The sequence below is a fragment of the Pedobacter ginsengiterrae genome (assembly GCF_039537385.1).
GTDB lineage: Bacteria > Bacteroidota > Bacteroidia > Sphingobacteriales > Sphingobacteriaceae > Pedobacter > Pedobacter ginsengiterrae.
Genome location: NZ_BAABAK010000001.1, coordinates 288358 through 346028 on the forward strand (window position 1 = coordinate 288358; position 57671 = coordinate 346028).

Here is a 57671-nt window from a genome sequence, read left to right on the forward strand (position 1 = left end):
TTGAAAGCAATATCAGCTTCTAATTCACCTGCATCAGCTGTTTTTAAATCCGCAAATACCAGTTTATCTGGGTGTGCATTTTTCATTGCAGTTATAACTGATGAACCCATATTTTTAATTAATGGAGTTCCTAACTCAATGATATCAACATAAGGCGCAACTTTTGCGGCTAAAGCCAATGCTTCTTCTGTTGTTAATAAATCTATTGCTACTTGTAATTTTGCCATGATTGTATCTATTTATTATTTTAAAAGTTAAATTCTGTTATTCTAAATTTGCGTGTCGTTTCCATAATTCTTCAGCTGGGGTTTCATCTAATTTCCAAAGCGACTGAAAAACAGCGTCCATCAGCAATAGTAAAAATTGTTCAAATAAGCTTCCTGCGTATTGCTTTGATTTCGCGCCACCATGATCTTCTTTTTCTGCTGCTGGAATTAAAACCACATGATTAGCTAGTTTAGCTAAGGACGAAGATAGATTTGTTGTGAGTGCAACAACTTCTGCTCCAGCTAAAATTGCCTTTTCTGCAACTCTAACAATTGTGGCTGTAGTACCAGAGCCCGAAGCAGAAATTAAAAGATCGCCTTTTTGAATAGCTGGTGTAGTCGTTTCGCCAACGAAATAAACTACAAGCCCCAAATGCATTAAGCGCATAGCAGTAGAACGCATTGCAAATCCCGATCGGCCAGTGGCTATTATAAAAATGCGTTCTGATTTTTGTATAAAATTTATAAATGGGATTAGCGATTCTAAATCTATTTTTTTTGCCAGTTGAGTGTTTTCGTTTAATACCAAATCTAAATTGAGTTGTAAATCCCAAATCAGTTGCTGATTATCCAATATATCTTTCTCTACATTGTGCGTTTCCATACCTAATATTTTATGAAGCGAAGTTAGAAAGGACTTAATGCCGAAAGGTTATACAATTGGCTTATAATGTGGGATTATCTGGACAGCTTGGCTATAAAAAGTCATAATCAAATCATAAAAAAAGGTCTATTTCCGAATAGTCCTCCTTAATGTCCCAATTATCCAATCTGCTAATTATGTAGGTTATATATTTGCTTTCCATGAATCAGAACCCAACTTCCAATCTTGAAAAATCATTGCTGTACATCAGAAATCTTAATAATTGTCCACCCAGTTATTTAAACGATCCAGGGCGAAAAGACTTTTTTGAAGTTGTTTGGTTAAAGAATGAAGATCCACTTCACGGCATAAGCGATCCTGCTCTTGGCATAAAAGGAGATTGGATTTATTTAATTCCACCATATCGGGTGCACCAATTAAATAAAGCAGGAAAAAACGGCGAGCTTATATCTTTTAAAAGATCGATGCTTGAGGAAGAGGATAAAGATTTTTTACTTGATCTTTTTAGAATATTTAATGTACAAGGCGAATTTTCATGTTTAAGGCTTGATGATGCATCATCAAAAGAGCTGGGCGAAATTTATCACATTATTGAAACAGAATATAATCGCGAAAGCAACAGCTTTGTAATGCTTAAAGCTTTGCTAAAAGTTTTTTTATTAAAATTAATTACGGTAAAAGAACATGAATTTACCAATCATGATATTCACCAGAAAAGATTATATGAATTTTTAATGCTACTTGAAGGTAATTTCCAAACGGTTACGAATATCGATTTCTATGCAGGTAAATTGGGAATTAGCTCTAAACGGCTTAATCAAATTTTAAAGGAAAAATTGAATAAAACAGGCACTCAAATTATACACGACAGAATTATTTTAGAAGCAAAGCGAAAAATTATTCATAGTGATGTTACGATAAAAGAGATTGCTTACGACTTAGGTTTTACAGATAGACCATATTTTAGTCGATTTTTTAAAAAACAAACTGGAGAAACACCAGAAGAATTTCAAAAGAAAGCAAAAGCACACATCGAATCGAAGTTTAACACCTTAGTATAATATTAAAATTATCAAAAAGAATATTCGACTTAAAAAAAGACAGAAACTCACGTTATTAAAACAGATTACAAACCAAAAAATCAAAATAATTTCTTTAAAGCTGCAAAAAATGGGCACATTTCATTCTATTCATAAAATGAACAGGAAAAATTCAATCATTTTTTGAAGTATTGATTATTTTTCACTATATTGTTGACATACAAGCATTAACAATACAGAATATTATGAAAAATATCCTACTATTTCTGCTTGCGTGTCTAGTTTCCGTAAGCGCAGTACTTTCTTCTTCGAGATTATCAGACCCAGAACTTGGTTTTGCAACAGCCGCCTTAGTTTGGGCTTTTTATGCATGGCTACTGTTACCAAAGAAAGATCCCCAGCGAGATTTTCGCTAAAAATAATCGATTAAATCTATTCAGTAATCAATTTACTTCCTGTTATTGCAACTGGTGGATTACTCAACGTATTTCCCGCATTTAGTTTTAAAGTTCCAGAGATTAGAACAGGTTTAAATGTAAACTTAATCGCTTCGTTCATTTCTACAAGTAACATAATTGGAACACCTTTTTGACCGCAATAGAAACATTGATTTATTGGTAAAGGGGAAAACATAAAGCGGGTTTGTCTCATGCCATCTTTTATGGGCACGATGTAGCCTTCTATGGTGAATGGCTTATTTTGATATTTTTTAATATCAGGTTTAAAAACAGCATAAATTTCGGTGGGTTTTACAGTTTTCATTGTAATTCCACCAATAAGATCCCATTCAAGAGAATCCATTTGATCGGATGGATCGTGCTGGGCATAAGCAGAAAAACCTGCAAACAGAAAAAATATTAAAAAAAGGTTTTTAATCATTTAATAGATGTTATTAGTTACTGACAGCTTTCTTTGCGGACGTTTCGAGTGTTTTATTGCAATCTTCGCATATTCCAGTGGCTACTAGTTTCAATGCGTCAACCTTAAAACCTGCAGGAATTTTAATTTCAGGAATTCGTACTTTCTCCAGGCAGAAAATACGGTGGCAATTATCACAATTGAAATGCACATGTTCGTCATGATGGGCGTGCTCGCTACATCCGCCAGAACATATCGCATAATTTGCAGTACCCTGACTATCCAGTACTTTATGAATTATTCCTTTTTCTTCAAATACTCGTAATATTCGATAAAGCGTAACCCGATCAACATCCTTACCAACAACATGCTCCAGAAATGGCTGAGAAGTTGCCGAATCTCGCCCGCGAAGAATATCCAGAACCTGAAGTCTTGCTCCTGTACGTTTAAGTCCGTTTTGAGCTAGCAACTTTTCAAAATATGCTGTATTATTATCCATTACTACAAAAATAATTAATTAAATTACTACTACGGCATTTTTAATCGATATTGGCGGCGCATAACTTGCATCTTTGTGTTCGAGTTTTAAAATCCCTTTTACATGTATGGGCTTGTCAGTAAAGCTTACTGCATTATTCATTTCAATCATAATCATTACTGGAACGCCATTTTGCCCACAAAAGTAACATTGATTGATGGGCAAAGTTGCCAATAAAAATTTTTGTTGTTTTTGCCCGCTTTTTATTGGAATTAAATAACCTTTTAAATCAAACTCCTTATTCTCAAAACGCTTTATCGATTCAGAGAAAATGGGAAATAACTGATTCTTTTCCGTTAATTCAAATTGAACCGAACCAATAATATCCCAGTTTAAACTGCGAAGCTGATCGTTTGGGTTATGTTTTTGATTTTGGGCTGAGCAGTAAAAACCTCGAACAACGAAGAACAACAGAATTAGATATTTCATAATTGTATGGCATCGATTAAAAAGAATTCAGAGCGTGTATCGCCCGAATCATTGATGATAAGTTTACCACGAATTTTAATCGCCTTATCAGTCCAGGTTATTGGGCTTATCATTTTCACTTCCACCATCGAAGGAACATCTCCGCTCCCACAAAAAGGACAAGATTCTATTGGCACAATGGAAAGCATAAATGCCGAGAATTTATTTCCAACTTTCGTTGGAATAATATAACCTGGAAGTTCGATAACTTTATTATTAATTGCTTTTAGTTCTTTCGGAAAAATACTTCGCCATTGAAGTGGCTTGTATTGTTCTTCATAGCGTAAACCAATTAAATTCCAGTTTGTAGTGCGCATATCTTTATGTACAATGGCCTGTGCTTTTAAACAGAAGTAAAGGCACATCAGGATTAAAAAAACAGATAATTGCTTTAACATAACTTTATAATACTTTTGCATCAAGTAAGAAAAACTCACTCCTGTCATCTCCCGAATCATTAATAACAAAAGTGCCTTTTAAACGTATGGCTTTGGTGGTTATGGCTACAGCCCTGCTCATTTTAACCTCAATCATTGCTGGTATATCAGCCGTACCGCAGTACGGACAAGATTCAATCGGTACGATAGAAAACATAAACTCGGTAAATTTACTTCCTACTTTGGTAGGAATGATATAACCAGGCAATTCGATTATTTTTCTGTTTAAAGATTTTAATGCCGCTGGATAAACACTACCCCACTTACCAGGCGAAAGTTCTTGATCATACCTAAGTCCGATAATGTTCCAGGTTGCGCTGCGCATATCCTTATGCACCTTCACCTGGGCCAAACAAATTGCAGATACAGCCATAAAAAGCACAAATAAAATCCCTGATATTTTCATTACAAATTAGTTAGTAATCAATTATCTATCTTTCGTTAGTGTATCGGCAATATCTACACGATAAGTTTGCAAAGCTGGAATTAACCCCGCTACAACACCAATTAATAATCCTGCAACTACCAGATAAAGTTCATCCATTACAAAAAACAAACCTGTTAATCGTGCCTGAGATGATTCTTGTCCGCTTCCAATTACTTCAAGCGCAAAGTGACCGACTAAAAGGCCTAAAATAGTACCGATTACAGTTATTAAAAGTCCTTCGAGCATTACTAAAAAGAAAAGTTTTGACTTTGAAGCGCCAAGGCATCGCATTATGGCCAGGTCATATTTTTTCTCTTTCATAGAATTATACAAACTGATGAAAACACTTAATGCAGAAATGGCCATAATCAAAATAGCGAACCACTGTAAGGTATCTACACCTACTCCAATTAGTGAAAAAAGCCTTGCACTTTCCATTGCTGGCGATGCAGCTTGCATATTTGTACTTTGATTAACCATTCTTGGGAAAAGAACCACCGACATTGGAGAGCGGTACTGAATAAGTATTGAGGTTAGTTCTTGATCATTAATTTCCTTTGATTCATCATTTTTACCATGATCTTTATGTTCATCCTCCACTTCATGCATTTTGTAAACACTTCCGATATTGGTTAAAATAAGATTATCAGTTACATTTCCCTGTGGCTTTAATATGCCGCTAACAACATAGGCATGTTGTTTATGCAAATCGCTATTTCCACTAAGGCCATGTGCACCGAAAAAACGATCTCCAACTTTAAGCTTAGCTTCTATTGCTACCGTATTACCAATAGTAGCTTCTAAATCTTTACTCCAAAATTTACCTTTATCAATTTGCAAGCCGTACATACCTAAAAAAGTGGTATCGGTACCCACAATGCGATAACCATCATAATTATCACCAAGCGCTAAAGGTACTGCCCGCTTTACCAACGGGTTACGCATAAGTTCGTAAGCATCTTTTGCGGGGATATTTCCTGTCGGAAAATCGATGTGGTAAATGCTACTTAAAATTAATTGCAAAGGACTGCCTTTTGCCCCAACCACAAGATCGATATCTTTAGCATTACGTTCTAGCTTATTACCGATCTGCGTAGAGGCCAAAAACAAAATAGAAAGAATTCCAATTCCGAAGGCAACCAAAATTATATTGAGTATAGATGTTAGGCGGTTTCGGGAAAGGTTTTTATAACTGATTTTAAGTATGTTCATTACAGCGTGTATGTTTTTGAAATGTGCGACCTAACTCTGTTATCATGCGTAGCAATAATCAGCGCAGCACCATGATTACTGGCTTGCGAACTCAACATTTTTAAAACACGTTCAGCATTATCATCATCAAGACTCGAAGTTGGTTCATCGGCAATTAACAAATCTGGTTTATTTACTAAAGCACGAGCTACAGAAACCCTTTGAAGTTGCCCCTGACTAAGCTGATCGGGATAAATATTCGCTTTAGTTTCTAACCCAAGCTCTGCAAGCAACGCTAAATTTCGTTCTTTATCTACAGCGACTCCAGCCATAGAAGCCGCAATTTCTAAATTCTCTAATACACTTAACGAACGAATAAGATGCGGCCGCTGGAAAACAATGCCAATATGTTGCCCTCTAAATCGGTCCATTTTCTTATTTCCAAGACTATAAATGTCAGTCTGCTCGATAAAAACTTTTCCTTTTGATGGTTTAAGCAATCCGGAAATATGGTTTAACAACGTACTTTTGCCACTACCAGAAGCGCCAAGAAGTAGCCATTGTTCCATATCTCCTATTTCCCAATCTGGAAATTTCAGGCTTAATCCTTTCGGATAATTATGTTGTACTTTTTCTATTTTAATCATTGTTTAAATTTCGCTGAACCACTTTTTTAATGATTAGATTTTTAATGGCATACCGTCTGTAAAGCTCAATACCATCATTTGTTCCATGTTTGCAGGCTGGGTTTAGTGTGCAAATCATTAATAAAGCTGATAAAAAAAATAACCTAATTTTCTTAGTCATAAATCAAATATATAAATGAACAATAAATGCAACAATGTTGTATTAATAACATTACGTTAAACCTTTCTAATTATGCTTATGCGCTGATGGGCAAGTTTTAACTAGCCTTAGATTTATAAAATGTGCGGCGGCTATCGTAAAACCACCAAGTGGGATTAATATTGGTTCTAATTGTTCTAGACCTAAAAAATGGCCTGCAGCAATTAAAAAGAAGCCCGCTATTAAAACAATTGATGGTATAAGTTTTCGATGCAATTTGCGATAAGAACTACTCATCGACCATATGCCCAGGCAAAGAGAAAGCACAATCATACAAATTTCTACCCTTTCATCAGCCAAAAAACCTAATCCCCATAAAGGTAAAAATGTTAACAAAAGTGGAACAGCCGCACAATGGATAGCACATAACGTTGAGGCCGTTATCCCAAGTCGATCAAGGTTAAGTTTAAAGGTTTTCATAATCAATAATTGAACACAAATATAAAAGCAATTATGTTGCGTTTATAAGATGCGATAATTATTTGCAACTAAATTGCATTAAAATGATAATGAGGTATTTCCTTAAGGGAAAAAGATATATGAGCTTGACTTGTTTGGATATAGGGATTTGCTTTAAATGAAATAAGCACGAACATCCATCCGTGCTTATTCTATCAACTAACCTAAACTTTTTAAATACTAACCAAATATTTAATGATACAAAGGTAATTGGATGCTATTAAGCCAATATTAAGAATTGGTTAAATGCTTATTTATTAATATTAAAGTTTAATTTTAACAAAGTATAAACGATTTCTATCTACCGAATTGGTAAGTGGAAGTATCTTTTGAGCAAATCCGCTGGCGCCATTATCTACAACACCAAAATCATCATCATTCGAGATTACAAGAATGTTTCCAGGTAATAAAGCAAGTCCTTCTGCTTTATCGTGCGGATAAACCGATGGTAAATCTTTTAATAAATCTAAAACAAGCGTTTTAGTAACTGGTGAAATTCCAGCTGCTGTAAGACCAGCAAGATCGTTCAATTCTTCTACGGTTTTACCATTGTAAAGTTTTCCTGTTGCGCCGTTATTTGAATCAGAAATATCGGTTGCAGCGCTTAAATCGATTTTGAATACTTTTTTAAATGCAGCAGGATTAGTAGCTGCACCGCCATAAAGTCCATCGCGTTCAAGCGTTAAAAAAGTTGTCGCATTAACAGCTACGATATCGCTAACTCCAGTAAGCGTGGTATTATCCATCAAATAAGCATACTGTTTAGTTGCTCCTGTTGCAATATCGAAGGTTAATATTCTTAATACTACAGAATTTGCTACGGCATTTTTAGATGGATTATACATTGGAGATTGCATCATACCCACCAGTGTCTTTCCATCTGGCGTTATGGCTAATCCTTCCATTCCACGGTTTGCTCTTCTGTTTGCAAAAACTGCAGGGATTTTTCTACCGCCAGTTCCCGTTCCAAAAGGATTTATGCGCTCGATTGTTTTTCCTGTGGCGTCAAAATGTGCAATATGTGGTCCATATTCATCACTAATCCAAAAAGAACCGTCAGCTGCTCTAACCAATCCTTCCGAATCTATGCCATCCGCACTTGGTACAATTACTTGTCCGTTTAAATCATAGGCTGTTTCTCCTGAAGCGCCCATACCAATCGGATTTGGTAAACCATTTAGTTTAACACCTGCTACGTTTTTGAGTTCAATGGTTTGCTCCAAAATAAGTTTTCCGTCCTTCAATCTAAATTTACCGATTTGTGGAGCGAAATCTGGTTTTCCTATAATGATAGAGTTTGCTATCTGACCAGCTACATTTGAACCTCTGTCTGTAAGCATATAAAAAACATCAGGAGAATTTGGATCTACTGCAACTCCAGAACCAAAACCGCCATTGTAAACTTTTACACCCGACGCTGTTGTAAATAAAACTGTCGATTCTGAAACTTCCGCGACATTAGGATATGTTGCACTTGTTGTTTCATCTGCATTCTTTTTACACGACACTATGCCAATTGATAGTGCTGTAGCTAACATTAAAGCCTGTTTATTCATTTACCTTTAGATTAATTTAGTTTTCACAAAAAACCTGTTTAGCTATGAACATATTGTTAAGATTAAAACAACATTAGAGCGTTTGGGATTAAAACAAAAAAGGCCTGTCTAACGACAGGCCTAATAATTGGGTTTTAATAAGCTTTATATTAATGTTGATTACCTGTTCCATCAGTTTGGAAAGCACCAATGTCATTTCCAGGCGCAGTTATCGTAGCACCAAAGTTGCCTGTTGTTCTAACTAGAGCTAAAGGTGCAAAGTCAGTTTTAGATTTATTATGTGCAGGAGAAATTGCTTGCAAACCAAAATTAGAATTACCAATTGTAGTGATATAGGCTGGCATTAAAGAAGCTGTTATTGGGCCTGCATTTGCTGCGTAATCATATTGATCTAAATTATAACTGAAAAACAATGGATTTTTATCTTTAGCTGTTGCACTTTTAAGATCAGCCGTTTGCACTTTAGCCACACCATCGCTTGCTAGAAACTGAGCCAGAATTCCAGCAGTACTGCCATAATAATATTGATTGTTATAAGCAATATTTGTTAAATCTGCATCGGTTGTCATACGAAGACCAAAACGGCAGTTTGCAATTAAATTGTTATAGATAAGACCTCTTGCACCCTGTTCGTAATTTATTGAACCACCACGACCCGTTTTAGTTTGACGGAAACCACAGTTAACCATTGTATTGTTATACATATTTACATTACATTGAACGGTTGTACCGCCTGAGTTGGAAGCCTTTAAAGCATTTGTTGCAGAACCGATTAACATATTATAGGCTAAATCACCAACCGTTCCACTTTTCATGTTAAAACATTCGCCGCCAGCTTTACCGCAAAGTTCGAAAGTATTACGCATAATCGATATTTTTCCACCCACAGTTCTGATACCATCATCGGTTGTACCAAATATCCAGCTATCTTCCAGAATAAAATCTTTTTCAATATTTGCAAAATAAATGCCATAACGAGGATCTCCGTCTTTGTAAATTGCGGCGTCATTTCCGTAAGATGCAGCACCTGGAAACTCTATGTGCGTCCACTTAATAATAACATCGCCTCCTTTTGGATTTGGTTTCGCTGCTGTAATTGGTGCAGGCGTTGCAACAATACCGCCCCAACTCCCTTTAAAAACGTTATCGTATTTTGCTGCGCTTGCTTCTGCATGATAAGTTGCTGCATTTTGAACAGTAATGAAGTTTGGTTTTTCTTTTGTACCTAAACTTATAAAGGTTCCGTGAACGCTGATTTGTGGCGCTTTATCTTTTGTACCATCGCCAACTGCAATTAGCGTAACACCGCTTTGCATTAACAAGGTATCGCCATCGTTTACCGTAATATCCTTATCAAAATAATAAGTTTTACCAGTCTGCATGGTACCTTTAATGCTTCCGCCAGCAAGGTTTTCTGATGTGATTAAAGATCCAGACTGTATTACTGGAACTGATAAAGTTAACACTTCTTCTTTATGGCAAGCGGCTAACGAAATAACCAATGCAATTAATGATAATGATTTTAAGATACTTTTCATATTCTTATAGTTTATAGCGTAAGCCAAGTAAATAGAATTGTTTGTATTCATCTTTTCGAACGAAAACGTTTTCTCCAACGGTTTGATTAGCCACATCTTGATTAATTGTTGATGCAGTAATTTGATAAGGTCTTTTAATTTCCAGCTCAGATGGTGTGTTTAAAAGGTTGTTTACCTTTATATAAACTGAAAAGTTTTTTGATATTTTCTTTTCTGCAGATAGATCTAAAGTAATGGTTCCTTTTTGCCAGATATCGTTATCCAGATAAGGCGAAACGGTGAAAATTCTTGGTCCGGTGTAAACCGCAGCAAGCTGCGCATCAATACCAGATTTAGCATCTTTAAACAATAAGGATAAGTTTCCGATATGTTTAGATTGACCTTGGAGCGGGCGAGTTTGCTCTTCGGTACGTTGCGTTAAACCTGTCGTAGCCGCATCTCTATATAAAACTGTTTTGGTTGTTGTAATTTTAGAGTTGGTAAAAGTATAGTTGGCACGGAAACCAAATTTGCTGATGTACTTGGTAAAATCGGCTTCGAAACCATAATTGGTTGCATTACCAAAGTTAGCCGCCGTGTAAAAAACACTTGTAGCCTGGTTAACTAAAGCAAACTCGATCGGATTTTTAATGTTTTTATAGAATACACCAACTAATAATTGATCAAGCTGTTTAGGAAAAAGCTCATATCTTAAATCGAAGTTATCTGATGTAATTCTTTTTAAATTCGGATTTCCAAGTTCCTGGTAATCTGCATCAGGATCGCCACCTGTATGTGGAATTAGCTCGTAAAAACCTGGTCTGCTTATGGCAGAATAATAAGATAAGCGAAGATTTTCTTTATCACCAAGCGCATACTTAAAGTTTAAACTTGGTAAAAAGTCATCATATTTTTTCGAGCCTATCGCACCAATAATTTGATTAATATTTGCTGAAGTAACCCAATCTTGCTGCGTATTTTCGTAACGAACACCACCTAAAGTTTGTAGTTTTCCAACATTAAATTTAAACTGCGCATAAGCCGCAGCAATTTTTTCTTTAAAGTTATAATTTAAAGGATCGCTTGGCGAGCCACCAACTGTTTGCACCATAAAAGTGTTGTTGTTGATATTTCCATCATAAGTTTGAGTAGTGCTACCTGATAATCTTAAAGAATAATCATCATAACTACTGGTTCTTGTTTTATCACGATACATTCCACCAAAACTAAATTCAACATTAGTATCTGCAATTTTTGGTTTGTAAATAAAGTTTAAATAAGCTGTTTTATCCTCGTCAGAATTTTTTGCCCAAACATGAGATTGTGCTGCTCCTGTAGAATTAAAAAGTATAGGATTTTGCGATGAACCCGTTTTGTTTCCAGATGCATCAAAAATTGCAGTTCTACCAGTTACAATGCTTAAACTTGCACGGTCGGGTTCGTTTGCATCTGCTTTTGCATAAACCAACGACCAGTTCATATCGAAATTATCAGCAATTTCATGCTCGCCATGTAAGTTTGTGCTAAAAATTTGCTGAACAACTCTGCTACTTCTATAGTTATTGCTAACACGGCCAGTTCCCATCCCAACTCGGCCTAAATTCAATGTCGTATCGCTTTGAAAGCGGAACTGATTTTGGGCAAGATTCATATAGGAAGCATAAAGATCTAACTTGTTGGCCTTATTGAATTTGTAGTCTAATTTTGCATGTAAACCTGTACGCTCTTGCTGTATGCTGTATGCTCTGCTTTGAACACTTTTTAAAGCAGGTTCGTTTGTGGCTCTGTCAACATCTGTATCGTAAAAAACTGTTTTCGTTCCTCGATAGGTATTTTGATAACTGATTGCAGCAAGTGCACCGAATTTTTTATCAGCAGATCTGCCTCCAGCACTTAAACCAAAAATGGTAGAAACTGGTGCTTTTTTAGTGCTGTAGTTAAATGGATTGTTAGGAAAATCGGCAAGTGTGGCGGAATAGCCATTTCCATTAGCAATTCTGGGTGAGCTTTTAGAACTTGCAGAATGATCAAACTTGGTATAATCCTGATCGAACAAAGAACCTGCCATACCAACAGCAGCATTGGCACGAACTGTAAAACGATTTGGAGCATCTTTCAATACCAAGTTAATTCCCCCACCAATTGCATCACCTTCTAAATTTGGAGTTAGCGATTTATAAACCTCCATACGATCTACAATATCTGCTGGAAAAATATCTAAAGGCACATAGCGGTTTTTATTATCAGGACTTGGAATTTTTACCCCATTTACAAGCGTGTAATTATAGCGTTTATCCATACCACGAATAATTGCATACTGCCCTTCGCCGTTATTACTTCTTTCTATAGAAACACCTGAAACCCTTTGCGTAACATTGGCAATCGTTAGATCAGGCGAAACTTCTATCGTTCTTGCAGAAACCGCATTCAATACCTGATCTGATTTACGTTCTATTGAACGAGATTTATAATCGCTACCCTCATCAGATTTCCCAGAAATTTTTACTTCATCCAGGTTATTTGATTTGCTTTCGATATTAAGATTGATAATTTTAACTTCTCCAACTTTTAGTTCAAAGTCTTTATCTTCATCCTTATAGGTAACATATTTCGCTTCTACTTCATATTTTCCTTTAGGAACATTTCTAAAAGTATAGCTACCATCAAGCCCGGTGCTAACTGAAACCTTATAGGTTTTATTATCATTTTTTAGTGTTACGGTTGCACCAACTAAAGTTTCTTTCGAGTCTTTATCTGCTACAATTCCTTTAACTGTTCCCGTATTTTGGGCAATTGCCATAAGGCAAAGAATCACATTAAATAGTGTGAGTAAAAGTTTCTTCATTTACGATTTTATTTATCGCAAAGGAACTTCCTCCAGTTTAACATAAACACGCAATCGTATTAAACTTATGTTAATTTTTTATTTTTATTTTATTAATGAATGATAGGTTATGAAAGGCATTATTTAACATTTAGTAAATACTTATGAGCATCATCCTGAAGGCCAAAATTTAACATTTTAAGCCTCTTTAAGTAAAAAGCACGTACCGAACTCCACGTATAAAAAGGGAATGAATTGGTTGGCAGACAATTAATTACAGCTTCTTTTTCGTTAAGTAAAAACTTAACTAAATATTTCCCGTTAGATTTATTCTGATAAAAAATCCATTGAATATTTGCGCTAAAAGGAATTACATTTTCTGCTTTCCAATTCTGGTTAAATCTCATAACATCGTTCGCAGATTCTGATGCGCCCTTTATATTCATTATCGCGGCAAATGGTGCAATTGTTTCGGCATGAGAAAAACGTAAATCCGCACCAACTGGTTTAGATTTTAAGAAAGCATCAGTTGTATTAATAAAATCGGCTAGTAAGGGTGCTGCAATACGTACCTGTATTCCGTTATTATTAATACCTGGTCCTTTTGTTAAAAAATCCTCAGCATCGCCAAGTGTACCTAAAACGCTTAAATCTTCCATCGAAAAAAGCGATTTAAAGTCCAATTCCTTTGCTGTAAGCCCTGCCTGTTTAATCTCTGCGCCAACAGCATTAAGAATGGTATAAAAACCGTAAATATCTTCAGTAAAGGCAATTTTATCTTCCTGGGTTAGTTTATATAGGTAACCAGATTTGAAAAACTTTGAGGTAAACTTATTCGAAATGGTCTTTAGTTGTTTTGATTCGGCTAATTTTTGATAAGCTCCAATCCAATTACCTTTTTCTTTAAACTCATCGTAAGTTTTAGAGAAATCGTAAAAACGCAAATGGTCATCATCAGCAAAATTAAAAGTTACTTTTTCGGTTGAAACTGGGTTTCTCGATTTTAGCCCTTCTAAAAATGCTTCTGCACTTTCTTTAGTCCTCCCTTTTTTTGTTGTTGAAACTAAAATGGGCTTAGCAGGAACAAAAATCGATTTGTGGTGATCAAACATTCTTTCTGCAATACCTTTCAGTTCATCTTCTCCGCTCTTCGAAATTGATGCAACATGCCCTTCTTCCTCTTTGCCTAAATTAAGTATGAGTTGTTTTAAATATTTACCGTCAGCAGTTAACTCATTCAAACTATCGGCTGTAGAAACTCTTATATAAGCACTAGAAATTTTAATATCTTTTGTCAAATGCCTGGCTCCGTGTCTGCCCACATAATTAATATAAACAGGTTCAAAACCTACAGGGGTTTTAGCGTACTTATTTTGCTTTGGTTGATAAAGCGTTTTTGTACCCAAAGATTCAGCTATTTTATCTTGCGAAAAGCAAAATAATGTAGTGGTAGAAAGCAGCAGAAAAAGAATGTTTTTTTTCATAATCATTATAGCGCCAAAAGTATGCGTTGCAATATTAAGTTAATATTAAATAGCCAGGCATCTTTAGAAAATATTAGCACAAAGTTATTTTTACAACTGTTTTCTCTGCAAAGCGAAAACTTAATATTGAAACTATTTCTTTCGATTATAGTTCTTACTATCTTTAATTTAATGTATTGGTATGAAGAAGAGGTTAAACAGCTTGAAAGATCACATCTTAAAGATAGAACAGACTGCGGAATTATTTTTTATGGAAGTTCTACAATAAGATTGTGGAACAATTTAAATAATGATTTTTCAGATTTAAAAGTAACAAACCTTGGTTTTGGTGGTTCTACACTTGCAGCTTGCGTTTGGTTTTTCGAGCGAATTATGAGCGATTTCAAACCTCAGGCGCTTGTTGTTTACGCTGGCGATAACGATTTGGGCGATGGAAGAAATCCTGAAGAAATTTTTATTTTCTTTCAGCAGTTAATGTTTAAAGCTAATTTAAAATTTGGCGATTTGCCCTGCTTCTTTGTTTCGCTCAAACCCAGTATTTCGAGATGGCAAATGGCCGATCAGTTTAGATACACAAATAATCTTATTGAAAGCGAAATTATCAAACTCAATAACAACTGGAAATTTATCGATATTTTCAAAAGGATGCTCGATAAATCGGGCAGGCCAAACCCGATATATTACGACCATGACGGACTTCATCTGAGCGAAGAAGGTTATCGTTTATGGAAGGAAATTATTCACGATCGATTGATTAAATCATTACCATTAATTAATACTTAAGTAATATCGTCTGATTATTTTTCCACTACAGATAACGTAAGATGAAAAGAGAATATCACAAGTGGTTTAGCAATAATCTCCAACGAGATATGGAGCTTTTAATTTTTGGACATGGCGGAAGAGCAGTTCTTTTTTTCCCAACAAGAATGGCCAGATTTTACGATTATGAAAACTGGGGAATTATTGATTCGCTAGGCGAAGGAATTGAAAATGGAACCTTTCAAATATTTTGTGTAGATAGTGTTGATGGCGAAAGTTTTTATAATGATGATGTATTTCCGACGGTTCGTATCGAACGACATTTACAATACGAACAATATCTTTTAGAGGAAGTAATTCCACTTATCAAGCAAAAAAACAGTGAAAACTATATTGAGACTGCTGGTTGCAGCATGGGCGCTTATCATGCTATTAATCTGGCGATGAAGTACCCGAAAATATTTAAAAAGGCAGTTGGTATTAGCGGAAGATACGACCTTACCGATACACCAGGGAATTTTAAAGATCTACTAAATGGCTTTCATGATGAAAAGGTTTACTACAATATGCCTGTGCAATACATTGCAAATTTAAATGAAAGCGAACATCTCGAAGCTGTTAGACAAATGCATATTATACTGGCTGTTGGAGAAACTGATCCTTTTCTAAGTAATAATCAATATTTAAGCAGTTTACTTTGGCAAAAAGGCATTGGTAACGAATTTCACACTTGGGAAAGCGACGCACATAAACCTTATTTTTGGAGAAAAATGGTGCCGCTTTACATCTAAAAATTTCTTACAGATAATTTACATATTTCTCTTCAAAACTTCCATCGGCAAAAAGATCAATTAGTCCATAACCAGGCGCAGTTTCTCTCCTGTTCCCATTCCACCAGGCACCAGAAACCGCACCATTACACAAATAAGTAACACCATTATACACAACCTTATCTTTCATGTGAAGGTGACCACTTAAACATAACTTAACATTTGGGTGTTTGTAAAAAAGGCTAATTATTTTCGAGGTGTCCGTATGCATGTCGCCACCAAGCATCGTCCATTTATTTACAATATCATCTTCAATCATTAATAATGCCGTTAATATTGGTATATGAGACATAACCAAAACAGGCATTTCAGGATTAGTAGTTTTAAGCTCCGACTCCAGCCAGTTAAATTGCTCATCACCTAATTTGCCAATGTACCAGGTATGATCAATATCCAGATGAACACTATCTAGAACAATAAATTTCCAGCCATTTTGAACAAAACTATAATAAGGTTTAGCTAAGTTTAACTTGTCCATCGAATATTTTTTCCCATAGAAAGTATCGGCCTTGCTATTCTCATTCCACCAGATATCGTGATTACCCAAACAATAACGAACTGGCAAACTACATTCGTTTTTCATTGTATTGTTTAATAACTGCCATTGCTTATTTATTGTCGAAATATTTTCTTTATTCATATCGAAAACTACATCCCCGCCATTTAAAACCAAATCTACTTTCGGATTTTGTTCTTGCAGATGATGGAGACATTTTGCAAATTTTGCTGGTGCACCCAACTCATCCTTCAAATGAACATCGGTAAGGTGAGCAATTCTTAAAACGGGTTTTTGGGTTTCTTCTGTAAAGCCTAAACTAACTGAAGGAAGCAAAAAAAGGCCTCCAATATTTCTTAATGCGGTTCTTCTTTCCATAGGTGAATTTATCAAACAGATTTGCTGATGCTGACCAAAATTAGTTTTACAATATTAACAGGAAGTTAAATATTGCAGCGATAATAAGAAGAGTGCTCAAATTCATCAATAAGAAATCGTTTCGTTACCGTTATCTAATTGTTAAAATAAAGATTATCAATAGGAAAAGAGTATTTTTGGTTATAGACAAAAAAGATATGAAACAAGGCTTATTAATAGATATGGATGGCGTAATTTACAGCGGTGAAGAATTAATCTTCGGTGCTGATAAATTTATCAAGAAACTTATAGACGAAGACATACCCTTTGCATTCATGACGAATAACAGTCAGCGAACACCCTTAGAAGTGGTTAGAAAACTTAAAGGATTAGGCATTAAAGTAGAAGAAAGCCATGTTTATACCAGTGCAATGGCTACAGGCAAATTCCTTGCAGACCAAAGTCCTAACGGAACAGCTTATGTATTAGGCGAAGGTGGTTTGTTAAGTAGTCTTCATGCGCATGGAATAACGCTTGTGAATACCGACCCAGAATTTGTTGTGCTTGGTGAAGGCAGGAATTTCACTTTAGAAATGGTTCAAAGGGCTGTCGATATGATTTTGGCTGGCGCTAAATTTATAACAACAAACAGAGATCCATCGCCGAAAAAACCTGGATGGAATAACCTGGGGATTGCCGCAACAACAGCCATGATTGAGGAAGCAACAGGCAGAAAGGCTTTTGTAACTGGAAAACCAAGTCCGGTTATGATGCGTTCGGCGAGAAAATTTTTAGGTTTAGAAACCAGTGAAACTACAGTAATTGGCGATACGATGGAAACTGATATTCAAGGTGGCGTGCAAATGGGCTATAAAACCATATTGGTATTATCAGGAATTTCTACAAAAGATACCTTAGGACATTATGCTTTTAAACCCGATTTAATTTCGAGTTCTGTTGATGAAATTGCATTTCCACTTGCATGGTGGGATTCAAAATCTTAAATTAAAAAAGGGCGGTCAGAATCACCAGCACCGCCCCGTCCTTTTGCTCTGGCCAGATCGAACAAATAAAAGACGTAGTATATAAACAATAGTTGCATCAGTACACTACAAAAAAAGAAACCCAGGCATAGCCTGGGAATCTCGTATTTACCAACTAACGAAAACTATTGAGGATTCTGATTCAGATTGTCTAAAATCACTTCCCTTTGAGGAATAGGTAAAAGAATTTTATTTTGAGTTAATACATAAGCCCCTGAAGGATATTGAGCTGGAGCTTTTGCAATTTCTCTTTGTCCATGTGCGTTCATAACTTCTACAGCTTTTCCAGTGCGTACCAAATCAAACCAACGATGATTTTCGAATGCAAGCTCTACTTTACGTTCCTGATAAATTGCATCGCGGAAAGCAGCCTGAGAATTTACATTTAAGGTAGCAACAGGATTTCCAGAAGTTTTTGATGGAAGGCCAGCACGTGTTCTAATCGCATTTAACAAATTGAAAGCTTCGCCTCCAGCGGTAAACCCTTGTTCATTTAAACATTCTGCAATCATTAGCATTACATCAGCATAACGAATAATAGGAAAATTTACGTTTGTTTGCCCTGGCTGAACAAAACCTTGATTGTATTTTTTGATGTATGGTACAGCTACAAAACCTGCAGTTCCAGTAAATCCTTCAGCAAGCGAAACATCCTTACGTAAATCTCCAGCCTCGTAAGATGAAATTAAATCGGTAGTAGGTGTATTCCAGCCACTTGTAAAACTTAAGTTCGTTCCAGGATCTTGGGTAACAACAGTACCAGAATTAAATGGCGCAAACTGATACATAAAATTGCTAGATAAGTTTGTACCTGCAGTTGCATAATATTGAATCTCGAAAACCGATTCAGAATTATTTTTATTTGTTGTTAAAAAGATGCTGGAATAAGTCGGCATTAACGTGTAGCCTGTTACTTTTCTCAGCGCAATAAGTGCTTCAGAAAATCTTTTCAAGGTCATGTAAACCTCACCTAACAAGGCATTTGTAGATCCTTTTGAAACACGACCCTTATCTGCAGCAGGATAAGCACTTGCATCGGGTAAGCTGTTTCCAGCTTCGGTTAAATCGGCTATAATTTGAGTATAAACATTCTCAACCGTAGCCCTGCCTTTTGATGGTGCATCTGCTGGTGCTTTGGTTACTTCCAAACGTAAAGGAACTCCTCCAAACTGCCTAACTAAGTTAAAGTAGTGGTAAGCTCTTAAAAACTTAACCTCTCCTATCGATTGTGCTTTCGAAGCAGCAGACATTGGAATATTATTCACTTTATCCAGTACATCATTACATCTGAAAATAGAAGTATAAGTATCTCTCCAGAAATCCTGCAACAATGTATTTGCAGAGTTTGCTAAAAACTGATCTACTTGTTCTCTGTTCTCTTGACCTCTTTGAGGTGCATTGTATTGAAAAGTTGTATTATCAGAACGCATTTCGCCAAAAAGCCAGAAACTGAATGTTCCTAAACCACGAAGTGAACTATAAGCGCCATTTACGCCTTGTTTTAAATCAGACTCTGTTTTCCAGAAATTAGCATCTGTTAAGCTTGATTCAGGTGCCTGATTTAAAAAATCTTTCTTACATCCTGAAATCGAAGAAGCCAGGATTAACAAAGCAATTGATATGTATTTTGATTGATTTTTCATGTTTTCTTATTCTTGATTAAAAGGTCATGTTAATACCAGCGGTAACAATTCTAGGCAGCGGATAGGCAGTAAAGTCACGTCCAGGAGTTAATGCCGAGAAACCATCGTTTGTGCCTGCTTCAGGATTTGCACCACTATAATTGGTGAAAGTATACAGGTTTTGCACACTAGCATACAGCCTTAATCCTTTAATAAATCTAGATGAACTAATAAATTTCTGGTTGAAATTATAGCCTAACGATATGTTCTGGATACGAACAAAACCCGCATCTTCAATCCATAGTGAACTTACCTCGCGATATAATGTTCTACCACCAACTGTTGTAGGTGCAAAACCATTACCTGGATTTGATGGAGAACGATATCGATCTAATACTTTACGATCTACGTTGAACACCCCATCTGTGTTCGTTAGAAATTCATTACCAGTTTTCATAATCTGGCCGCCAACTGTACCAACTACAAGCACATTTAAATCGAAATTTTTATACCCGAAAGTATTGGTTAAACCGAAGGTGAAATCGGGCTGCGAATTTCCAATAACGGTAAAATCTTTTACTGCCTCGATAATGCCATTACCATCAATATCTTTATATCTTACCGAACCAACTACAGACGAACCATCTTTAGGCTGACTGGCTAATTCAGCAGCATTTTGATAAAGGCCATCGAACTGGAAACCGAAGAATTGACCAATTGGCTTTCCAACTTCTGTTTTATGAGTAGAATAACCGCCACCACTTCTGCCACTGTAGATTGGTGCATTGTTATTGCCTGGATTTAGTTCTAAAACGATGTTGCGGTTAACACTAATATTTGCATTGGTGTTCCATGTAAACTCACCAGTTAAGTTTTTAGAACTCACACCAATTTCAAAACCTCTGTTTCTAACCTTACCAAGATTGATGGTTGAAGAAGAAAATCCAGATGCCGAAGGTAATTCAGCATTAAGCAATAAATCACTTGTAATTCTATTATAGAAATCGAAAGTTAAGCTTAATCTGCTTTTAAATACAGATAAGTCAAAACCTAAATCAAGTTCATCAGCTTTTTCCCAGGTTAAATTCTCGTTTGCTATTGAACCTGAAACTCTTCCGCTTGCTAAAGCACCACCAAAAGAATAGTTTGAAGAACCTATACTTGATGCATATTGATAATTTGGAATATTAAAATTACCAGTTCGGCCATAACTTGCCCTGATTTTTAAATCGCTTAACCAGCGAGCATTCCTTAAAAATTCTTCTTGAGATGCTCTCCATGCAAATGCTGCCGAAGGGAAAGTTCCATAACGATAATTCGATCCAAAACGCGATGAACCATCAGACCTAACGGTTGCAGTTAACAAATATTTATCTTTAAAAGTATAATTTACCCTTGCCAGATAAGAAATTAACGACCATTTCTCTATACCTGCAGCAGCACCATTAAGTAAGGTTGATGCATTTATGGTTTGAATTAAGTTATCTGGATAGTTTGTTGCACCGAATGAATAACCTTCATACCTTTCTTGCTGAGCCGTGTAACCTGCAACAGCACTAATTTTATGATCTTTACCAAAACTTTTATCATAAGATAAAGTTAACTCCGATAGCCAGTTGGATGTGGTATTCTGTGCTGTACTTGAGGATGGAATTGATGGATTTGGATTCTGATTACCAGTTTCTCCGATAACAAATGTTGGATTAAATGAGAACGAGCTGTTGTTAGTATAGTCATAATTGAAAGCATACTTTGCTTTCAAGCCATCAATAATTCTATATTCGGCAAATGCAGTTCCAAGTCCTCTAAAATATTTAGCTTTTGTGCCACCATACTCCAAAGTATTTAATGGGTTACCTGCACCAATTGCTCCTGGAGATGTAATAAAGAATGTTCTGTTGCCAGATGCATCGTTGATAGGCACAATTGGACTAAGCCACAATGTACGCGTTAAAATATCTCTTTGGCCAGATTCAAAGCCGTTTCTATTTTGAACACCACCACTTGGAGCGATACTTAAACCAACTTTAATTTTTTTACTGATGTCAGATTCGATGTTGAAATTAACAGAGTATCGTTTGTAATCGGTGTATCTAATTGTTCCTTGCTGCTCTAAACGACCAAGTGAAGCTGAATATCGGGTACTTTCAGATCCGCCACGAATGCTTGCATCAACATTGTTTTGCATGGCTGTTCTTAATACAGCATCATACCAATCCGTGCCTTCGCCATATTGCGCTGGGTTTCTGAACTGAACTGGAATATCAGCATCTGTAGCCGTCAATCCTCTCGATGCGAAATCATCGATAATCATCTCTTTTCTGAATTGTGCATATTCTGTACCGTTAAGTACATCAGGGCGGCCTTTTTGTGGAACTTGCTGTGCACCGATATAGGAGTTTACACTAACTACCGGAGGACCAGTTTTTCCACGTTTAGTGGTAATCACCACTACCCCATTAGATCCTCTAGAACCATAAATAGCTGTTGATGATGCATCTTTTAAAATCGTAACCGATTCAATATCATCGGGACTAATCACATTTAAAGGATTATAAACCTGTCCGCCTGAATTCGATATCGCAAATCCATCTACTACAAATAGTGGATTATTACCCGCTGTAATAGAGCCCGTACCACGAATTTTAATATTTACGCCACCGCCTGGTGCACCAGTTGGAGCGCTAATTTGCACACCTGCAACCTGGCCTACCAATTTTTGATCGATAGAACTCACAGGCAAATCTTTAATCTGAGCTGCAGATACTGTAGAAACTGACCCCGTTAAATCTTTCTTCTGGGTCGTTCCGTAACCTACAACAACTACATCATTCAAATTATTTTCTGATTCATCTAGTTGAATAGCAGCTAAATTCCCTGAGGCTGAAATTTCCTTTTGTGTGTAACCTTGATAAGAAATTATAATAATATCTGTTGAGGCTACATCTTTTAAAATGAATCTACCCTCGTTATCAGTCATTGTTGCCGCTTTACCGCTTTTTAATCTTACAGTAGCGCCTGGAATTGGTTGTCCTTGTTTATCGACTACCTTTCCAGTAACATCAGCTCTTTTAAGTTTTTTTGAAACCTTATCACTAATAAGATAATTCGGCATTTCACTTGCAAAAATTTCGGTTGCGGAAGTAGTTAATGCACACGTTAAGAGGAAGGCCGAAATCTTCCAGATAGATGCTTTTGCTTTACCGCAAGGCATTTTTTTTCTGTTTGAAGTATATTTTTCCATGTTTTAATTAGTTGCGTTTATTTGGTTTAGTAGTTTTTAATAATTTGGCCTTTCGCTGAATTTGGAAAAACCTAAAAATTATTCTGTTTTTCAATAAGTATTCTCAATTTTTAATGCTTAGTATATTTTATTTCATTGGCTTATGGTTTTGTTTTGAAACTGATGGATTAAAAATTCTAGCTGACAACTGCCAGCTAGAAAACATTACTAATCAAGCTATCCAATACCGCTATTGATAGTTTGTTTTTAATCAAGTTGATACTTGTTATTCTTTAAAAATTTGGAGTATTGATGATAAAAATCAGGCATAACAATCCCATATAACCTTTTTAGGTAATTCAATTATGATTAATTGGACACTTAATTAATCAGCTTTAATACTTTGTTCTTTTGCTTATTCGATTAGCAGATTATACTTTAGCTGAGTATTTTTTTCATCAGTGAAATTCTTTCCTCCATCTGTGCTTAAGGCCGAAACACCACTATTATTATCTTTGGAAATACCAGAAGCAAAACCGTAACAACCCTGACTCGTTTTCGAGCTAAGAATTACAACATACTGCTTTCCTTTTGTAAGGTTAATCATAGGTTTTACGGTTTGATTTCTTGCCGACCATCCTATCGAATCTTGCGGAACGGTTATCGAAACCAAAGCTTTATTACCTGTAACTTTACCCATTTTTGATTCATAAAAATCTAGTATAAAATCTTGATTTGGATAACCGCTTTTAAGTGTTGTAATGGTAAAGGATTTTAAAACACCTGATTTGTCGGCAGTAAAGAACTGAGATCTTTGTTTTTCTTTTCCAATATCGCAACCAGCAGTAAATTCATCCGATGGTTGTATTTTGGTTTTTTTCATGCTAAAAGAACTTAGACATTCCATTGGTTTAATAGAGCCATCTTCGGCAAAAGTTAACGGAGCCCAGTAAAAGTTAGCTTGCGCTTCATTTTTTGCTGCATTATTCCATAAATCGCTTCCATATAAATAAATGGTTTCAGCGTTCACTTTCATTGTCGAAACAAAAGATGGCTGTCCGCCGCAAGAATTATCGCTAATCTTTTTTCCTTCCGACCAGGGACCTAAAGGAGATTTAGCAGTTTTGTAAGAGGTGCCTGTTCCAGCGCAATAGCCACAATTCGGATCGGAATAAGTAATGTAGTATATGCCTTTGCGTTTAAAAAGTGCTGGCGCTTCAGTTTTACCAGAAGTAATTGAGTTTGCAACCTTTCCTGTTCCTGATAAATAATCATCAGTTAGCTGCTCTACAACGATAGTACCTTTTGTTCTCCAATCTGTAAAAGCAAGATAACCAGTACCATCATCATCAATAAAAAGATCGTGGTCGCCATTATTTAAACCTGCTGCAGGCATGTTGCTGTTAACCGCAATTTTTGGCTCTGCAACTTCGGTAAATGGGCCTATCGGAGATTTTCCAGTGAAAACACGATACCCACTCACGTTATCGTAAACATTTATCCACAACACATAATTTTTGCTCTTCTTATTATATACAACGTGCGGGCGAAAACATCCGTAAGTTTTACCGTCACACCTCGATTGCCATAACGGAGTTTTGGCATCAAACATAAATCCTTCGTCTTTCCAATTAACCATATCTTTCGAAGAATACGTTTTGAACCCACAGAATGGCGCTGTTTTATTATTCCATTCGAAACCACAATCGTAGCTTGTTCCATACAGGTAATAGGTGCCTTCAAAATATGCAATTTCACCATCGTGTGCATCTACTGCATTTCCCAAATTATCAAAACGCGTAATTTGCTTTCCATCAGCTGTGAAATTTTTAACCTGTGCTCTGCCCACAAAATTAAGGCATATCAAAAGCACTAATGTTGAATAAAATTTAATCATAAATTGGTTAGATATAGTTAAATAATTACGGTAATGAATTACTAAAACGTTTAACCAAAATTAAGCGATATTGCAAAGGAGCAGTTATACAATTTGATAATACTTTTGTACTTTATGACTTAATGCCTAACAAATTCTTCCCGTGGCACTTAATCTAAAATCGCTTGGTGCCAAACCCGTTTTTTCTTTAAATAATTTCGAGAAATAGAAATAAGATTCAAACTTAAGTTCGTAGGCAATTTCTTTGATTGGAATAGTATGATCGCTTAAAAGCTCTTTAGCTTTATCGATTTTTAATTTTATATAAAACTGTCCTGGCGACATGCCCGTTTGGGCTTTAAATAATTTTCTGAAGTAAGAGTAACCAATCATAAGTTCGCAGGCTGCCTGTTCGGGTGTAAACGATTTCGATACATTAGAGCGGAATAACAATTTGGCTTTATTCACAATAGTTTCTTTTTCCTTATCAGGTGTTGCATTTTCTTTCTTAACAGCATGAATACAGCCTAATAAGTGTAAAATCTCTCCCGATATTTGTGGATGGAAAACATTATCCCCTTTTTTAGTTTTATCGATTATTGAATTTAAAAGGTTAAATGCGTAATCACTAAATCCAAGATTAATACAAGGTTTTTCTGGTGTGAAAATTTTTCTACGCACCAAATCATCCATAATTTTACCTTCAAAACCTATCCAATATTCATCCCATCCCGTTTCTTCTGCAGGTTTATACCGATGTCTTTCTCCTGGAAAAAGTAAAATAATAGTGCCTGGAAAAATAGTGGTTTGTTCGAAACTATCAGACTCAAAAACGCCTGTACCACCTGTAACATAAATTAACTGATACTCGCTTAAAACACGACCAGTTTTCCAATTAAAAAAATACGAGTTTGGGTGACTATTTACAGGATAAACACTTGCTGCTTCTACGTGTGTATATCCAGCATTTAATACACTAAGACCCCAATTTTCCTCTTCATTAATTGCTGGCAGATAATTGATGTAGTTATTCATGATTATTTTATTTTAATTCTTCTCCAAAACAACCTGGTACACCATTTCAGATTCGTGATTGAATGACTTAATTAAACACAAAATATGCTCAACTTTGAGCAATTAAAACTATTTAATAAATCGATTTACAATAGTTTCAGAAGTGTTTTATATTTGGTTACCTAATCAATTATAGATTTATTAAAGTGCATTTGCAAATTTAAAAAAAGTGCCTTTACGGTATTGCCATACAGGACACTACAGGACAGTTGGCCGAAAATCGATGGTTTTTTATAGTTTTAGGTGGTTATCATCTCTAAAGTAAAATCGTATAAATATTTGTAATATTTTTAATACATAGACTAATTATTTTTCACCTTCGAGGCATTTCGAATTTTGGCTATAATTTGTAGCAATCTAATCTTAAATAAATTCTGTGTAAAAGGCAATCCCGAAGGCATTATTTTATTTGTATCAAAAAGGATAATAAAAAAGCCAAATCGTATTAACTCCACGATTAAACAAATTATAAATTTGAGGCTTTAACCATGTATAATCCAAAGCATTTTTATGCTTAAAGGACGGGAAAATTTGAAAATTAGGGTGTTTAACATCTAAGTTAAAGGCGGATTTAGTTGTACGTTGCGGTTTTATGGCCATGTAGATTGGACATTAAAATATTGCTAGTACGACATTACATAGTAGGTAGTATATATATGGGATGTTAGCTGTTGAAATTATAGTTTTTACAGATACTTAAGAGGGTTTCGCGAGAAAGATAGAAAATTAAATAACATCGATTAAAGGAAATTTCGAAGTTAATTAGTTGAGGGTTCTCAAATTGACAAAAGGGAGCACCTGGATTATTACTTACTTAATGGCTGGCTGATGATTTTTTTGGCTAGGGTTAACAGGGTGATAACAGGGTGTAAACTCGGTCAGGACTCGGTTATGACAGGGTGCGTAACCCTGTATAAAGCCTGTGTTTACCCTGGCTAAATCCTGATGACAAATGGGAAATATCCAGCGAATGTTTTTAATAGCTACAAAAGGGTAACACGGGGATTGGAGCCAACAGATTTTTTGGCTACTTGTTAGACAATAAGCGCTCAGAATGGCTTTTTGGATATAATAAGAATACCAGTATCTGCAGCCGTGCAGCCTAGCCTTTGAAAGACGAGCCAGACTTATTTAAACCAGACCTAATGGAAAACCCGCAATAGCTGTTAAATAATCTTATAAATCTGCAAACTCTAATAATAACGCAAAAGCTATGTTTCAATCACGTAAAAAATTAAACTATAAAAAAACTTCTTTCATAATAGCTGTTATACTTAGTTTATTTCCAATTTTAAGTTTTTCATTGAATATCGAAAATGGAATTAAACATGATTTAAACACTAAAAGTATTTCCATTACATCGCCCGACAAAAATCTATCGCTTTTAATTGATTACAAAAAAGGTTGTGTTATCAAAATGCTAAACATTAAAGGGACAAACAAGCTTTCTAAAAATGGTGTAAATACAGGTTTTAATTTTAAAAACAAGGAGTTTAACTCTTCCAGTTCTTCCAAAGATATCAGCGTATCTAAAACTGCAAATAGCATAATAATTAATGGAATAAAATTCGGCGAAGCGCAAATTAGTGTAACGGAATCCTGGACTTTTAAAATAGAGGGACAAAGTATAATCTGGGATATAAACAGAACATTTGACAATGATGCTGTTTTAGAAGACACTTCGTTTCCACAATGGAATTTTGCCGATTTGAATGTTTGGAAAGGTGGTATTTTAGATAATGGAGGTATGGTTTGGAGCAAATACCTTAAAGACATTAATGATACTTACGGCGTTCATACTGGCGGGGTAACATTTTGGAATGCAGAATCTGGAGATGCACTTCGAATCAGTACAGAAACTCAATCCAATAAATTTATTGCTTCTAAATTTTCTCAAAGTAAAAATCAGGAATTTACTTACACACAAATGGTTACAGATTTACCTCTTGAACAGCGCTATGATTTAAGTAGATTCAAGGCCCGCCATTTTGATGTTTTTTCAGCCTTTAGAGTAAAAAAAGGCAAAACTAATTTAAGGTTAAAGCTTCAATATGTAGATTATTTTAAAGAATATTCGAGGGGCATTTTACCTGGAATTGATGGCGTTGCGGTTAGAGAGCTTTTAAATACGACTGGACGTTATGGGGTTGTAGATAATAATATTGTTGGGGCAAATGGATGGCTCACCAATTGGAAATGTTTACACGAACCGTTTTTCGCTCAAATTGGCATGGCGCTTAACGATCCAAACTATACCAAAAATATGTCTTCTACACTAGATCAAGAGCGGGATTTAGCCATGCTCGAAAATGGAAGAGTATTATCTAGGTGGCATGACATTCCTGGTGATGAAATTAAAGACACATACAATTCAAAAACTGGTTATTACGAGGCAAAATGGGGCTATACCGTCGACTCACAAACTGGATATATAATTAATACGTCAGAGCAGTTTGATTTAAATGGAGACATTGGCTGGTTAAAATCGCATCAGAAAAGTGGCGAAAGCGCATTAAACTGGCTTATAAAAAGAGATTCTGATGGAAACGGAATATTCGAAATGATGAATAATAATATCGCAGAAAAAAAAGCCAGCGATTGGCTGGATATAGTTTGGGCAGGGTACGAAAATGCTTTTGTAAATGCTCAGATGTACGAAGCCTTAACACTTTGGGCAAACTGTGAACGCGTACTTGGTGCAACAGAGCAATCGGATTATTATTTAAAAGTTGCCGAAAAACTTAAAAATGCCTTTAATAAATCGACTAAAGAAGGGGGTTTTTGGTCTGAAGAAAAAAAACAGTACATATATTGGAGAGATAAAGATGGAAGTACGCATGGCGATAACCTGGTTACACCAGTTAATTTTGCTGCAATAGCTTTTGGTTTGTGTGACGATAAAGCAAGAATTACACAAATATTAGATGGAATTGAGCAACGAACATCGTCAGAAAAACTTTTCCATTGGCCGCTGTGCTTCGATTCTTTCAAACGAGAAGAAGTAAGTCCTGGTAACTGGCCATTTCCCAAATACGAGAATGGCGATATTTTTCCAACCTGGGGTTATTTAGGAATACGGGCTTATGCAGCATACGATAAAAACATTGCTTTAAAATACATTAACAACTTGTTAGAGCAATATCATAAAGATGGCCTTTCTTCGCAAAGGTACAGCCGAACTACTCAATTAGGCCTCGGAGATGATATTCTTGCTGGAATATCGACAAGTATTACCGCTTTATATCGAGACATTTACGGCATAAGACCCAAGTGGAATAGAATGGGTTTAGAACCAAATATGAACAATAAACTTAACGGAACTATTTTTAATTATTCATTAAGGGGAAAAGATTACAAATTAAAATTAAGTGTGGGCGATTATCAGATGCAAACCAAAACATTTGTAATAAAAAGCAATGAAAGTTTTGGTGCGAATAGAAACGAAAATCAATTTGTTTATTTTCATGGCAATAAAGAAGAGCATAAAATTAAAATAATTTCGAAAGCAAAAATCAATCTCGAAATAAAGAAATGGGATAAAAAAGAGCTCTCTTTCAAGGCGAACAATTCTGGACCTTGTAGCTACCAAATTGATGGCTTAATATCAAACGCGAATTATAATCTTTCCATAAATGGAAAAATTAAATATTTAAATACCGATAATCTAGGAAATATTTCTTTCAGAACCAGTTCAAAAACAACCGAAAATATTAGCTTGATAAAAATATAGAAAGTTTACTTTGACGAATTAAATAGCAGGATAAGTATTTGCCAACAAAAATTTAAGGGAATGAGATGATTTCGATTTCAACAACGAGAAATTTTCTAAATGATAATGCTTAAATTGCATCATTCATCTTATTCCCGTTATGAAAGAAATTGCCGACATACTTAAAGCCTACCAAAAGGCAAAAAAAGAAAACAAAAAAACGGCTCTTGCTACAGTAGTTAAGGTTGAGGGTTCATCTTACAGAAGACCTGGTGCAAGAATGCTCATTACCGAAGATGGGCAATTAACAGGTGCCATAAGTGGTGGATGTTTAGAAGGCGACGCTCTACGAAGAGCGCTTTCGGCTATACACCAGCAAGAAAACAAGTTAATTACATACGATACCAACGATGAAGATGACGCAAAGTTTGGTGTTCAGCTGGGTTGCAATGGCATAATACATATTCTTTTCGAACCGATAAAAGAAGATGGGAACTTAAATCCAATTGAATTATTACAAGCAGCAAATCAACAAAGAAAGAATTGTGTAATTGCAACACTTTTTTCGTTAAACGATAAAAGTCAACCTGGTTCGATCATGTTATTTCGCGAAAATGAATGCCTGGAAAATTTACCAGCAGACATTTCTGGAGAGGTTAAAAATGATGCATTTGATGCCTTAATGTCCAAAATATCCAAATTTGAAACCTATTCGATCAATAGCATAGAAGTGGAAGCTTTTCTTGAATTTATTCCACCCCCTATTCAGTTAATTATTGCTGGTGCGGGAAATGATGCACAACCTCTTGCCGAAATGGCAAATATTTTGGGTTGGGAAATTGTTGTAGTTGACGGGCGACAAACCCATTCTACGCAACAGCGGTTTCCGAGCGCTAATCAAATTTTAGTTTCAAAACCAGAAGGGGTTTTATCTCAAATTAAAATAGATGAAAAAACTGCTTTTGTTTTGATGACACATAATTACAATTACGATACAGCGCTTTTAAACTTTTTACTGAGCACAAATGCGCCGTACATAGGCACCCTGGGTCCGAAAAAGAAGCTTATAAAAATGCTTGATGAACTTGGTTGTAATAATGTTGCTAACGAAGAAAGAGTACACGGCCCAATTGGTTTAGACATTGGTGCTGAAACTGCAGAAGAAATAGCCATTTCGATTATTGCAGAGATAAAATCAGTTTTTACAGGCGGATCTGCAATAAAACTACGGGATAAGAAAAATCCAATTCATTTTTACGAAACTAAAAACGGCTGATGAAAACTGGCATCATTATATTGGCAGCAGGCAACTCGAGTAGGTTTGGCAGTCCTAAACAACTCCTTAATTATGAAGGAAAAACACTTCTGGAAAGGGTTAGTTTAGAAGCCTTGAAGACCAAACATAGACCGATCATCGTTGTGTTAGGGGCTTATTTTAAAGAAATTGAGTTAAAACACAATCATTCGGACATTACGTATATTGTAAATGAAAGGTGGGAAAACGGAATGTCATCAAGCATTGTTAAAGGTTTATCAGCTATGCTTAATTTACAAAAAGATATAGAAAACGTAACTATTGCTGTTTCTGATCAGGTTTCTATTACTGCTGAAATTTTCGAAAGCCTTATGCAAAAACAAATCAGTTCGAAAAAATGTATTATTTCGAGTGCTTATGCAAAAACAATAGGCACACCATCGCTATTTAATAAAAAGTATTTCGAACAACTTCTATCTTTGAGTGGTGCGAACGGTGCAAAAAAAATATTAGCAGAAAATATGGGCGATATGGCAACTATTTCTTTTGACAAGGGTTATGTTGATATCGATACCATTGATGATTATAACAATTTAATAAACAATAAATGATAGCTGATTCTTTTGGAAGGGTGCATGATTATTTGCGAATATCTTTAACCGATAATTGCAATTTTCGATGCTTTTATTGTATGCCAGAGGAAGATTACGATTTTACGCCTGCATCGAGATTAATGCAGCCTGAAGAAATTTTAGAGCTTGCAAAAATCTTTGTTGAGCAAGGTGTAAAAAAAATAAGATTAACGGGTGGTGAACCACTTGTTAGAAAAGATGCCGCTCAAATTATTGCTGCATTAGGCAAACTGCCAGTAGAATTGGTTATTACAACTAACGGAACGCGAATTGCAGAAATGCTTCCTGTTTTAATTGAGGCGGGCATAAAAACCATAAATATAAGTTTAGATACACTTCAACCCGAAAAGTTTTTGCTCATAACCCGAAGAGATCTTTTTCATCAAATCCGTAGCAATATCGAACTGCTGTTACAGCATAAAATTCAGGTAAAAATTAATATGGTGGTAATGAAAGGTCTTAACGATTCTGAAATAAAGGATTTTATAGACTGGACCAAACATAACCCAATACAAATCAGATTTATCGAATTTATGCCCTTCAGCGGTAATAAATGGACCAGTAATAAAATGTTTTCTCTTGATGAAATCCTCGCTGTGGTTGAAAAGGATTTTACAGTATTGCCGTTAAAAGGACAACCACATGATACGGCAAAAAGCTTTATGATTCCAGGACATGAAGGTTCTTTTGCAATTATTAGTACCATGACAGCTCCATTTTGCAGTACTTGTAATAGAATGCGACTTACAGCCGATGGAAAGCTAAAAAACTGCTTATTCTCAGACGGTGAAACGGATTTGCTTACCCCTTTACGTAATCAAGAGGACATTCTTCCACTAATTAAGGCTTCTATTTGGAGCAAGAAAAAGGAACTTGGAGGGCAGTTACTTACTCATTTTGAAAAGCTGGATGCAGATTCTATTAACAACAGAAGTATGATAACCATTGGAGGATAAGCTGTAATGATAACTGTTGAAGAAGCAAAAAAACTAATTAAAGAAAATACTCTTTCGTTAACACCTGTAATATTAAGCTTAAATAAAGCTTCAGAACACATTTTAGCTGCTGATATTTATTCAAATTTCGATATTCCTACATTTCGTCAGTCATCAATGGATGGTTATGCCATTAAGTTTGAGGACAAAGAAGCCGAATTGATTTTGATTGGAGAAATGGCTGCTGGAACGCAACAATCTATCACTTTAAAAAAAGGACAGGCAAGCCGCATATTTACTGGCGCACCGCTTCCCGAAGGTGCAGATACAGTGGTTATGCAAGAAAAAATTAACAGAACTCGCAATAATATTAAAGTTCAGGATGAAAGACTTTCTTTTGGCATAAATGTGCGTGCAAAAGGTTCGGAAATTAAATCTGGTGAACTAGCGATGAATAAAGGTACATTGCTTAGTCCTGCGGCAATTGGTTTCCTGGCTGGTATTGGAATTACCGAAGTTGAGGTTTACCCAATGCCAAAAATTTCGATTATTTTAACAGGAAACGAACTCCAAAAACCAGGTTTACCATTAAATTTCGGGCAGGTTTACGAATCAAATTCCTATTCTCTTTCGGCTGCACTTCAAAAGGAAGGTATAGCTGATATAGAAATTTTAACCGCTGAAGATAACTTACAAACTTTAACTAAAGTAATTGAATCGGCATTAAAAAATAGTGATGTAGTTTTGCTGAATGGCGGTGTAAGCGTTGGCGATTACGATTTCGTAATAAAAGCTGCAAATGCCTGCGGAATTGAGCAAATATTTCATAAAGTAAAACAGAAACCTGGTAAACCTCTTTTCTTTGGCAAAAAAGGAAATCAATTAATTTTTGGGTTGCCAGGAAATCCATCTTCAGTTTTAAGTTGCTTTTACAATTATGTTCTTCCAGCGATAAAAATGTTATCAAATAAAGAACATAACCTAATTGAAATAAACGCAGAATTAACACATAGTTATAAAAAGCCGGCAGGCTTAACACATTTTTTAAAAGGACAGTATTCAAACGGAAAAGCAACACCGCTTAATGCACAAGAATCTTATCGATTAAGTTCGTTTGCGGTTGCAAATTGTTTAATCTGTTTAAATCAAGAGCAAGAAGATTTTGAAATTGGAGAAAATGTAAATATTTTATTAATACCAAACTAAATTATGCAAGAAAGCTTTATTCTTTTTTACTGTCTTCTTTTTATTGTCGCTTTTTTATATGCTTCCGTTGGGCATGGTGGTGCAAGTGGTTATCTGGCGTTGATGGCAATTTTCGCTATTTCTCCAGCCATAATGAAACCAACTGCATTACTTTTAAACTTGTTTGTATCCTCCACATCATTCATTCAATTTTACCGTTGCGGGCATTTTAAATGGAAAACTTTTTGGCCTTTCGCACTGGCTTCCATCCCACTCTCTTTTGTTGGCGGTACAATGGCAATCGAAAGCTCCATTTACAAAAAGATTTTAGGTGTATTGCTTCTTATACCTGTTGTAAGGTTTTTCTTTTTCAGTAATACCGATCCAAAGGATTTTAAGCCAACCAACATTCCGCTTTCTTTATTTGTTGGCGGTGTAATTGGCTTACTTTCAGGGATGATCGGTATTGGCGGTGGTATTATACTTTCGCCAGTATTACTGATGCTAAAATGGACAGATCAAAAGCAAACTGCAGCAATCAGTGCAGCCTTTATATTTGTAAATTCAGTTGCGGGTTTAGGCGGCCAATTGGTAAAAGGATTTGAATTTAATAGCCATATGCTGGCTTATGTTGGTGTTGCTTTTATTGGTGGAATTTGCGGTGCTTACTTTGGCGCTTTAAAATTTCCGCAAACTGTGTTAAAAAACGTACTCGCTTGCGTACTTGCATTAGCCGCCTACAAGTTATTATTTACTCATGCATAATTTTAACAAAATGGAAATTCAAATTATAAGTTTTGGAAAAATATCAGAATTTATTAATAATCAAAATATTGATATTGACAGTATTAATGATACAGATGGACTAAAACTATATCTTGAGCAACTGTTTCCAAATCTTGTTGGAATGAAATATAAACTTGCCTTGAATAAAAATCTGGTTCAACATAATTCAGAAATTCACGATAGAGATACAATTGCAATCATGCCACCGTTTTCAGGAGGATAAAGATGGATAAAGAGCGATATCAAAGGCAAACAATTTTACCAGGATTTGGTGAAGAAGCGCAATTGCGTTTATCTAAGGCAAAGGTATTGGTTATCGGAGCGGGTGGACTTGGCTGTCCTGCGTTGCAATATCTGGTTGCTGCAGGGGTTGGCTACATTGGTATTGCTGATGATGATAAAGTAGAACTGTCGAATTTACAAAGACAGATATTATTTGGAGTAGCCGATATACGTGAATTAAAAGTAAATGCTGCTTCAAAACGCTTAAAGCAAATGAATCCAGATGTTCGATTGTTGCTCTACCCCTTCTCAATAAATAAAAAAAACATCATTAGCACTTTAAATGATTACGACATCATTTTTGATGGAACCGATAATTTCGAAACCAGGTATTTAGTTAACGATGCCTGCGCTTTGCTAAAAAAACCTTTAATATTTGCAGCTGTTTCGGGTTATGAAGGGCAGTTGGCGGCATTTAATATTCCTGATGATGCAGGCTTAACTACCAATTATCGAGATTTATTCCCCATTCAGCCAAAAGCTAAAGAAATTCCCAATTGTGCAGAAAATGGTATTTTGGGAGTAATTCCTGGCATAATTGGTACAATGGCGGCTGGAGAAATTATTAAAGTGATTACAGGAATTGGAAATACATTGGCAAATAAATTACTCCATTACAACCTGCTTAATCAGCAACAATACGAGATAAATATAAGCCCATCGGATGCTTACAAACCGATTAAAAGTGAAATTGATTTAATGGAAAGAGATTACAATTTAGAAAAAATAAAAGTTAATGGTTTTATAGAAATTGATGTTGATGCTATGCTGGAGCTTAATGATAAGGAATCGAGCATAATTGTGGATGTTAGAGAAAGACATGAATTCCCTAAACTTAACTCAAATATTTACAAGCAAATACCTATGTCTGAATTTAGTGATTTCGTCGAATCAGATATTGAGCAAACAACTATAATTCTGCTTTGCCAGCATGGAATAAGAAGTGTTGCAGCGGCAGAATTGCTCCATAAAAAATACGGAGAAGCTAAAAACATATACAGCTTAAAAGGTGGCATTGCAAAATGGAGAAATCATTTTTTAACAACATAAAATGAGCGAAAAGAAAATTAAAAATATTTTTATTAACGGCCCAATCAGTGCCGATTTTATCGCGAAAAGTATTGCTAACCACAGTTCGAAAACAGATATTGGCGGGCATAGCATTTTTTTAGGACAGATCAGGCAAGACCAAATTGATGGAAAATCTATTTCGGCTATTGAATATACGGCTTTTGAAGAACTGGCTTTAACCAAAATGCATGAAATTAGAGAAAAAATTTTCGATAAATACCCATTAAGTTGTTTGCATATTCATCACAGTTTGGGCAAAATTAATATTGGCGAAATCTGCTTGTTTGTATTTACGTCATCAAAACACCGAAAACCTGCAATTGATGCCTGCAATGAACTTGTTGAAAGAATAAAAACAGAACTTCCCATTTGGGGAAAAGAAATATTTGCTGATGATACCCATCAGTGGAAAGAAAATAGCTAAAATGGTAAATATCACAAGAAAATCGAATACGTTAAGGAAAGCCATTGCAAGTGCTATTTTAAGTGTTTCTAAACAGGAAACAATAGATGCCGTTGTGCAAAGAAAAGTACCCAAAGGTGATGTTTTTGAGTTTGCCAGAGCGGCTGGGTTATTTGGCGTAAAAAAAACCAGCGATGTTATTCCCGATTGCCACCCTTTGCCCATTGAATTTACCTCTATCACTTTCGAAATAAATGGGCTAGACATTATCATTTCGGTCGAAGTACATACCATTTATAAAACTGGTGTAGAGGTAGAAGCCATGCATGGCGCATCTGTTACGGCTTTAACTATGTATGATATGCTTAAACCCATTGACAAAGGCATTGAAATTAAAAACATAAAGCTTCTTGAAAAATCTGGTGGAAAATCTGATTTAAAGCATAAGAAATTCCCCGAACTTAAAGCCGCAGTTGTAGTATGCTCAGATTCTGTTTTCGATAGCAAAGCTGAAGATTATTCTGGAAAGCTGGCTATTTCCAGGCTAGAACAATTGGGGATCGCCACTTTAAAATATGAAATCGTTCCAGATGATATAAAAGCTATTCAAAATGTGGCAAAAGAACTTTGCAACTCTGAACATCAATTAGTTATATTTACTGGAGGAACAGGACTTTCTCCCAGAGATGTTACGCCAGAAGCAATTTTACCTTTAATTGAACGTAAAATTGATGGCATCATGGAAACTGCAAGAAGATACGGACAGGAAAGAATGCCATATGCGATGTTATCGAGAGGGATTGCTGGGTTTATTGGTGAAACATTAGTAATAACATTACCAGGCTCTAAAAATGGAGTCGCAGAAAGTATGGATGCTTTATTTCCGCAAGTGTTGCATCTTTTTAGCGTAAATAAAGGACAGAAACATTAGTTGTTTAGAATATGGAAGAAATCTCAAGACGCCACTTTATAAGAACCGCAAGTACCGCAGGCTTCGCGCTTTGGCTTGGTGTTTCTGCAAAAGGAAATCCCCTGAAATCATTGGATATAGCTTCAGCTAATTTCAGTCCTTATATACTTATTGAATCGAATGGATTGATCACCATTTATAACACAAAACCAGAAATGGGACAAGGAACGCTTCAATCTTTCCCTGCATTAATAGCAGAAGAATTGGAAGTTTCTATGGATCAGATTATCATAAAGCAATCTAACGGTGAAAAAGCGCTTGGAAATGGACAGCGTGCTGGTGGTAGTTCATCTATAAGATCGAATTATTTACCAATGCGAAAAGTTGGCGCTGCTGCAAGAGAAGTTTTAATTATGGCAGCAAGCCAAAGATGGACAGTAAATATTGCCGATTGTTATGCAGAAAACGGACGAGTAATACACCGACCAAGCAAAAAATCGCTTTCTTATGGAGAACTTATCGAAGAAGCTTCGAAACTAGAACTTCCAAAAGAGCCTAAATTAAAAGATCCAAAAGATTTCAAAATTTTGGGTAAAGTTTCAAGAAGACAAGATATTCCTTTAAAAACGTGTGGAAAGGCTGAATTCGGAATTGATGCAAAAGTAGAAAACATGCTTTATGCAGTTGTAGAAAGAAGTCCGGTTTTCGGTGGAACTTTAAAAAGCTTTGATGCTACAGAAGTTTTAAAAATTCCTGGAATTAAAAAAGTAGATCTGGTAGAGCGAATTGTTGGCATATATAAATACACTGGTATTGCAATAATTGGAAATAGTTACTGGACGGTTAGTCAGGCCCGAAAAAAACTAAAAGTAGAATGGGATAACAATGGCCATGATACATTCAACACTGTCGATTATGAAAATCATTTAAGGAAGTTAGCGTCAGAACCTGGAGTAACCGATAAAAATATTGGCAATGTAGATTCCGTTAAAATTCTTCCTAAAAATACATTTGAAGCCTTTTACGAAACTCCAATTATAGCCCATCATCCGCTCGAACCTATGAATTGTACAGCGCATATTGTTGGTGATAAACTCGAAATCTGGACTTCTACCCAAGTAGCCAGTTCAATTACGGGAAGTGCTGCTGGCGATTTGCATAAACAGGTTGGCTTTAGTCCCGATAACATCAAACTCCAGAATAAATTTATTGGTGGCGGTTTCGGCAGAAGGCTTTATATCGATTATATTGTTGAAGCGGTAAATGTTGCCAAACTTGTTGATGTTCCTGTGAAAGTTATCTGGTCGAGAGAAGAAACTACTCAACAAGGTCCTTTCCGACCGATGACATTTTCAAAATTAACTGCAGGTTTTACTGAAGATGGAAAACTAAGCACTTTTCAACACAAGGTAATTAGTCCATCTTATTTTGAATCCATTCAACCAGATTTTGATAAAAAGAAGGTAGATAGTATTATGGTTGAGGGTATTGCTGAGCAGGCTTATGAAATCCCAAACCTTAGAACAACTTATGTACGAGCCAATCTGCATATTCCAGTTGCAGCTTGGCGCTCAGTTACAAGTTCTACATTAGCATTTGCACACGAGGGTTTTATAGATGAACTTGCGTATCAGGCAAAAAAAGACCCCATGGATTTCCGCTTGGAATTATTATCAAAGCAATCCGATAGTAAAAAGGTTCTTCTCAAATTAAAAGAGGTTTCGAACTGGGATAAAAAATTACCAAAGGGAAAAGGACGAGGCGTTGCCATCTGGGAGTTCTTTGCAGGGCTTGCTGGGCAAGTGGTCGAAGTAACACATAATAAAGATAAAACCATAACCATAGATAAAGTTATAGCTGTTATTGATTTGGGAGAAGTTGTTAATCCTGATAATGTTAATAATCAGGTAGAAGGTGCAATTATTATGGCTTTAGGAGCTGCAACAAAACCTGGAATTACTTTTAAAAATGGTAAAACTGTTGAACACAATTTTTACGACAATCCTTTAGTCAGAATTAATGAAACGCCAAAAATGGAAGTTCACATACTAACGGATGGTGGAAAAGTTAAAGGCGTTGGAGAACCTGGTCTTCCACCCTTTGCCCCTGCTTTGGCTAATGCAATTTTTGCCGCAACAGGTAAACGTTTCAGAAAGATGCCATTTGATTTAAAAACGCTTTAAAGTAAATAAGTTCAAATTTTTTATTTGAAAATAGTAACAAATTGTTTGAAAATTGTAGAAATTCAAATCCAAGCGCAGTTATATTTGAGTTAAGGCTTTGAATATTCTAGTGTTCAAACAAAAACTAACAAAACATAATGTTTTTTACTATGATCTCGTTAAATATTAACCAGAAGTTATATGAGGTAGATGCAGATCCTGAAATGCCGTTATTATGGGTGATCAGAGATTTAGTCGGCCTCACTGGTACAAAATATGGATGCGGTGTTGCTCAATGCGGCGCTTGTGTTGTTCACTTAAATGGTGAAGCTGTACGCTCGTGTATTACGAAGGTTAGCAGAGCCAGCGGACAGAAAATCACAACAATTGAAGGTTTATCCAAAGATAACGACCATCCTTTACAACTGGCCTGGAACGAAGAAAACGTGCCTCAGTGCGGCTATTGTCATTCTGGACAAATTATGTCGGCCGCTGTTTTACTAAGAGAGAATCCAACACCAACAGACGAAGATATTAACAATGCAATGGCTGGTAACATTTGCAGATGTGGTACTTATCCTCGGATAAGAAAGGCCATTCACTTAGCCGCTGAGATGCAGAAAAAGAAAGGTGCCGAAAAATGATGAATTTTAATTTAAAAAGAAAAGGCAAATTTTATCGCTCAGCAGCTATTCTAACTGTTTTGGTTTGCTTAGTTATGGTTATGGCATTTGGCTTAAACACCACACATCATGTAGCATCGTCAACAACTCCACGAATTATTAAAAAAGATAGTTTAGCTTCGGTTAAAGCTTTTAAAGAAGTATATCGGGTATTAAAAAGTCCGCGTTGTATGAATTGTCATCCATCAGGTGATATTCCTTTGCAAGGCGATGATAGTCATTTACATACCATGTCGCCAAAGCGTGGAGTTGAAGGTAAAGGATTATTTGCCATGAAATGTGCAAATTGCCATCAGCCACAAAATGCACCTGGTGTGCATACGCCACCAGGAAATCCTAACTGGCATTTACCACCTGCAGATATGAAAATGGTTTTTCAAGGTAAAACGCCTTACCAATTAGCAAAACAGCTTGTGAATCCAAAACAAAACGGCAACAAAAATATGCAGCAATTAATTGAGCATGCTGATGATGGATTGGTGCTATCAGGCTGGAATCCTGGCGAAGGCCGCACTTTACCTCCAATAAGTCATGCTGAATTTAAAAAAGCGTGGATAACCTGGATCAAAACTGGTGCATATGCACCGAAAAAATAACTTAAAAACAATTACTTTTTCCAAATGAAATCTTCTCTATTTCTTCTTTTATTTTTTTTCTCTCTCAGTAATTCTTTTGCTCAAAATGCAGAAGTATCGGTTGGCGGTGATGTTGGTAATCCTTTCAAAATAACCAAAGGAAATTTTGCATCACTCAAGCAAATAACGATAAAGGCAAAATCGAAAGATGGTAAAGAACACGAATATTCGGGGGTTAACTTATATGATATTATTACGAAAGCAGAAAGCATTCCTGGTAATATCCTTAGAGGTAAATCTTTAACAAAATACATCCTTGTATCGGCGACTGATGGCTATCAAATTGTAATTGCTTTACCCGAAATAGATCCTGATTTTACGGATAACACGATTATCCTGGCAAATAAAATGGACGGAAAAGACTTACCAGATGATGCAGGACCGTTTAGGATAATTGTTCCTTTAGATAAGAAACAAGCAAGAAGTATTATGCGGGTAATTAGTATTGATGTACTTACGGCAGAAAAACCTTAAGTTTAAGAGGTAAGGTTTTTAAAATAGACTGTACCATAACTAGTTTTTTCATTTTAAACTTGTCGAAGAACCTTTTATATTACGATTAAGGCGTTTCGACAAGTTTTGCATGTAATGTAAGAATGATACAGTCTAATTTTTACATTTTGCTTTTCGACATTTTGTCTTTGGACATTTTAGATTTCTCCATTTTGCCCTTTTGCATTGAATCGGCTTTCATTTTCGACATTTTAGATTTCTCCATCTTATCCATTTTTTTCTTGCCCATTTTATCCTGTTTCATTTTAGACATTTTTTCTTTTTCCTGTTGAGGAATAACAGAAGCGAAAGTTGCTAAAGAAAGACTGCTAACTAATAAAGTAGCAAGAAACAGCTTGCCTGCTGATTTTAAGATCTGGTTTTTCATGTTATCGTGTTTTGTTTAACCTTTAGTCGTGATAGGTTTGATAACCTTACATTTTTTTTAAAATAATTATCAAGAACACTTTTCCAGGTTTGTTACCGATTGTTTATTCAATTATTGATCAATTATTTAAGCTATATTGTATACACAAAAACCGTATTTCTTTTAAAAGATTGGCTTTTTATATCCATAGAATAAAATCAAATTATTTTGTAAGGATTTCTCGTTGGCAACGACTAAACACATAAAACAATGAAAAGAAAAATAGCAGCATTAGTTATTTTAGCCATGTGTTACATAACTTTAGCTTTTACTCAAAATAAAAACCAAAAAACTGTACAGAACGTTAAAGATAACGGATTTGCTGTTGTCGAACTATTTACTTCAGAAGGCTGTTCTAGCTGCCCTCCTGCCGATGCACTCGTGGCAAAAATACAGAGAGAAATAGTTAACAAACCAATCTATATACTTGCCTACCATGTAGATTACTGGGATCGATTAGGTTGGAAGGATAGTTTCAGTAATTCAAAATTCTCCGATCGACAAAATCAATATGCTAACTGGCTTAATTTGAAGAGCATTTATACACCGCAAATTGTGGTAAACGGAAATAAGGAATTTATTGGTTCAGAAGAAAATACCTTACGAAAAACCATTTCAGACGCACTAAAATCAGGCAACGAAAATAGCCTTGATATTACTTTACAAAAACAAAATGGCGAAGAGCTATCTTTAACTTATAATACCAATCAAAAAAATACTGGTTATAATTTAATTGTTGCCGCAGTTATCCCAAATGCTGTAAATCGCGTTTTAAAAGGAGAAAACAAAGGAAAAACGCTTGCTCATGTTCAAATTGTAGAGCAGTTTGAAACTATAAATTTAAATGATAAAGCTAACGGAACTTTTAAGCTTACCTTAAAGAAATTAAAAAACCAGACTGACATTACGTTAATTGCATTTTTACAAAACCAAAGTACTGGACAAATTATCGCCGCCACAAAACTGAAAGATAAAGTAATGCATGTTTAACCTCAAAACCGAATGAAAACTTTTTCCGTTAATGCTATATATAATTAGCCATGAAATCAATTAAAGAAAAGCACGCCTTTTTAATGCGATGGACTCATTGGGTAAATTTCCCCGTTCTGGCTATAATGATATGGAGTGGATTATTTATTTATTGGGCAAATGATGCATACGGGATTTCAATTTTTGGATACTCAATAATTAAATTTTTCCCTGAATGGTTTTATGATTATTTTCATATTCCACAACGTCTTGCCGAAGGCATGGCATTCCATTTTTTGTTTATGTGGTTTTTCTTTATAAATGGATTGATCTACATTATTTACACTATTTTTTCAGGTGCATGGAGAGAATTAATTCCTCAAAAAAATTCTTTTAAAGAAGCATGGCTCGTTTTGCTCCACGATTTACATATTCGAAAAACGATTCCACCGCAAAAAAAATATAATGCTGCACAGCGTATTGCTTATACTGCAATAATATTAATGGGATTTGGCTCTGTTGTTACAGGTTTAGCTATTTACAAGCCAGTTCAGTTTTATTGGATTTGCTGGTTATGTGGCGGTTATCACTTTGCCAGGATAATCCATTTTACGCTTACTGTAGGCTATGTTTTATTTTTTTTAATCCACATTGTGCAGGTAATTTTAGCTGGGTGGAACAATTTCCGTTCAGTAATTTCAGGATTTGAAGTTATAGAAACAACTCCTAAAATAGAAGAAACTTCATCAGATAAAAATCCAGATCAAGGCGATGGAAAACGAGCATAAAAAGAAAGTTAAAGTGCCATTAACAATTGAGCAAAAGATAAAAAGACGTAATTTTATTTCGTTTGGAACTTTTTTCGCATTGGGTGGCGGTGCAGTTGCAAGTTGGAAATGGCTTTTAAATGCACCAGAAGAAACTGCTGGAATTACAGCAGGAACCCGAGCTCCACTTAGACGAGCATTAAATAAAACCGAACTTTTCTTTAGAAATTTCTTCAGCAATAACCATTTAGTAAAAACATATCCAATAGAAAAAGCTGCAAAAACTGTTCGAGTAAATAGCTTAATTGGAATAGAAGAAGATGAAAATTTTGATATTCAGAAATGGAAACTTATTATTGATTTAGGCAATGGGAAAACTTTAAAGATAGGTTTGCAAGAAATCAAGACTTTACCAAAAACAGAAATTGTATATGATTTTAAATGTGTAGAAGGCTGGGATCAGATACAACATTGGGCTGGTGTAAAACTTAGTGATTTTCTTTTACATTATAAACTTCACGAACAATCTAACAAACAATATATGGGTTTAGAAACGCCAAACGAAGCCTATTATGTTGGTTTAGAAATGGAAAGTGCGCTTCATCCTCAAACCTTATTGGCCTATGAAATGAATGGAGTTGAATTAAGTAACGATCATGGCGCACCTTTAAGATTGATTATTCCTGTAAAATATGGAATCAAAAACCTGAAAAGGATTGGTAAAATGTCGTTTAGCAATAGCAGGCCAAAAGACTATTGGGCCGAACAAGGCTATGATTACTATTCAGGATTGTAAAAATCAGCTATAATTTGTGGCTTCAAATTATAGCTGATTTTTATTTCTTTTTAAATTCTGGTTTAAGGTATGCATTCATACTTGCTCTTAATTTCATAACTTTTGGTACTGAAACATTTTGAATATAAGAACTCCCTGGGTGAGTTTTGTAATATCCCTGATGATAATTCTCTGCAGGGTAAATCACTTTGAATGGTACAATCTGAGTAACAACAGGGTCGGCATAATGGTGGCTCTTATATACTTTTTCGACGATGTCTTTCAGTGTTTTTTCTTCCTCTGGAGTTCTATAAAAAGCAACCGACCTATAGTCTTCACCCTCGTCTGGCCCTTGTCGATTCAAAGTGGTCGGATCATGAGCGTAAAAAAAAGCCTCTGCTAATTGAGTATAACTGATAACTTTTGGATCGTAATAAATTTGTACAGATTCTGCATGTCCAGTATTATCTGAGCAAACATCTTCATAAGTGGGATTTTTAACCGTACCACCTGCATAACCAGCCACTACTTTATCAACACCATTTAATTCGCTAAGTCCTTCACTTAAACTCCAGAAACAACCGCCCGCAAAAGTTGCCACCTTTTCATTTAACTCTGGCTTTGGCAAAACTGCAAAAGCGTTTTCATTCTTTTTAACCTGTCCGTTTGCACAGGCACCGAGAAATAGAATACCAAAAACTAATATTTTATACTTTTTCATAATTCTTCGATTTGATTATTTAGCAGGAATAAATTTTAACGCATACGAATTCATGCAATATCTTTTCCCAGTTGGCTCAGGCCCATCATCAAAAACATGACCTAAATGTAATCCCGTAGAAGCTTCTACCACTTCATCCCTAACCATACCATCAGAAGTATCGTTAACAACTTTAATCGCTTTTGCATCAATTGGTTTAAAAAAACTTGGCCAACCTGTTCCAGATTCAAACTTAGTATCAGAACTGAACAAAGGTTTTCCAGTTGCAGCGCTTACATAAATTCCTTTTTTATGGTTATTCCAATATGGATTTTTGTAAGGCACTTCGGTGCCGCTGTTTACCATAATATCATAAGCATTTGCAGAAAGCATATTTTTCCAATATGCATTCGGTTTAGCCATTGGATATAATTTTACACTTCTACCAGCATTTTCCATTTTATCTGCTGTATTAGAAGATTTATTTTGACTGCAGGCATCTAATGCTATAGCCATCAACGGTATCAATAATAATTTTAACTTTTTCATAATTCATTAGTCGAGTTGTGAAACAAATCCTTACAATAAAAAATCACCAGGAAAACTTTCCGTTTTCTTCATTCTATTATGTTTTAATTTACGCATAAATCATTTCAGCAGTTCTCAATCTCACTATAAGCAATGTGATTATAGTGTAAAATCATTAACATTGAAGCAAGTGATATGGTGATGGAGATCAAGTTAAAATAATTACTACTTGTAATAGATGCTTTTAGTTGCACTTTTTTTACCTTTAAAACATGAATAAGTTTTACCTCTCTGAAATAAACATCTATCCTATAAAATCACTTGGAGGCATCAGCCTTAATGAAGCTGAAATAGAAGAAAAAGGCCTTCAGCATGATAGAAGATGGATGCTTATTGATGAAGAAGGTACATTTATAACGCAAAGAAAGCATTTCGAATTAGCGCTCCTTCAGGTTGATATAGCTGAAAATATAATGACAGTAAGTCATAAAAAAAATCTAAACCATGCTATATCTTTTTCTATAGATGAAGAAACTGGCGAAAGCATATCAGTAACTGTTTGGGATGATCGTTCGACTGGATTTGAAGTAAATACGAAAGTAAGTAACTGGTTTTCTGAGTTTTTAAAAATGAAAGTAAGGCTTGTTAAAATGGCTTCGGCAGACAGAAGACTTGTTGATCAGCGTTATGCATCAAATAATGAAACCGTTAGTTTTGCTGATGGTTATCCTTGCCTTTTAATTGGTCAGTCATCTTTAAATGGTTTAAATGAAAAACTTTCAATGCCTATCCGAATGGATAGATTTCGTCCTAACTTTGTATTCACTGGCGGAATACCGCATGTAGAAGACAATTTTAGCACATTTTTTTTAGGCGATGTTCTGTTTTCGGCCGTAAAACCCTGTGCCAGATGTGTACTTATAACTATAGATCAGCAAAATGGCCTTAAGGGACAAGAACCACTAAGAACATTAGCGGGTTATCGTACAGCAGGGAAAAAGATTTTATTCGGGCAGAACTTAATCCATAAAGGTTCTGGCATTATTCGTTTAGGAGATGAACTTCGTATTGAAGAATGGAAAGCAATGGCTAATATTACTGAGTAAATGCATCTAACAATTTCATTGTAATCAAAGCCTCTTCCCCACTGCATGGATTTGGTCTTTTGTTTAAAAAATATTTTACAACTTCCTCAATCATAGGCTGCTCTACATGCTTAAGTGGCTCAAAAATATAATCTTTACTTTGTCCTTCTACTGTAACACTAACGTTGTTTTTAAACATTGGAAAGCTAATCTTTCCTTTTGAGCCATAGATTTCGCAAATATCTGATTGCTGCGCCTCTGAAACCGTAAAACACCAGGTTCCATTAAAAATAATCCCATTTTCAAATAAAATTTGCCCACTTACCAGGTCATCTACTGGAGTTCCAGTGTGTTGCTTTACTGCAAAACCTACCGACTTTTCAGTTGCGCCGAAAAAATAGCTCATTAAATCGAGTTGATGAGGTGCCAAATCGTGAAACAAACCTCCACCAGAAATAGCTGGATTTTTTCGCCAATCTTCATCCGTATTGGCAATAATATTGGTATTCAAAGGTTGTAGCATATTCAATTGTACAAACCTGATATTACCAATTATTTTATCATTTAAAAGTTCCCGAATTTTTAAAAACATGGGTTGCGCCCTACGATAATGAGCAACTGTAAGTTTAACACGATATTGATTAGAAGCCTCAATCATTCGCTTTGCAGCTTCAGCATTTAAGGTCATTGGTTTTTCTACATATACAGGTTTCCCTGCTGCCAGAGCTTCAATGGCATAGGCTTCGTGTTGTAGAGGTGGAGTTGCAATATAAATCGCATTAACTTCAGGATCGTTAATTAATTCGCTTGCATCGCTGTACCATTTCTCAACCTTGTGCCTTCTGGCATAATCAGCAGCTTTAACTGCATCACGCCTCATAACCGCTACAAGTTTCGAATTTGCCACTTTACTGAATGCTGGTCCACTTTTAACCTCAGTAACATCGCCGCAGCCAATAATGCCCCATTTAATTTCTTGCATAGTAAATTTATATCAGTGCAGTTTAGGTGCACTTTCATGCATTAAATATAGCCTTTGTAGTTAAAACTTAAAATTATTGATTTGTAAGTATTTACTTTAGTGCCTGACTAAATGCCGACATACAGATTGCATGTTTAAAATTATTCTGACAACGGATTAGATAATCGAAAGATTCTAAAGGTTTTGAGAATTCAACTACAGCATCAACGTCGAGCAAAAAACTTTGCTCCGAGTTTATGTCCTCTTTGAATTCAAGGTAATGACTTCGATTAATTATATTAATATGTTGCTCCATTGATGACCTTTATCGCTGTAAAGATGCCAAGCTAATGTTAATTTGATTTAAACGCCACATTAATTCGCTTTAGGTCACAAATATTTTGCAATCAGTCTGGGGATTTCGCTTACAAACTTGCGGTACAAAATTTAAGCAATGATTGTTTATCTAAAGAAAAAATATTGTTTGTAGTTTGATATAGAATCACATAGCAAAATCCAGAAAAGGCTTTAAAAGATTAAAAAGCGACATTTAATTTAATCTGATAAATTTCAGTCAAAAAAATGCCCTGATATAAAAATATCAGGGTATTACACAAAATGCAATCGTTTATTTGTCGCTATTTTTTTTTTCGGTTACTTCAGTTCTTATTTCTTGAGCTAAAGTTTTAAGGTCTTGCATTGCTTTACGTAATCTGGTACCAGCAGTTGCATTTCCTACCTTGTAAAATTTTGATGCATCTGATTCAGCTCTCAGAAAACGCGGTATGGTCATCAGCTTTCATAAGGTCTATCAATTCAATATCCTTATAAGTTTCCAATTGCTGCGTTAACATTCTTCGATTAAATAATTCACCCTTTTCAAAGCTACACAACCATTTTTAAATTAAAAAAATTGCTTTATAAAGGTTTTGCAAAAACCATTAAATTAAAAAAGAAACATTTAAAACGTTCCTTTTTTATCTTTTAGCCAGATTTTAAAATAATTTTTCTTGAGGTGGAGTAGCGCCCGCAAGGCGGATGTAAACTGTAGCTTGTCCTCTGTGATGTGTTTGGTGTTCGAATGCTTTACCCAATGCCTGTTCTTTGGTTAATTCAAATCTTCCGAATAGCTTTATTTGCTCTTTAATTTGAGCAGGTGAAAGTTTTTTTATTCCCTCGATTACAAAGTCGTAACTTGCCAAAACATCTTTAGTAACTGTTGCTTTGGTTTTATCTGTGCCTTTTTCAAGGCCTACTGTTCCTACAGGACTTTTTTCTCCTGTAGCTGCCGAAGAAAATGAATAGTTGGCATCAGCTAGGTGTAGCATTTGCTCTGCAAACGAACGCATTTGCGGCGTAGGTTTTAAAGAATACGAAGCTTCTGGCATTACATCAAGATATTCTTTTGTATAAGCTTTTGCTCTTTCCCAATCTTTAACAAGTTCGGTTGATGTACTTTGAGCCTTAACTGTTCCAGCCAACATTACAAGAAAAAAAAGGCTTATAATTAGTTTTAATTTTTTCATAATTAAATAGTTTTATTCACTACAAAAATAAGTTTTTTAGTGGTATAATTTGTTTTTAAGTTTTACTGTCATCAACAAAAATATACTTATAAAACTCGTGCTTGGAAAATTTAAATATTTAATAAATCTTTAACGTTTCGGCCTAATTTGTTATAATCAAACGGCTTAAACATAATTGCATCAGCATTACAAGGTATTTGATCAACCTGCGATTCGAGCATTGCTGTAATTAATATAACTGGTATTGATTTGGTTAAATTACTTGCTTTTAATTCGTTGCATAGTTTTCTTCCATCGTTCGTATCAAGAATTATATCCATTAAAATAAGATCTGGCTGGAAGCTTTTAATTGTAGGATTTAAAAGGTCGGATTTATGAATGCTTTCGACCACAAAATTATGGTTTTCCAGAACCAAAGTAATAGCTTCTGCATTACTTACATCATCATCAACAACGAGAATTTTTGACACGGCCATTTCATGCAAATTACAAAAAAACAAATACCATTCAAAATTAAGATTAATGAAAAATATCTTTGATGGAAGACACAAAACACTGATTAACTGCCAAGTAAATATTCCAAATAACTATAAGCACCAATAATATGTCCAAATTGGCTATAAAAAATTCAAACGGCATTTCAGCTTGCAAAAATGATTAAACCAATAAGTTAATAAATTTAGCTGATTAGATTGTATTTTTAACGCTTGCATTATTTAGATAAGTCCTTGATTGTTTTATCTCTTCAATTGTTTAATTGAAAGCTTTAAGTGTTTTGGTACTCCCTAACTAAACAAATGAATAAAGCCAGGTTTAAAATCAGTTCGTTTCTTCCAGTATTTATTTTCATCTTTTTATGTGTCAAAAGTGAGGCACAAACGACCACAAAAAGATGGATAGCCTATACCTTATTGCTCGGGCGATCAATAATTCGGATTCGAGTTCTGTATTAATTAATAATCTTTTAAAAGAAACCAGGGCAAATAATTATGCCCGAGGCAAAATAAATCTTTTGCTTTTGAAGGCAGTTGGCTTATTTAATACAGGCAAATTTGATGAAACCATAAAATTTACTTACGCTATTGAAGATGAAGTTAGGGAGAGCGGACTTTACCCTAAAATATCGCATTTATTAGCCTTGCGAGCGAATAGCTATCAAAGTTTATTTTTTTTCAGCAAAAGTAATGAGAGCTTAAAGGAGTCGCAGTATTACGCAGAGAAAATTAAAGAGCCTGATTTTAAATATTTCGCTTTTGGAAGAATATACAGACTAAAATCCAACAACTTCGGAGCAAACAATAAGGAAGCTTATAATCCAGATTCTGTTATTTATTATTCAATAAAGAGCTTCACAATTCAAAATAAAATCGTTAATCCTCAAATGAGAAATGGTTTGAGTATTGATGCATATAATCTTGGAAATTTATTTTTAAATAATAAAAAAACAGATTCTGCAAAGCGTTATTTTCAAATTGCATATACAACAGCAAAAAAGATCAATCAATTAGCACTTATGGGCGAATCGATGATTGGACTTGGGCAGATCAAGGAGAAACAAAACCAACTCGACAGTGCATTATTTTATTATAATGCTGCTTTAAAAAATGCAAAGGAAGGAAAAAGGGCAACTAGCATTAAGCGTTGTCATGAATTACTAGCAGCCATATACAGCAAAATGGGTGATAGCAAAAATTCATTAACGCATACTCAAAAATATGCTGTAATTACCGATAGCATTGCTAATGCTAATAAAAAAGCAAGCAGTGTAACAGCTGGCCTTGTGATCAATGAAAAAGATCTAATAAGCTCAAGAAGTAAAAACAGATACCTCTTAATTATCTCAGGTTCTATTTGCTTTCTATTCATATTGATATTTGCAATAGTTAAACTCCGAAAGAAACATTCTGAGACAATTCTGTTTCATAAAGAAGAACAGAATCTGTTAAATAAGCAATTAAATGATTTAGTTGCTGATAAAATTACTGATGAAGTATTAAATGAACTGGTCGTAATGGTTAAAACAGATGATCCAGCCTTTTTTGTTAGGTTTAAAGAGTACCATCCTATTTTTATTCAAAAAATAACCCAGCTTTCGCCTGATATTTTGGTTACCGATTTAACGATTTGTGCTAAGCTACGTTTGGGGCTAAACACTAAGGAAATTGCTTACTTCAGCCGTTCATCATTAAGATCTGTAGAAAGTAGAAAATACCGAATCCGAAAGAAATTGAATTTCAAGGCGGAAGACGATTTAGCAACCTGGATTGTGAATTTGTAAAAAAGATTATTGAATTTTTGTCGCAAAAAAACAAATCATCCCTTTATCAATTACTCCTTGATAAAATTTAAACAACAATAAAAGGTAGTTTTTAAATCAAAAATACCTTTCATTGTTGTTTAGAATACTGAAATTTAGAATTATAAATAAGATAGTTTTACACCAAGATTTACCCATTTTGAGGGCAACGGAACAGCTCCAACTTCGTTATAGGTTGCATTGAAAATATTTTGTGCATCCATATAAAGTGTTACTCTATTAATTTTCTGACTTAGGCGCAAATCGTGAATCCAATAGGATGCTCCAGTTGCCCGCTCATTAAATCGCGTAGCGTAAAGAATACTAAAATGCTTGTAGCTAAAATCAACAGTATTGGTTACCTGATGTTTTAATGATGAAATTTGATACTTCGAGCTTACATTTTGTTTAACATCTTTAAATTCAGATGCCAGATAAGAGTAAGCCAGAACGAAATTTATTTTAGATTGTTCAGATAATTTAGTGAAATAACCCGAACGCATATTTAAGCCATAGGTATTTAAATCGCCAAAATTACCACTTTGAAATGGCTCTGCAGTTGTAGCACGTGTATAATCAATAAAGTCGGCTATGTTTCTGTGAAAATAATTTACGTTTACGGTAAATGCGTTTTTGTTAAATTTTATTCCAAATTCGCTTTGCAAAGCATTTTCTGGAGTAACATTCGGGTTTCCAATATTGCCTGGTCTTTGATCCAAATAAAGATCAGTAAATGATGGTAAACGTTGGCTCGTACCAATGTTTCCAACCAATACAAGTTCGTTTGTTAATGCATAGCTTAAATCTATGCCAGGATATATTTGCCAATTGTAATCCGAGTTGTAATTTAAATAAGCACCAATGTTAACATTTAGCTTTTCAAAAAAACATGTTCTATATTGTGCGTACATGCCAAGGTTATCTCTTCGGTGCTTGCCGATGTTAGAAGAATTAATCGCTTCTACCCTGCCTTCTGCTCCAAAACCCAACTCGCCTGTAGCCATTTTGTAAGCTGTATTAACTTCTGCGCTGAACGAATTTGTGTAATGCTGGCTTCTTCCTTTATCTAAAATAGATTCACTAAAATAACGATAGTCGTCGTAATTATATCTATAGCTTAAACTCGGCATTAATGTCCATTTCGGCGATAAACGATGTTTCGATTGAATTGAGGCTAAAGTGGTTTGCACTTCTTCATAAGAATTTTTATCGCCAGGTGCAGCATAAAAACCGTTAGCACCAAATCCATTATTTACATAACCCGCCGACGCCATAATTTCGTTTAAACTATCAATTTGGATATTTCCCTGATAGAAAATTTTACTATTTTCAAAACCAGTATTGAAACGATAACCGTTACTTTTATCTAGCGATGCAAAAAGAGAATGCTGTTGTTTTTCTTTACTCAAAGCACCGCCAATCTGCGTACCAGCATTGTAAAAGGTTTTTCCTGAACCTTCAGTATTTTTTTCAAAGTTGGAACCAGCATAAGAATTGAGTAGAAATCCAGTTTTAGTTGGCTTTTTGGTAACGATGTTAATGGCGCCTGTTAAGCTGTTAATACCATAAATTCTTGCCGCGGGTCCTCTAATTACTTCAATGCGTTCGATCATTTCAACAGGTATAGGTATGTTGAGCATATTATGCGAAGTTTGCGAGTCGATAATTTTTATACCGTTTAATAAAAGAACGGTCTGTTCGAAACTTCCACCATCAATACTAATATCAGCCTGGCTTCCAAAAGGTCCTCTCTGCCTGATATCTACTCCGTTTGCATACTGAAGGATTTCCTGTAAACTGCGACCAGGTAATTTTTCGATGGTAGCGCGATCAATTACATAAACATTTCTATTTTGTTTGGATATAGGCGTATTAAGGCGGTTTTCATTGATAATCACCTCATCCATTACGGTAACCGAATCTATCTTCGTTTGAGCGAAAATTTTTGTAGAACTAAGTATTAAAATTGCAAATAAATATTTTTTCATTCTGATTAATTTCTGCAAAAATACTACCTTGCCGTACCAGTATTCTATACCGGTTTTATAATAATGGATAGTCCGGTTCAAATTCCTTTTAAAAGTTTTATCAATCTCGATCCAAACGACAAGACGGCTTTGTATTTACAAATCGTTTTTGGGTTCATCAACAGTATCCAATTGGGGCATTTTCCCGAAGGCATTAAACTTCCTGGAACACGGATTTTGTGTAAGGTGTTTAATGTGAACAGAAATACGTTAATAAGAGCTTTTCATGATTTAGAATTACAAGGTTGGATTAAGATTTTACCCAATCAGGGCACATTTATTCTCAGCAACCAAACACATAAGCATAAAGCTGAATCAAAAATTAGTTCTAACCAAAATGCCAATACTAAAAATAGAGGCTTTTCTTTTAGCCATTCTACCGTGTTGGAAAACCCATTAGAAGAAAGTGATTTACCTTATCAATTTAACGATGGATTACCTGATATAAGGCTTTTACAAACTGATGTATTGGCAAGACTCTATCTATCAAAATTAAAGAACAAAACTAAATTTAAATCATGGGAACAGATAAAAGCACAATCTCATGCTGATATTAGAAATAATTTTTCCAACTTTCTAAACCTTACCCGCGGATTAAAAATATCCAGTTCAAGTTTACTCACAACCAGCAGCCACGAAATCAGCTTATACCTGGTTGCGAAATCGCTAATCAAATTTGGAGATAAGGTTGTTGTTGCTTCGCCAAGTTATTATAAATCTAACATGACTTTGTCGGATTGCGGAGCGCAAATTGTTTCTATTCCCATTGAAAAAGATGGAATTAGCATCAAACATTTAAAATCGGTTTGTAAAGCTCAACAAATAAAAGCGTTGTATTTAACCTCGAATTATCATTACCCAACTACAATTGCGCTGAGCGCAAAGAAAAGAATGGAAGTGCTTGAGTTGGCTAATGAGTTTGAGTTTGTAATTATCGAAGATGATTATGATTTTGATTTACACTACGATAATAATCCTGTTTTACCCTTAGCGGCTTTCGATATTTTTAAAAGAGTTATTTATATTGGTTCATTTGGTCGGTCATTGCCTTCGGGTTTCGGTTTTGGCTTTATTTCGGCCATACCCGAATTTATTTCCGAACTAGAGAAACATAAAAATATTTTAGAACCTGAGGTAGATGTTATTAAGGAACAAGCCTTAAACGATTGGATACAGGAAGGTGAAGTGCATCGGCTTTTCAAAAAAAACAGAAAAGTTTACGGCGCAAGAAGAGATGAATTTATCGCATTGCTAAATAAAAAGTTAAAAGGACGGATCAAATTCCAAGTTCCAGCAAGGGGTTTAGCGGTTTGGATAGAATGGCTTGAACAGTTTAGCCTAATTAAATTCAGAGATGAATGTGCTTCACAAGGTTTATTTTTACCAAAAACAATTTTACATCAAAATAAAAATTTTACAGCAACCCGATTGGGGTTTGGGCATTTTAATGTAGCTGAGATGGAAATTGTTGTAGAAATTTTACAAAAATCGCTCGATAAAATTTTGAGTTAAACTGCTCATCAAATAATTACGGCACCTCTTTACCTAGTTTTTTTCTTCTTTAAGCAAAAATGAGATGATTAAAATCGTCTGTTTATTGAAGATACCACTTGATCAACATTAATCAAATGGCACCATCATTCAAATCTGAATTTTAACTTCATTATAACTTCATAAATCTGTAGTTATTTCGTACCAGTATTAAATCAATAGGGTATGTTAAATTATTGAGTTCAATTGTATCAATTAATAAGATATAATCTTGATGAAACGAGTATCCTAAGAACTAGGAAAAAACAAATCAGATAACTATTCAAGAAAACAAAATGAAGAGAAATGTCATGTGCCTCGCTTTAGGTACTTTGCTTTACGTAACAGGTTGTACATCCAAAAAAGAAGAAAAAGAAGAAGTAGCAACTTATGCGGTTACCACACCGTTGAAAATGGATACATCTTTTACAAAGGAATATGTTTCGCAGATTAAATCTGTACGAAACATCGAAATTCGCGGACAAGAGAAAGGCTATTTGCAAAACATTTATGTAGATGAAGGTCAGCACGTTACTAAAGGGCAGCTGCTATTTAGAATTATGCCAAAAATGCTACAAGCCGAGCTTTTAAAAGCACAAGCAGAAACACAATCTGCAGAAATAGAACTTCAGAACACAAAGTTGCTTACCGATAAAAATGTGGTTTCTAAAAATGAACTCGCAATGGCTAAAGCTAAATTGCAAGCGGCTAATGCAGAAACATCGATGGCTAAAATGCATTTGGCATTTAGCGAAATCAGGGCTCCTTTTGATGGAACTATAGATCGTATTCCTTTAAAATTAGGAAGTTTAGTGGATGAAGGTGCATTGTTAACCAGTCTTTCTGACAACAGCCAGGTTTTCGCCTACTTTAACGTTTCTGAACCAGAATATCTTAATTATCAACAAGCCACAAAAGCAAAAGGACAACAAGAAGTTGGTTTATTGCTGGCCAACAATGAGCTACTAAAAACAAAAGGTAAAGTAGAACTTATTGAAAGTGAATTTGATAATGAAACGGGGAATATCGCTTTCCGTGCCAGATTTAACAACGCCGATAACTTACTAAGAAATGGTGAAACAGGTAAAATTCAAATGGTTGTCCCTTTGAAAAATGCTATTGTTATTCCTCAGAAAGCCACATACGATATTCAAGATAAAACCTATGTTTTTGTTGTTGACAAGAATAACAAAGTGCATTCTAGAGTAATTACAGTTGCCAGTGAATTGCCTGATTTATACGTAATCAGCGATGGTTTAACCTTAGATGATAAAATATTGCTGGAAGGTGTGCAGAAAGTTAAAGATGATGATAAGATTGCCTTTAAATTCCAAAAGCCTCAGGATGTTATCAAACAATTAAGATTGAAAACCGAATAATCTAAATCCCCGCTAATACTTATTATATGTTTAGTAAATTCATACAAAGGCCCGTCCTTTCTATAGTTATATCGCTTATAATTGTGTTTTTAGGTGTGCTAGCCATAAGCTATCTGCCAGTAACACAATTCCCCTCTATTTCCCCTCCTAAAGTAAATATTACTGCAGAATACCCTGGAGCAAATAACGAACTATTAATTAAATCGGTTGTAATACCACTAGAACGTGCGCTTAACGGCGTACCTGGCATGAAATATATTGCTTCGGATGCTGGTAACGACGGTGAAGCATCTATTCAGGTGGTATTTAATTTAGGTACCGACCCGAATCAAGCTTCACTAAACGTTCAAAACCGTGTAGCTGCTGTAACGAATAAACTTCCGCCCTTGGTTGTTCGAGAGGGTGTGAAAATCAGCCGTGAAGAGTCTAACATGTTGATGTATATCAACTTGTATAGCAAAGACCCTAAAATGAACCAAAACTTCCTATACAACTTTGCCGATATCAATTTACTTTCTGAATTGAAAAGGATTGATGGGGTTGGTTTTGCCGATATTTTGGGTGATAGAGATTATGCAATGCGTATCTGGTTAAAACCAGACAGAATGCAGGCTTATAAAATTTCTGTTGATGAAGTGATGAAATCACTTGATGAGCAAAGTTTAGAAGCTTCCCCAGGTAAAACAGGTGAAAGCTCTGGTAAAAGGTCGCAGGCATTTGAATATGTCTTAAAATATTCTGGTCGTTTCAATACAAAAGAAGGTTACGAAAACATAGTTTTAAGAGCAAATGCTAACGGCGAAATGCTGCGTTTAAAAGATGTTGCAGATGTTGATTTTAGTGCCGCAGCTTATAACTTATATTCTACTTTAAATGGAAAAGCATCGGCAGCAATCGTTCTGAAACAATCTTACGGTAGTAATGCAAGTCAAGTAATTAAAGATGTAAAGGCAAAAATGGCGGAGATTAAAGCCACCTCTTTCCCTAAAGGTTTAGATTACGAAGTAAGTTACGACGTATCTAAATTCCTGGATGCATCAATCGAAAAAGTAATTCACACCCTTGTAGAGGCATTTATACTGGTAGGTTTAGTTGTATTTCTCTTCCTTGGCGATTGGCGTTCAACAGTAATTCCAGCCATCGCTGTACCTGTTTCCTTAATTGGAACCTTTGTTTTCATGTCGTTCTTCGGTATTACACTGAATCTAATCACTTTGTTTGCGCTCGTACTCGCGATTGGAGTCGTGGTAGATGATGCGATTGTGGTTATTGAGGCGGTACACGCCAAGATGGAAAATGACCCGAAGCTATCGGTACTTAGGGCTACACAAGAGGCTATGAAAGAAATTAGCGGTGCAATTATCGCAATTACCTTTTTAATGGCTTCGGTATTTATCCCTGTAACTTTTATGTCAGGCCCGGTTGGTATTTTTTACCGTCAGTTCTCCATTACAATGGCAACGGCAATCATTCTTTCGGGTATTGTGGCCTTAACCCTTACTCCTGCTTTATGTGCCATTATGTTGAAAAACAATCATGGTCATGCTAAAAAGAAAACGATAGTTGACAAGTTTTTAGATGGCTTTAATAATGGTTTTGCTAAGCTTTCGGGTAAATATGAAATTGTATTAACCAAAGTGGTAAGCCGTAAAATATTGACTTTTGGTGTACTAATTTTATTTTGTTTAGGCATTTGGGGATTAAGTGGTAGTGTTCCATCTGGCTTTATTCCTAATGAAGATCAGGGAATGGTTTATGCGATT

At 35.3% G+C, this 57671-nt stretch carries 53 protein-coding genes (2 of these 53 only partly in view); 26 read left to right on the top strand and 27 right to left on the bottom strand.

Annotated features, from left to right (window positions below):
- Positions 1–227, bottom strand: partial view of a 3-hexulose-6-phosphate synthase gene (hxlA, locus tag ABD692_RS01140; RefSeq protein ID WP_344764256.1) — the 5' portion only. The gene continues 406 nt to the left of window position 1, outside the view; the window shows 227 of its 633 coding nt (coding positions 1–227); it begins with the start codon at positions 225–227; its stop codon lies off the left edge, out of view.
- 37 nt (positions 228–264) lie between these two features.
- Positions 265–870 (bottom strand): 6-phospho-3-hexuloisomerase, encoded by a 606-nt coding sequence (gene hxlB / locus ABD692_RS01145; RefSeq protein WP_344764258.1) that lies wholly within the window; start codon positions 868–870, stop codon positions 265–267.
- Between the two features lie 200 nt (positions 871–1070).
- Between hxlB and ABD692_RS01150 the strand changes: the two genes are divergently transcribed.
- The gene (locus ABD692_RS01150; RefSeq protein ID WP_316758344.1) at positions 1071–1931 is read left to right on the top strand and encodes a helix-turn-helix domain-containing protein; all 861 of its coding nucleotides are present in this window, start codon (positions 1071–1073) and stop codon (positions 1929–1931) included.
- 411 nt (positions 1932–2342) lie between these two features.
- Here the strand turns inward: ABD692_RS01150 and ABD692_RS01155 are convergent, their stop codons facing one another.
- The 12 genes from ABD692_RS01155 to ABD692_RS01210 form a co-directional block, all read right to left on the bottom strand.
- Positions 2343–2789: a hypothetical protein gene (locus ABD692_RS01155; protein ID WP_344764261.1), complete on the bottom strand. Its 447-nt coding sequence runs from the start codon at positions 2787–2789 to the stop codon at positions 2343–2345.
- A gap of 13 nt (positions 2790–2802) precedes the next feature.
- Complete coding sequence (locus tag ABD692_RS01160; protein ID WP_344764262.1) at positions 2803–3267, bottom strand: Fur family transcriptional regulator; 465 nt, start codon at positions 3265–3267, stop codon at positions 2803–2805.
- Between the two features lie 18 nt (positions 3268–3285).
- On the bottom strand, positions 3286–3735 hold the full coding sequence (locus ABD692_RS01165) for a hypothetical protein (protein ID WP_344764264.1): 450 nt from the start codon (positions 3733–3735) through the stop codon (positions 3286–3288).
- On the bottom strand, positions 3732–4172 hold the full coding sequence (locus ABD692_RS01170) for a hypothetical protein (protein ID WP_344764266.1): 441 nt from the start codon (positions 4170–4172) through the stop codon (positions 3732–3734). The genes ABD692_RS01165 and ABD692_RS01170 overlap by 4 nt, the downstream gene beginning before the upstream one ends.
- A gap of 4 nt (positions 4173–4176) precedes the next feature.
- Complete coding sequence (locus ABD692_RS01175; RefSeq protein WP_344764268.1) at positions 4177–4617, bottom strand: hypothetical protein; 441 nt, start codon at positions 4615–4617, stop codon at positions 4177–4179.
- A 21-nt stretch (positions 4618–4638) separates the two neighbouring features.
- Complete coding sequence (locus ABD692_RS01180; protein WP_316758330.1) at positions 4639–5850, bottom strand: ABC transporter permease; 1212 nt, start codon at positions 5848–5850, stop codon at positions 4639–4641.
- Complete coding sequence (locus ABD692_RS01185; protein ID WP_344764270.1) at positions 5850–6476, bottom strand: ABC transporter ATP-binding protein; 627 nt, start codon at positions 6474–6476, stop codon at positions 5850–5852. Before ABD692_RS01185 ends, ABD692_RS01180 begins: the two co-directional genes overlap by 1 nt.
- 226 nt (positions 6477–6702) lie before the next feature.
- The gene (locus tag ABD692_RS01190; protein WP_344764271.1) at positions 6703–7095 is read right to left on the bottom strand and encodes a MerC domain-containing protein; all 393 of its coding nucleotides are present in this window, start codon (positions 7093–7095) and stop codon (positions 6703–6705) included.
- 302 nt (positions 7096–7397) lie between these two features.
- Complete coding sequence (locus ABD692_RS01195) at positions 7398–8690, bottom strand: esterase-like activity of phytase family protein (protein WP_344764273.1); 1293 nt, start codon at positions 8688–8690, stop codon at positions 7398–7400.
- 149 nt (positions 8691–8839) lie between these two features.
- Positions 8840–10228: a hypothetical protein gene (locus tag ABD692_RS01200; protein ID WP_344764274.1), complete on the bottom strand. Its 1389-nt coding sequence runs from the start codon at positions 10226–10228 to the stop codon at positions 8840–8842.
- A gap of 4 nt (positions 10229–10232) precedes the next feature.
- Positions 10233–13052, bottom strand: a complete 2820-nt coding sequence (locus tag ABD692_RS01205) for a TonB-dependent receptor (protein ID WP_344764276.1) — start codon at positions 13050–13052, stop codon at positions 10233–10235.
- 119 nt (positions 13053–13171) lie between these two features.
- Positions 13172–14515, bottom strand: a complete 1344-nt coding sequence (locus tag ABD692_RS01210) for a histidine-type phosphatase (RefSeq protein ID WP_344764277.1) — start codon at positions 14513–14515, stop codon at positions 13172–13174.
- A gap of 171 nt (positions 14516–14686) precedes the next feature.
- On the opposite strand from ABD692_RS01210, the gene ABD692_RS01215 reads away from it, so the two are divergent.
- Positions 14687–15298 carry a GDSL-type esterase/lipase family protein gene (locus ABD692_RS01215; protein ID WP_344764279.1) on the top strand — a complete coding sequence of 204 codons (612 nt, stop codon included), beginning with the start codon at positions 14687–14689 and terminating at the stop codon, positions 15296–15298.
- A 41-nt stretch (positions 15299–15339) separates the two neighbouring features.
- Positions 15340–16068 (top strand): esterase family protein, encoded by a 729-nt coding sequence (locus tag ABD692_RS01220; protein WP_344764281.1) that lies wholly within the window; start codon positions 15340–15342, stop codon positions 16066–16068.
- A gap of 7 nt (positions 16069–16075) precedes the next feature.
- Here ABD692_RS01220 and ABD692_RS01225 read toward each other — a convergent pair whose 3' ends face one another.
- The gene (locus ABD692_RS01225; protein WP_344764283.1) at positions 16076–16981 is read right to left on the bottom strand and encodes a metallophosphoesterase family protein; all 906 of its coding nucleotides are present in this window, start codon (positions 16979–16981) and stop codon (positions 16076–16078) included.
- A 197-nt stretch (positions 16982–17178) separates the two neighbouring features.
- Here ABD692_RS01225 and ABD692_RS01230 point away from each other — a divergent pair, with 197 nt between their 5' ends.
- The gene (locus tag ABD692_RS01230; protein ID WP_316758308.1) at positions 17179–17964 is read left to right on the top strand and encodes an HAD-IIA family hydrolase; all 786 of its coding nucleotides are present in this window, start codon (positions 17179–17181) and stop codon (positions 17962–17964) included.
- Positions 17965–18128: 164 nt separating this feature from the next.
- Here the strand turns inward: ABD692_RS01230 and ABD692_RS01235 are convergent, their stop codons facing one another.
- The 4 genes from ABD692_RS01235 to ABD692_RS01250 form a co-directional block, all read right to left on the bottom strand.
- The gene (locus ABD692_RS01235) at positions 18129–19646 is read right to left on the bottom strand and encodes a RagB/SusD family nutrient uptake outer membrane protein (RefSeq protein ID WP_344764286.1); all 1518 of its coding nucleotides are present in this window, start codon (positions 19644–19646) and stop codon (positions 18129–18131) included.
- A 16-nt stretch (positions 19647–19662) separates the two neighbouring features.
- Complete coding sequence (locus ABD692_RS01240) at positions 19663–22869, bottom strand: SusC/RagA family TonB-linked outer membrane protein (protein ID WP_316758304.1); 3207 nt, start codon at positions 22867–22869, stop codon at positions 19663–19665.
- Between the two features lie 394 nt (positions 22870–23263).
- Positions 23264–24745 carry a family 43 glycosylhydrolase gene (locus tag ABD692_RS01245; RefSeq protein ID WP_344764288.1) on the bottom strand — a complete coding sequence of 494 codons (1482 nt, stop codon included), beginning with the start codon at positions 24743–24745 and terminating at the stop codon, positions 23264–23266.
- 126 nt (positions 24746–24871) lie between these two features.
- A complete protein-coding gene (locus tag ABD692_RS01250; RefSeq protein WP_344764290.1) occupies positions 24872–25759 on the bottom strand; it encodes an AraC family transcriptional regulator in 888 nt (295 codons plus the stop codon).
- Positions 25760–27101: 1342 nt separating this feature from the next.
- Between ABD692_RS01250 and ABD692_RS01255 the strand changes: the two genes are divergently transcribed.
- From ABD692_RS01255 to ABD692_RS01320, 14 genes are all read left to right on the top strand, one after another.
- Positions 27102–29528, top strand: coding sequence for a glucosidase family protein (locus tag ABD692_RS01255; protein ID WP_344764292.1), 2427 nt, complete (start codon positions 27102–27104; stop codon positions 29526–29528).
- A 139-nt stretch (positions 29529–29667) separates the two neighbouring features.
- Positions 29668–30783, top strand: a complete 1116-nt coding sequence (locus ABD692_RS01260) for an XdhC family protein (RefSeq protein ID WP_344764294.1) — start codon at positions 29668–29670, stop codon at positions 30781–30783.
- Positions 30783–31373, top strand: a complete 591-nt coding sequence (locus ABD692_RS01265; protein WP_344764296.1) for a nucleotidyltransferase family protein — start codon at positions 30783–30785, stop codon at positions 31371–31373. Before ABD692_RS01260 ends, ABD692_RS01265 begins: the two co-directional genes overlap by 1 nt.
- Positions 31370–32350, top strand: a complete 981-nt coding sequence (moaA, locus tag ABD692_RS01270; RefSeq protein ID WP_344764298.1) for a GTP 3',8-cyclase MoaA — start codon at positions 31370–31372, stop codon at positions 32348–32350. The genes ABD692_RS01265 and moaA overlap by 4 nt, the downstream gene beginning before the upstream one ends.
- A gap of 6 nt (positions 32351–32356) precedes the next feature.
- Positions 32357–33535 carry a molybdopterin molybdotransferase MoeA gene (locus tag ABD692_RS01275; protein ID WP_344764300.1) on the top strand — a complete coding sequence of 393 codons (1179 nt, stop codon included), beginning with the start codon at positions 32357–32359 and terminating at the stop codon, positions 33533–33535.
- A gap of 3 nt (positions 33536–33538) precedes the next feature.
- Entirely contained in the window at positions 33539–34279 is a 741-nt protein-coding gene (locus ABD692_RS01280; RefSeq protein WP_344764301.1) for a sulfite exporter TauE/SafE family protein, read from the top strand.
- A 10-nt stretch (positions 34280–34289) separates the two neighbouring features.
- The gene (locus tag ABD692_RS01285; RefSeq protein ID WP_344764303.1) at positions 34290–34523 is read left to right on the top strand and encodes a MoaD/ThiS family protein; all 234 of its coding nucleotides are present in this window, start codon (positions 34290–34292) and stop codon (positions 34521–34523) included.
- Between the two features lie 2 nt (positions 34524–34525).
- Entirely contained in the window at positions 34526–35632 is a 1107-nt protein-coding gene (locus ABD692_RS01290) for a ThiF family adenylyltransferase (protein WP_344764305.1), read from the top strand.
- 1 nt (position 35633) lies between these two features.
- A complete protein-coding gene (locus ABD692_RS01295; protein WP_344764306.1) occupies positions 35634–36077 on the top strand; it encodes a molybdenum cofactor biosynthesis protein MoaE in 444 nt (147 codons plus the stop codon).
- Positions 36046–36987, top strand: a complete 942-nt coding sequence (gene moaCB / locus ABD692_RS01300; protein ID WP_344764308.1) for a bifunctional molybdenum cofactor biosynthesis protein MoaC/MoaB — start codon at positions 36046–36048, stop codon at positions 36985–36987. The genes ABD692_RS01295 and moaCB overlap by 32 nt, the downstream gene beginning before the upstream one ends.
- Before the next feature lie 11 nt (positions 36988–36998).
- On the top strand, positions 36999–39149 hold the full coding sequence (locus ABD692_RS01305) for a xanthine dehydrogenase family protein molybdopterin-binding subunit (RefSeq protein ID WP_344764309.1): 2151 nt from the start codon (positions 36999–37001) through the stop codon (positions 39147–39149).
- A gap of 149 nt (positions 39150–39298) precedes the next feature.
- Positions 39299–39772 (top strand): (2Fe-2S)-binding protein, encoded by a 474-nt coding sequence (locus tag ABD692_RS01310; protein WP_344764311.1) that lies wholly within the window; start codon positions 39299–39301, stop codon positions 39770–39772.
- Positions 39769–40407, top strand: coding sequence for a cytochrome c family protein (locus ABD692_RS01315; RefSeq protein ID WP_344764313.1), 639 nt, complete (start codon positions 39769–39771; stop codon positions 40405–40407). The genes ABD692_RS01310 and ABD692_RS01315 overlap by 4 nt, the downstream gene beginning before the upstream one ends.
- 24 nt (positions 40408–40431) lie before the next feature.
- Positions 40432–40920 carry a molybdopterin-dependent oxidoreductase gene (locus tag ABD692_RS01320; protein WP_316758271.1) on the top strand — a complete coding sequence of 163 codons (489 nt, stop codon included), beginning with the start codon at positions 40432–40434 and terminating at the stop codon, positions 40918–40920.
- A gap of 139 nt (positions 40921–41059) precedes the next feature.
- Here ABD692_RS01320 and ABD692_RS01325 read toward each other — a convergent pair whose 3' ends face one another.
- A complete protein-coding gene (locus ABD692_RS01325; RefSeq protein ID WP_344764315.1) occupies positions 41060–41326 on the bottom strand; it encodes a hypothetical protein in 267 nt (88 codons plus the stop codon).
- Positions 41327–41575: 249 nt separating this feature from the next.
- On the opposite strand from ABD692_RS01325, the gene ABD692_RS01330 reads away from it, so the two are divergent.
- From ABD692_RS01330 to ABD692_RS01340, 3 genes are read left to right on the top strand one after another with little or no spacing between them, the layout of a single operon-like run.
- A complete protein-coding gene (locus ABD692_RS01330) occupies positions 41576–42355 on the top strand; it encodes a DUF1223 domain-containing protein (RefSeq protein WP_344764317.1) in 780 nt (259 codons plus the stop codon).
- Positions 42356–42405: 50 nt separating this feature from the next.
- Positions 42406–43122, top strand: coding sequence for a cytochrome b/b6 domain-containing protein (locus tag ABD692_RS01335; RefSeq protein WP_344764319.1), 717 nt, complete (start codon positions 42406–42408; stop codon positions 43120–43122).
- Positions 43106–43897, top strand: a complete 792-nt coding sequence (locus ABD692_RS01340) for a molybdopterin-dependent oxidoreductase (protein WP_316758262.1) — start codon at positions 43106–43108, stop codon at positions 43895–43897. Before ABD692_RS01335 ends, ABD692_RS01340 begins: the two co-directional genes overlap by 17 nt.
- Positions 43898–43937: 40 nt before the next feature.
- Here the strand turns inward: ABD692_RS01340 and msrA are convergent, their stop codons facing one another.
- Together msrA and msrB are read right to left on the bottom strand one after the other, a co-directional pair.
- On the bottom strand, positions 43938–44597 hold the full coding sequence (gene msrA, locus ABD692_RS01345) for a peptide-methionine (S)-S-oxide reductase MsrA (protein ID WP_344764320.1): 660 nt from the start codon (positions 44595–44597) through the stop codon (positions 43938–43940).
- A gap of 15 nt (positions 44598–44612) precedes the next feature.
- A complete protein-coding gene (msrB, locus tag ABD692_RS01350; RefSeq protein ID WP_344764322.1) occupies positions 44613–45125 on the bottom strand; it encodes a peptide-methionine (R)-S-oxide reductase MsrB in 513 nt (170 codons plus the stop codon).
- A gap of 251 nt (positions 45126–45376) precedes the next feature.
- Between msrB and ABD692_RS01355 the strand changes: the two genes are divergently transcribed.
- Complete coding sequence (locus tag ABD692_RS01355; protein WP_316758256.1) at positions 45377–46210, top strand: MOSC domain-containing protein; 834 nt, start codon at positions 45377–45379, stop codon at positions 46208–46210.
- Here the strand turns inward: ABD692_RS01355 and ABD692_RS01360 are convergent.
- From ABD692_RS01360 to ABD692_RS01375, 4 genes are all read right to left on the bottom strand, one after another.
- A complete protein-coding gene (locus tag ABD692_RS01360; RefSeq protein ID WP_344764323.1) occupies positions 46200–47171 on the bottom strand; it encodes a Gfo/Idh/MocA family protein in 972 nt (323 codons plus the stop codon). The genes ABD692_RS01355 and ABD692_RS01360 overlap by 11 nt on opposite strands.
- 607 nt (positions 47172–47778) lie before the next feature.
- Entirely contained in the window at positions 47779–47943 is a 165-nt protein-coding gene (locus tag ABD692_RS01365) for a histone H1 (RefSeq protein ID WP_316758252.1), read from the bottom strand.
- A gap of 202 nt (positions 47944–48145) precedes the next feature.
- Positions 48146–48676, bottom strand: coding sequence for a DinB family protein (locus tag ABD692_RS01370; protein WP_316758250.1), 531 nt, complete (start codon positions 48674–48676; stop codon positions 48146–48148).
- 110 nt (positions 48677–48786) lie between these two features.
- Entirely contained in the window at positions 48787–49152 is a 366-nt protein-coding gene (locus ABD692_RS01375; RefSeq protein WP_316758249.1) for a response regulator, read from the bottom strand.
- A gap of 416 nt (positions 49153–49568) precedes the next feature.
- On the opposite strand from ABD692_RS01375, the gene ABD692_RS01380 reads away from it, so the two are divergent.
- Entirely contained in the window at positions 49569–50954 is a 1386-nt protein-coding gene (locus ABD692_RS01380) for a tetratricopeptide repeat protein (protein ID WP_344764325.1), read from the top strand.
- A gap of 140 nt (positions 50955–51094) precedes the next feature.
- On the opposite strand, the gene ABD692_RS01385 is transcribed toward ABD692_RS01380, so the two are convergent.
- Positions 51095–52960, bottom strand: a complete 1866-nt coding sequence (locus tag ABD692_RS01385) for a TonB-dependent receptor plug domain-containing protein (protein ID WP_344764327.1) — start codon at positions 52958–52960, stop codon at positions 51095–51097.
- 63 nt (positions 52961–53023) lie between these two features.
- Here ABD692_RS01385 and ABD692_RS01390 point away from each other — a divergent pair, with 63 nt between their 5' ends.
- The 3 genes from ABD692_RS01390 to ABD692_RS01400 all read left to right on the top strand — a co-directional run.
- The gene (locus ABD692_RS01390) at positions 53024–54511 is read left to right on the top strand and encodes an aminotransferase-like domain-containing protein (protein WP_344764328.1); all 1488 of its coding nucleotides are present in this window, start codon (positions 53024–53026) and stop codon (positions 54509–54511) included.
- Between the two features lie 314 nt (positions 54512–54825).
- The gene (locus ABD692_RS01395; RefSeq protein WP_344764330.1) at positions 54826–55908 is read left to right on the top strand and encodes an efflux RND transporter periplasmic adaptor subunit; all 1083 of its coding nucleotides are present in this window, start codon (positions 54826–54828) and stop codon (positions 55906–55908) included.
- A 26-nt stretch (positions 55909–55934) separates the two neighbouring features.
- Positions 55935–57671: the 5' portion of an efflux RND transporter permease subunit gene (locus tag ABD692_RS01400; RefSeq protein ID WP_316758238.1), read on the top strand. 1434 nt of this gene lie beyond the right edge of the window; only the first 1737 of its 3171 coding nucleotides appear in the window; the start codon lies at positions 55935–55937; its stop codon lies beyond the right edge, outside the window.

Coding starts and splice junctions, on each gene's coding strand:
- moaA (WP_344764298.1), top strand. CDS start 31,370: ATGATAGCTGATTCTTTTGGAAGGGTGCATGATTATTTGCGAATATCT.
- ABD692_RS01235 (WP_344764286.1), bottom strand. CDS start 19,646: ATGAAAAATCAATCAAAATACATATCAATTGCTTTGTTAATCCTGGCT.
- ABD692_RS01220 (WP_344764281.1), top strand. CDS start 15,340: ATGAAAAGAGAATATCACAAGTGGTTTAGCAATAATCTCCAACGAGAT.
- ABD692_RS01180 (WP_316758330.1), bottom strand. CDS start 5,850: ATGAACATACTTAAAATCAGTTATAAAAACCTTTCCCGAAACCGCCTA.
- msrB (WP_344764322.1), bottom strand. CDS start 45,125: ATGAAAAAGTTAAAATTATTATTGATACCGTTGATGGCTATAGCATTA.
- moaCB (WP_344764308.1), top strand. CDS start 36,046: ATGATACCCATCAGTGGAAAGAAAATAGCTAAAATGGTAAATATCACA.
- ABD692_RS01360 (WP_344764323.1), bottom strand. CDS start 47,171: ATGCAAGAAATTAAATGGGGCATTATTGGCTGCGGCGATGTTACTGAG.
- ABD692_RS01385 (WP_344764327.1), bottom strand. CDS start 52,960: ATGAAAAAATATTTATTTGCAATTTTAATACTTAGTTCTACAAAAATT.
- ABD692_RS01285 (WP_344764303.1), top strand. CDS start 34,290: ATGGAAATTCAAATTATAAGTTTTGGAAAAATATCAGAATTTATTAAT.
- ABD692_RS01390 (WP_344764328.1), top strand. CDS start 53,024: ATGGATAGTCCGGTTCAAATTCCTTTTAAAAGTTTTATCAATCTCGAT.
- ABD692_RS01370 (WP_316758250.1), bottom strand. CDS start 48,676: ATGAAAAAATTAAAACTAATTATAAGCCTTTTTTTTCTTGTAATGTTG.
- ABD692_RS01260 (WP_344764294.1), top strand. CDS start 29,668: ATGAAAGAAATTGCCGACATACTTAAAGCCTACCAAAAGGCAAAAAAA.
- ABD692_RS01305 (WP_344764309.1), top strand. CDS start 36,999: ATGGAAGAAATCTCAAGACGCCACTTTATAAGAACCGCAAGTACCGCA.
- ABD692_RS01190 (WP_344764271.1), bottom strand. CDS start 7,095: ATGAAAACCTTTAAACTTAACCTTGATCGACTTGGGATAACGGCCTCA.
- ABD692_RS01310 (WP_344764311.1), top strand. CDS start 39,299: ATGATCTCGTTAAATATTAACCAGAAGTTATATGAGGTAGATGCAGAT.
- ABD692_RS01195 (WP_344764273.1), bottom strand. CDS start 8,690: ATGAATAAACAGGCTTTAATGTTAGCTACAGCACTATCAATTGGCATA.
- ABD692_RS01265 (WP_344764296.1), top strand. CDS start 30,783: ATGAAAACTGGCATCATTATATTGGCAGCAGGCAACTCGAGTAGGTTT.
- ABD692_RS01365 (WP_316758252.1), bottom strand. CDS start 47,943: ATGACCATACCGCGTTTTCTGAGAGCTGAATCAGATGCATCAAAATTT.
- ABD692_RS01150 (WP_316758344.1), top strand. CDS start 1,071: ATGAATCAGAACCCAACTTCCAATCTTGAAAAATCATTGCTGTACATC.
- ABD692_RS01290 (WP_344764305.1), top strand. CDS start 34,526: ATGGATAAAGAGCGATATCAAAGGCAAACAATTTTACCAGGATTTGGT.
- ABD692_RS01325 (WP_344764315.1), bottom strand. CDS start 41,326: ATGAAAAACCAGATCTTAAAATCAGCAGGCAAGCTGTTTCTTGCTACT.
- ABD692_RS01155 (WP_344764261.1), bottom strand. CDS start 2,789: ATGATTAAAAACCTTTTTTTAATATTTTTTCTGTTTGCAGGTTTTTCT.
- ABD692_RS01240 (WP_316758304.1), bottom strand. CDS start 22,869: ATGGAAAAATATACTTCAAACAGAAAAAAAATGCCTTGCGGTAAAGCA.
- ABD692_RS01330 (WP_344764317.1), top strand. CDS start 41,576: ATGAAAAGAAAAATAGCAGCATTAGTTATTTTAGCCATGTGTTACATA.
- ABD692_RS01245 (WP_344764288.1), bottom strand. CDS start 24,745: ATGATTAAATTTTATTCAACATTAGTGCTTTTGATATGCCTTAATTTT.
- ABD692_RS01250 (WP_344764290.1), bottom strand. CDS start 25,759: ATGAATAACTACATCAATTATCTGCCAGCAATTAATGAAGAGGAAAAT.
- ABD692_RS01320 (WP_316758271.1), top strand. CDS start 40,432: ATGAAATCTTCTCTATTTCTTCTTTTATTTTTTTTCTCTCTCAGTAAT.
- ABD692_RS01275 (WP_344764300.1), top strand. CDS start 32,357: ATGATAACTGTTGAAGAAGCAAAAAAACTAATTAAAGAAAATACTCTT.
- ABD692_RS01230 (WP_316758308.1), top strand. CDS start 17,179: ATGAAACAAGGCTTATTAATAGATATGGATGGCGTAATTTACAGCGGT.
- ABD692_RS01315 (WP_344764313.1), top strand. CDS start 39,769: ATGATGAATTTTAATTTAAAAAGAAAAGGCAAATTTTATCGCTCAGCA.
- msrA (WP_344764320.1), bottom strand. CDS start 44,597: ATGAAAAAGTATAAAATATTAGTTTTTGGTATTCTATTTCTCGGTGCC.
- ABD692_RS01225 (WP_344764283.1), bottom strand. CDS start 16,981: ATGGAAAGAAGAACCGCATTAAGAAATATTGGAGGCCTTTTTTTGCTT.
- ABD692_RS01200 (WP_344764274.1), bottom strand. CDS start 10,228: ATGAAAAGTATCTTAAAATCATTATCATTAATTGCATTGGTTATTTCG.
- ABD692_RS01185 (WP_344764270.1), bottom strand. CDS start 6,476: ATGATTAAAATAGAAAAAGTACAACATAATTATCCGAAAGGATTAAGC.
- ABD692_RS01375 (WP_316758249.1), bottom strand. CDS start 49,152: ATGGCCGTGTCAAAAATTCTCGTTGTTGATGATGATGTAAGTAATGCA.
- ABD692_RS01170 (WP_344764266.1), bottom strand. CDS start 4,172: ATGTTAAAGCAATTATCTGTTTTTTTAATCCTGATGTGCCTTTACTTC.
- ABD692_RS01205 (WP_344764276.1), bottom strand. CDS start 13,052: ATGAAGAAACTTTTACTCACACTATTTAATGTGATTCTTTGCCTTATG.
- ABD692_RS01295 (WP_344764306.1), top strand. CDS start 35,634: ATGAGCGAAAAGAAAATTAAAAATATTTTTATTAACGGCCCAATCAGT.
- ABD692_RS01335 (WP_344764319.1), top strand. CDS start 42,406: ATGAAATCAATTAAAGAAAAGCACGCCTTTTTAATGCGATGGACTCAT.
- ABD692_RS01175 (WP_344764268.1), bottom strand. CDS start 4,617: ATGAAAATATCAGGGATTTTATTTGTGCTTTTTATGGCTGTATCTGCA.
- ABD692_RS01210 (WP_344764277.1), bottom strand. CDS start 14,515: ATGAAAAAAAACATTCTTTTTCTGCTGCTTTCTACCACTACATTATTT.
- ABD692_RS01355 (WP_316758256.1), top strand. CDS start 45,377: ATGAATAAGTTTTACCTCTCTGAAATAAACATCTATCCTATAAAATCA.
- ABD692_RS01280 (WP_344764301.1), top strand. CDS start 33,539: ATGCAAGAAAGCTTTATTCTTTTTTACTGTCTTCTTTTTATTGTCGCT.
- ABD692_RS01165 (WP_344764264.1), bottom strand. CDS start 3,735: ATGAAATATCTAATTCTGTTGTTCTTCGTTGTTCGAGGTTTTTACTGC.
- ABD692_RS01380 (WP_344764325.1), top strand. CDS start 49,569: ATGGATAGCCTATACCTTATTGCTCGGGCGATCAATAATTCGGATTCG.
- hxlB (WP_344764258.1), bottom strand. CDS start 870: ATGGAAACGCACAATGTAGAGAAAGATATATTGGATAATCAGCAACTG.
- ABD692_RS01215 (WP_344764279.1), top strand. CDS start 14,687: ATGTATTGGTATGAAGAAGAGGTTAAACAGCTTGAAAGATCACATCTT.
- ABD692_RS01160 (WP_344764262.1), bottom strand. CDS start 3,267: ATGGATAATAATACAGCATATTTTGAAAAGTTGCTAGCTCAAAACGGA.
- ABD692_RS01340 (WP_316758262.1), top strand. CDS start 43,106: ATGGAAAACGAGCATAAAAAGAAAGTTAAAGTGCCATTAACAATTGAG.
- ABD692_RS01395 (WP_344764330.1), top strand. CDS start 54,826: ATGAAGAGAAATGTCATGTGCCTCGCTTTAGGTACTTTGCTTTACGTA.